Source organism: Mesorhizobium sp. M0768 (genome assembly GCF_040320195.1).
In the GTDB taxonomy this organism is placed as follows: domain Bacteria; phylum Pseudomonadota; class Alphaproteobacteria; order Rhizobiales; family Rhizobiaceae; genus Mesorhizobium.
The window spans coordinates 1-50391 of the sequence record NZ_JAMYPD010000036.1 but is presented as its reverse complement, the minus strand read 5'-3'; the positions used below and the strand labels follow the sequence as shown (position 1 = coordinate 50391).

Below are 50391 nucleotides of genomic sequence, written 5' to 3'. Positions count from 1 at the left end.
TGGCCTTCGCGCGCGGCGTCGGCGAGTACGGCTCGGTTATCTTCATCGCCGGCAACCTGCCCTACAAATCCGAGATCGCACCGCTTCTGATCGTCATCCGGCTTGAGGAATATAATTATGCCGCGGCGACCGCGATCGCGGCGATCATGCTGGCGCTGTCCTTTGTGATGCTGCTGGTCATCAACCTGGTGCAGACCTGGAGCCGCAAGCGCTATGGCTGACCCGGAGATCAAATCCTACGCGCCGCACCACGAAAGCCGCTCGGCGGCGGTAACCGAAAGCCGCCCTGCGCAAGCCGTGCTGATGGCGGTAACGTTTGCGTTCCTCGCCATCTTCCTGCTCTTGCCGCTGATCATCGTCTTCAAGGAAGCTTTCGCCAAGGGCATCGAGGCCTATACACAGGCGCTAGGCGAACCGGATACGCGCTCGGCGATCCGCCTGACGCTTCTGGTCGCGGCGATCTCGGTGCCGCTCAACATCGTCTTCGGCATTTCCGCCGCCTGGGCGATCGCCAAGTTCGAGTTCAAGGGCAAGGCGTTCCTGACCACACTCATCGACCTGCCCTTTTCCGTCTCGCCGGTCATTTCGGGGCTTGTCTACGTGCTCTTGTTCGGCGCGCAAGGCCTGCTCGGCGCCTGGCTGAAAGCACATGGCATCGTCATCCTGTTTGCCGTGCCGGGCATCGTGCTGGCCACCGTCTTCGTCACCTTCCCCTTCGTCGCCCGCGAATTGATCCCGCTGATGCAGGAACAGGGCAATGGCGACGAGGAGGCTGCCCTGTCGCTCGGGGCCAATGGCTGGCAGGCGTTCTGGTACGTGACGTTGCCCAACGTCAAATGGGGATTGCTCTACGGCGTGCTGTTGTGCAATGCCCGCGCGATGGGTGAGTTCGGCGCCGTCTCGGTCGTGTCGGGCCACATACGCGGGCTGACCAACACCATGCCGCTGCATGTCGAAATCCTTTATAACGAGTACAATGCCGCCGCCGCCTTTGCCGTCGCCTCGCTGCTTGCCGGCCTGGCGCTCGTCACGCTGGTCTTGAAAACACTTCTCGAGATGCGCTACGGCGCCGAGATCGCCGCGACGCGCGGACACTGACAAATGCATGTCGCCCAAAAGTGTGTAGCGGCTTTTGGACAACGACATGCATAAAACAAAGATTTGATGTCGCCCAAAAGTGGGAACCGGTTTTGGGATAACGGCATGCATCAACTACAAAAGGGATTTGCATGGAAGTTCGCGTTGCCAACGTGCGCAAGGAGTTTGAGCGGTTTCCGGCCCTCCACGACGTTTCGCTCGACATCAAGTCGGGAGAACTGATCGCCCTGCTGGGACCGTCCGGTTCCGGCAAGACGACGCTGCTCAGGCTGATTGCCGGATTGGAGCGGCCGACCCGCGGAAAGATCTTCTTCGGCGAAGAGGATGCCTCCCAAAAGTCGATTCAGGAGCGCAATGTCGGCTTCGTCTTCCAGCACTACGCGCTGTTTCGCCATATGACGGTCGCCGACAATATCGGCTTCGGACTCAAGGTCCGGCACGGGCCGTCACGCCCGTCGGCGAAGGAAATCCGACGCCGCGCCTCGGAACTCCTCAACCTCGTTCAGCTTTCCGGTCTGGAAAAACGCTATCCGGCACAGCTTTCGGGCGGCCAGCGCCAGCGCGTGGCGCTGGCCCGCGCCATGGCGATCGAACCGGCCGTGCTTTTGCTCGACGAGCCGTTCGGCGCGCTCGATGCGCAGGTGCGCCGCGAACTGCGCCGCTGGCTGCGCGACATCCACGACGCCACCGGCCACACCACGGTCTTCGTCACCCATGACCAGGAAGAGGCGCTGGAGCTTGCCGACCGTGTCGTGGTGATGAGCCAGGGCCGCATCGAGCAGGTCGGCACCGCCGACGAGATCTACGACACGCCGAACTCTCCCTTCGTCTACGGCTTCATCGGCGAATCGAGTTCGCTTCCGGTCAAGGTCGAGGACGGCCAGGTCTGGATCGCCGACCGGCCGATCGGGCTTTCCGCGCCGCACGCACCGCAAGGCGAAGCGACGCTGTTCTTCCGCCCGCACGATGTCGATCTGGTGGAAGAATGCAACGGCTGCATCGCCGGCACGGTCGCCGCCAGCCGCCGCGTCGCCGGCACCAGGCGGGTCGAGCTCGAAATCGGCGGCGAACGTCAGCGGGTCGAGATCGAATTGCCCGTCGATCATCCGGCGGCGCAGAAAAGTCGCGTGGCTTTCAGGCCGCGGCGCTGGAAGCTTTTTCCGGCTGCTTGATCCTCTATCAGGCGCTACACCAGCCAGTTCTCGATCTTCAGGCCTTTGATCCGGTTGAACTCCCCGGTGTTGGCGGTCACCAGGGTAGTTCCAAGCGCACGGGCGTGGGCAGCAATAAAAAGGTCATTCTGGCCGATGGTCTGGCCCCTGCCTTCCAGTTCTGCGCGAATCGCGCCGTACTCGGCATCCACCGGCACATCGAGCGGCAAGACGGGAATCTCAGCCAGCAATTCCTCGACCTTCTTGTGCAACTTGGCTGATCTTTTCTTGACGCAGCCATATCGCAGTTCCGACGCGACCACGATGCTGGTACACACGGCGGCGTCTCCCACGCGCAGGACAGCGCTTGCGGCTTTCCCGGCCGGATTTCGGATCATGTCGCTGACAATGTTCGTGTCCAGCATGAACCGCATCAAAAAAATTCCTCGGATTTGAGAGGCATATCCTCGACTTCGGGAAAGTCTTCCTCGGCACCGGGCGGCGGCTCTTTCGCCCATTGCGCGAGCAGTGCGGTGAGACCAGGTTTGCGGACCGGCTCGATGATCAGGCGGTCGCCTTCACGGCTGATCAAGACCTTTTCGCCGGGAAGTTCGAACTCGACAGGAATGCGCACCGCCTGGCTGCGATTGTTACGAAACAGCTTCGCCTCCTTCGGCGGGGTTGTTGAATGGCGGTGTTGAGACATGACAACAGCTCCCTTGTATATACTATTTGTATATGCCAGACAGGGCGGCGATGCAATCGCCTTGCACCGCGTTGGCCGGCCGGGAGCCATCGTGCACGCCGACGGCATCGGCGCCGCTGCCAAGCTGTCCTGAGACTCTGCTTGAAAGAAAAAACCAGAAATCGCCCACAGCGGGAATATTTCTTCTATCGACAACGTGGAGCGGCCGCTCTGCGTGCCTCGTCGCGCACGATGCCTTGCCGCTATGGTCCGGCATTAAGCTCATGGCATTGGAGCCTGTTTTCATGAAGCGATTTTTGCTTGGCATCGCCACGTTGGCCGGCCTCTTCCTCGCATCCTCCCAAGCCTGGTCGGCTGACAAATTGCTCAATGCTTCCTATGATGTCGGGCGCGAACTGTTTGCGCAGGTCAACAAGGCGTTCGTCGCCGGCCACCCCGGCGTCACCATCGATCAGTCGCATGCCGGAACCTCGGCACAAGCACGCGCCATCGCCGAAGGCCTCGGCGCCGACGTGGTCACGTTCAACCAGGTCATCGACATCGACTTCCTGGTCAAGAAGGGCCTCATCTCCGCCGACTGGCAGAAGGACTTTCCGGACAACGCCTCGCCTTTCTATTCGCTGCCCTCCTTCCTGGTGCGCGCCGGCAATCCGAAGCACATCAAGGATTGGAACGATCTCGTGCGCGACGACGTCCAGGTGATCTTCCCCAATCCGAAAACATCGGGCAATGCGCGCTACACCTATCTCGCGGCCACCGCCTACGCCAAGGAAGCCTTCAAGGGCGACGATGCCAAGGTGAAGGAGTTCGTGACAAAGCTGTTCAACAACGTGCCGGTGTTCGACAGCGGCGGGCGCGCCGCGACCACCACTTTCGTGCAGCGCGAAATCGGCGACATACTCATCACCTTCGAGTCGGAAACGCGCGGCGTCCGCAAGGAGTATGGCGAGGACAAGTTCGAGCAGGTAACGCCTTCGGTCAGCCTGTTGGCGGAATTTCCGGTGGCGATCGTCGACACGGTTGCAGACGAGCATGGCACGCGCGATCTCGCCAAGACCTATCTCGACTTCCTCTATACACCGGAGGGCCAGGACATCGCCGCCCGCAACGGCCTGCGGGCCCGGGACGCGGCGGTCGCCGCCAAATATAAGGCTGAGTTTCCCGATGTCCGCCTGCTGACGGTGGAGGAGGTCTTCGGCGGCTGGGCCAAGGTCCAGGCCGAGCACTTTGCAGCGGGCGGCCTGCTCGACCAGACTTATGGCAGCCGCTGAGGCGATCCTCCAACTTTGACAGAAGCCGGCTTTGCCGGCTTCTTTGCTTTCGCGCCGCGAAAGGTGATTTCTGGCACTTTCCGGGCGCATTCCGTCCAAAAGGTTACAAAGAATCAACGCGTTTGTGCCTACCGTGAGAACGGACGGCTTGTTTTCGCGAACGGCTTCGCGTGATCAAACCGTCATGATTTGCACACAAACAGCCGCCAGACGCAGGTGGTTGGGGCTTCATGGGTTGACTCGGGGCATGCTTACCAAAAAAGGCAAATACGGCCTCAAGGCCCTCGTGCATCTGTCGGGCCTGCCGGTCGGCCAGCTCGCATTCGTCAACGACATTGCGGTCGCCAATAACATCCCCAAGAAATTCCTGGATGCCATCCTGGGCGAGTTGCGTAACGCCGGCTTCGTCCAGAGCCGCAAGGGCAAGGAAGGCGGTTACCGCCTTGCCCGGCCGGCTTCCGAGATCAAGATCGGCCATGTCGTGCGTGTCCTCGACGGGCCGCTGGCGCCGATCCCCTGCGCCAGCCGCACGCAATACCAGCGCTGCGAGGATTGCGACGAGGCGACCTGCCAGGTTCGGCACATGATGCTGGAGGTCCGGCAGGCGATCGCCGAGGTGCTGGACAACCGCAGCCTCGCGGCCATGCGCGACGCCGACAATGACGATTTCCCAGTCGAACTGACGTCGCAAATCTAGCGCGCGAGCAGGCTCAAGGCAGTCGCGACGGTGTCGGCGACCGGACGCGTGCCATCCAGGGCCATTGCCGCCTCGTCCGCCGCTGGCGCCTCGAGCGTGGCGAACTGGCTGTCGACCAGGCTTGCCGGCATGAAATGACCCTTGCGATTGCCGACGCGCTGTTTTGCTGTTGCCGGGTCGATCTCCAGGTAAACGAAAACGATATCCGGGCAAAAGCGGCGCAGGCGATCGCGGTAGCTGCGCTTCAGCGCCGAGCAGGCGGCGACTACACCTTGCCGGCTTGCGACCGACGCGGCCATCCGCTGGCCGATCGCGTCGAGCCAGCCTTCGCGCAGCGCGTCGGTGAGCGGCTGGCCGCTCGCCATGCGCGCGACGTTTTCGGGCGGATGCAGCCTGTCGCCTTCGATAAAGACGGCGCCCAATGCCGCTGCAAGCGCTTCGCCGACAACCGACTTGCCGCAGCCGGCAACGCCCATCACCACGATGGCGGGTACCGTTCGAACAGTGCTCGCCGGCTTATATGCCACGTCTTTACCGGTCATGCAGGTCAGCGGCTTGCCGGCGCGCGGCCATAGAGCAGCAGCATGGCGACGATGACGACGCCGTAGATGATCTGCCGTCCCGCCTCCGGCATCTGCATGACAGAGAGAATGGACTGCAGAAGCGTGATCAGGATTACCCCGGCGACTGTGCCGAGATAGGAGCCGCGCCCACCGAGGATCGACGTGCCGCCGAGCACCACCGCGGCGATCGACGGCAGCAGATAGGCGTCGCCCATCGACTGTGCCGCCTTGGAGGCATAGCCGGCCAACAGCACGCCGCCGAAGGCGGAGAGCCCGCCCGAAACCGCAAAGGCGATCATCACCACGCGCCTTGTATCGATGCCGGAAAGATAGGCTGCGCGCTCGCGATTGCCGATGCCATAGACGGTGCGGCCGAAGCCGGTGCGGGTCAGCACGAACACCATTGCGGCGCCGATCAGCGCCCAGATGAGGACGGCGTTGGGCACGGCAGGAACGGCAAAGCCGGTCGCCAGATAGCGCATCGCACCGGTCGCCGAATCCTGCGGCGAGAAACCGCCCGTGTAGACCACCATCAGCCCCTGCGCGACGGCGTTGGTGGCAAGCGTGATGATCATCGAGGGAATGCGCAGATAGGCGACGCCGATGCCGTTGACGATGCCGATCAGAACACCGCAGAAGATGCCGAACGGAATGGCAAGCGCCACGCCGACCGGGCCGTATGCGGCCGCGGCACAGGCCATCATCGCGCCGGCCGCCACCGACCAGGGCACCGACAGGTCGATCTGGCCGAGCAGGATGACCAGCATCATGCCGGTCGCGATGACGCCGAGAAACGACGCCACCTTGAGCTGCTGCAAAAGGTATTCAGGCGACAGGAAGCTGCGCGAATAGAGGCTGCCGAGGAACAGCAGCAGCACGATACAGGCGAACGCCGTCAGCACCGCCGGGTCGGCGCGGCGGAGGAATTTCGGCATGCGGCCGGCGAGACCACTCACAGTCGTTTCGCTCACAGGAACCACTCCAGCCGGTTGCGGACCCGAAACAGGGCGAAGGCGCCGAGGCTGACCGCGATCAGCAGAATGACGCCCTGGAACAGGGGCTGCCAGAGCGGATCGAAATCGAAGACGAACAGCAGGTCGCCGATGGTGCGGAAGGCAAGCGCGCCGAAGATCGCGCCGATGGCGCTGCCCTTGCCGCCGAACAGCGACACGCCGCCAAGCACGACCGCGGCAATCGAAAACAGCGTATAGGCGTTGCCGCTGGCATAGGCCGCATCACCGGTATAGGTGAAGAACGTCAGGAACAGCCCGCCGATCGCGGCAAGCAGACCGGCAAGCGCATAGGCGGCGAACTTTCCACGCCGGATCGGCACGCCGGACATGTAGGCCGCCATCTCCGAGGAGCCGGCCGCATAGGCGGCGCGGCCGAGCACCGACCGGCTGAACGGCACCCAGACGACAAGCACGACCGCCAGCAGCGCCACCAGGCTCGCCGGCACAATACCAAACAGGCGCCCGGTCAGCGCATCGGCGAGCCCTTCATTGACCGAGCCGCCCGGAAACGGCCGAAGCAGCAGCGCAATGCCGAAATAGACCGCACCGGTGGCGATAGTGGCGACGATCGGCTGCAGGCGTCCATAGATGACGATGGCGCCGTTGATTGCCCCGCACAGCAGCCCGGTGCCGAGCACGGCGATGACGCCGACGGCGGTCTCGATGCCGGTGCCGACGACCAGCCACGACGCCAGGCAGTTGGTCAGGGTGAAGATCATCCCGACCGAGAGATCGATGCCGGCGGTGATCACCACCAGCGTTTGCGCCATGGCGACGAAGGCGAGCAGCACGCCCTTGTTCGAGGCCGTCTGCACGACGTTGGCGGTGAAGCCCGCCGGATGGTTCGAGGTGTAGATGACGAACATGACGACGAAGATGCCGAACGCCAGTAGCGTTCCGCGCTGTTCGGCAAGCCAGTAGCGCCAATCCTTCACGCGTCCGCTCCTTGCTTTGGCATCTCTTCGTGAATGTTGAGCGCGCTGGCGATCAGCGCCCGCTCGGTGATTTCGGCGCCGACCAGTTCGCGCTTGACCGCGCCGTCATAGAGCACCAGCACGCGGTCGCAGCAGCCGATCAGCTCGTCATAGTCGGTCGAATAGAAGAGGATCGCCGCACCCTGGTCGGCAAGCTTGCGCATCAACTGGTAAAGCTCCTGCTTGGTGCCGACATCGATGCCGCGCGTCGGATCGTTGAGCAGGATGATGCGCGGCTGCCGCATCAGCCATTTGGCGATGACGACCTTCTGCTGGTTGCCACCGGATAGCGCGCCGACCGGAATGTCGAGGCCGGCGGTCTTGATCGCCAGGAGACCCACCATATCGTCGATCAGCCGCTGCTCGGCGGCGCGATCGATGATGCCGGCCCTGGACAGCCGGTCGAGGGCAGCGAATGAGAGGTTTTCGCGCACCGTCATCGGCAGCATCAGCCCCTCGGTCTTGCGGTCCTCCGGGATCAGCGCCATGCCGATCCGGTCATCGCGCGCCGCGGCCGGGCTGGCGATCGCCACCGGCCTGCCGTCGATCAGGATCTGGCCCGACAGGCCACGCAGCACACCGAAGAAGGCGAGCAGCAATTCGCGCTGGCCTTGGCCGTCGAGGCCGCCAAGCCCGACCACCTCGCCCGCCCCGACCGATAGCGAGACATCGTGCAGCCGATCCGTCCAGGACAGGCTGCGCGCCTCCAGAACCGGCGTGGCTGCGGCAGCCGCCCGCGCGGGCTTGGGCGGAAAGATGTGGCTGTATTCGCGCCCGATCATCAGTTCGACGACCTCGTTGTCGCTTTTTGTACCGGCCGCGTAGCTGGCGACATTGCGGCCATTGCGGAACACCGTGCACTGGTCGGCCAACTCGGCGATCTCGTTCATGCGGTGCGATATATAGAGCAGCGCCAGCCCTTCCGAACGCAGCCGCTTCAACACGGCGAAAACCCTGGCGACGTCGGCCGCGGTCAGCGCCGAGGTCGCCTCGTCGAGGATCAGGATACGTGGCTTGCGCGCCAGTGCCTTGGCGATCTCGACCATCTGCCTTCTTGAAAGAGGAAGATCCTTGACCAGCGCCAGCGGATGGATATCGGAAGCGCCGGCGCGAGCGAGGGCTTGTTCGGCGATGCGGCGCTGCGCCTTGCGATCGATCATGCCGAAACGCTTCGGCGGATCGGAAATGACGATGTTGTCGGCAACGCTGAGTTCGGGGACGAGCGACAGTTCCTGGAAGATGCAGACGATGCCGGCCTGGTTGGCAGCGGCCGGCGAAGCGAAGCTCACTTCGTTTCCGTCCAGCATCATGCGGCCCTCGTCGGGCGCAACGACCCCCGCCATGACCTTGATCAGCGTCGATTTGCCGGCGCCGTTCTCGCCGAGAATGGCGTGGATGCTGCCTGGAGTGACCGACAGTTCGGCCTTCTCCAGCGCGCGCACGCCGCCATAGCGCTTGGATATGCCTTCCATGCGGAAGAGCGGAACCGCACCGTCCATCGGCCCTCCCCAGGCGCTTGGCAATCAGGATGTCGAGCGCCGACGCCGCGGGATCTCCCGCGGCGTCGGGTTGTCGGAGTTTACTGGTTTTCCTTGCTCTGGCCCATGATTTCCTGCGCCGTGAAATTGATGCCGCAGGTCGGGAAGGAATTGCCGACGAAGAAATTGTCGGATTGGTCGGGGAAGTAGTCCTGGCCTGCCTTGAAGTTCGGATCCTCGACGATCGCCAGCGGCAGCTTGACCGCTTGCGGCACGACCTGACCTTCAAGTGCTGCAATCGCCGTCTTGATGGCAACCGCGACCTGCGCCGGGCCGGTGCCGGCCGACGAGCATTTCAGGCCGTCAGCGGCGAACTTGGCGCAGAATTTGCGGAAGCCGTTCTCCGTCTCGCCGCCGAACGGCACGAACGGATGCTTGGCATCGATCATCGCCTGCACGATGCCGGTATCGCCGCCCTGTCCGGTAATGCCGTCGAAGGGGCCGTTGGTGGCGATGGCATCGGCCGTAGCCTTTTGCGCAACGCCGTCATCCCACTTGCCGACGACCTCGGTGACATCCCATTTCTTACCGGAGGCGTCGAGAACCTCGTGGATGCCGTTATGGCGGTCGGTATCGACGGACGTGCCGGCTACGCCGCGCACTTCCAGCACCTTGCCGCCGTTCGGCACGTGCTTGACCAGCCAGTTGCCCCACAATTCGCCAAGACCTTTCTGGTCGACATTGACGTTGATGGCATCCTTGGTGTCGAGTATGTTGTCGAAGGCGACCAGCACCACGCCGGCTTCCTTGGCCCGCTTGATGACAGGACCGAATGCGGTCGGGTTCTGGGCGTTGACGACAATCGCGTCATAGCCGGAATCGATGAAATTGTTGATTGCCGAAATCTGGGCCGGCACGTCTTCGCCGGTCGAGACCACCTTGAATTCCTTGAGCTTGGCCGCGACGTCCGGCTGCGCTGCATAGGCCTTTGCCGTCTGCACCATCTGGATGCGCCATGTGTTGGCGATATAGCCGTTGGCCAGAGCGATGCGGTACGGGCCGTCTTTCTTGGGGAACTTGAAGAACTGCGTATCGGCCGACCAGGGCGCGAAGCAGTCAGGCTCGGCCGATGGCCCCTTGACGATTTCAGGATCGGCGATCGCCGACGAGCTCAGCATGACGAAAGCAGTGGCGGCAACGATACCGCCAACGAGTGACTTGATCATCGATATTCCTCCCAGTTGCAGTTTTGTTTGTTGTTACGCCGATGAATTTGCGCTTTTCCGGCCCGGCACCTCCCGCCGTACCCGTCGCGCGTTCAGGTGGCCGAATGCCGACCCGATCCCCTCCTTTGCTGCCCGGCTAGTCCCGCAAAAACTATCATATTATACATAATAAACAAGCATGAGCTGTCGCTTATGTATAATAAACAGCCCCCATCCTCTGAGCGAAGTACTGCCCGGCGATAACTGGTAGCGCTACCATGACGTAGTGTAAAGCGCCATTGCGTTGAAGCGCGCTTCAGCGTGCCGTGCTTTCACGCCGCTTGAGTTCGAAGCCGAGGTCGCGACGACACCTGCGCCACCCGTCGATCCGTTGCATCCAAAACGGCGACAGCATCTATGAAACGCATTACTGTTTCGTCGCTTTGCGCAGAACAACGCTGGATGTGGGGAGCCAATGATGGAAGGACATATTGATCCAAAACTGGAACACATGTACCGCCGTGGCTACTCAGCTGGCGTATTCGATGTACTGGCGAGCCTTGCGCTCCTTCTTTCCGATGAAGACCGCCAGATTGTGGAGAACTGGGCCAAGAACGACCTTGCCGTCTGGAGAACCATGCGCCTCAATGAAGCGGTTCGGCCTCCGGATTTTCCCATAGGAAGTCGCCCAGATGTTCATGGACCCTGGCCTGCGTAGGTGTCCGAGACCTACTCAGTTCCTCGAACACCTCCGGCGCATCGCGATGGTGCTCGAATACTACCGATCGCCGGACCCTTTTTTCGAGCTTTCAGCGCGCCGTGCTTTCACGCCGCTTGAGTTCGAAGCCGAGGTCGACGACCCGCTGTTCCGGCCTGTTGCCTTCGATCGCCGCAAGCGCCATGGCGACCGCCCGCCGGCCGATCTCGTAGCGATACGTCCGAACGCTGGTGACCGACGGAAAAGCCACCTCCATCATGTCGAGATCGTTGAAGCCGACGATGCCGATCGTCTTCGGTACGGCGATCGAAGCGCGGTGGCATTCGAACAGCACCCCGAGTGCTATATCGTCATTGTTGCAGAACACGCCGTCGAGGCTCGGCACCTTGGCCAGCGCGTCGCGGAACAATTCGCGGCCGAGGGTGACGCTGGAGGGCACCGGCGTGGTGGTGGTAAGCCGCGCATCGAACAGGCCGGCCGCCTCCATCGCCGCGCGATAGCCGGCCAAGCGCCGCTGCGAACGCGGATCCATGCGCGCGCCGATGAAGCCTATCCGGCGATAGCCTGCCTCGATCAGATGTTCCGCAGCCGCCCTGCCGCCCTCGAAATGTGAGAAACCAACCATCATGTCGACCGGATCGGGCCCGGTCTCCATCACCTGCACCACCGGACAGCCCGCCGTTTCCAGCAGTTTTCGCGAGGCCGGCGTCTGGTCGATGCCGGCCACGATCAGCGCCGCCGGGCGTTGCGGGCCAAACACCTGCAGCAGCCGCTCTTCCTCGAGGCCGGAATAGTGGGTGTTGCCAAGCTGGATCCGGAAAGGGCCGTCCGACAGGCTGTCGTAGATGCCGCGCACCACTTCGGCAAAGACGTTGTTGGTAAGCGACGGCACCAGAACGCCAAAGACCTCGGCGCGCGCCGAAGCCAGCGCCCGCGCATTCGGGTCGGGCACATAGCCGAGCTCGTTCACGGCCGACTCGATCTGGCGGCGCAGATCTTCCGAGACACGCCCCGGCTCGCGCAGGGCGCGCGATACGGTAATGGCGCCGACGCCGGCCTTGCGGGCGACATCGGCGATGGTCGGGCGGCCGCCGCCGCGGCGCGTGCGCGGCTTGATCACCATACTGGTCCCGAGGCCGGGCAACCGCCCAGACGCGACCGTGAGACGATGTTCAGGGTCTTTGCCACTGCTGCCTTGCCAACCGGCCCGTTGCCACACCTTGTCTGGCGTCGCGCAGCCTTCGGCTATTGTCAAGCGACGGCGGAGAGACTGTATCCGTACCGCTGTGCTTCAGGCCGCCACAGCAGCGCTGCGCCGGGCCTTCCACAGCAGCAGCACCATGGCCAAAATATTCAGAAGGTTCCAGGCAATGCCGTTGAGGAACGCGGCGGCATAGGAGCCGGTCAGATCGTAGATCCAGCCCGACATCCAGCCGCCGATCGCCATGCCGAAGATGGTCGCCATCATGACGATGCCGACGCGCTGGCCAGCTTCCTTGGCTGGCATATATTCGCGCACGATGATCGCATAACAGGGCACGATGCCGCCTTGCGACAGGCCGAAAACCAGCGAGACGACATAAAGCGAGGCAAGCCCGTCGAACGGGATATAGAACAACAGCGACAGGCATTGCAGCACCGAGCCGATCAGCAGGGTTTTCACACCGCCGATGCGATCGGCAAGGAAACCCGAGCCAAGCCGGCTGACGACGCCCGCCGCCAGCATGATCGACAGCATATCGGCGCCATGCGCCACGCCGTAGCCGAGATCAATGCAATAGGCGACGATATGGACTTGCGGCATCGACATCGCCACGCAGCAGCCGAGCCCGGCCACGATGAGCAGCGCCTGCAAGGCCGCCGGCGACAGGGAGATCGGCTGAACCACGCGGCTGCCCGGCGATCCCGGAGCCGCCTGGGGCGGTGCGCCGCGCCGGAGCAGCAGGATCAAGGGCACCATGGTGACCAGGCAGACGACGCCGATCGCGGCATAGGTGAAGCGCCAGCCTTGCGCCTGCATGACATAGGGCATCGCCGTCGGCCAGATCGCTCCGGCGAGATAGTTGCCGGATGCCGCAGCCGTCACCGCGACGCCGCGGCGCCGGTTGAACCAGTGCGAGATGTCGGCGATCAACGGCCCGAAGATCGCCGACGAGCCAACGCCGATCAACAGGCCCTGGACGAGGGTGAACTGCAGGATCGAACTGGTCAGCGACGCCAGCAGGAAGCCGGCGCCAAGTGTAATCGCGGCAATCAGCGCCGGGATCCAATACCCCATGCGGTCGATGGCGCGGCCGAACAGCACATTACCGGCGGCAAAGCCGACCATGGTCGCGGTGTAGGGCATCGAGGCAGCGGCGCGATCGACGCCGAATTCTACCTGCACGGCAGGCAGCACCACGACCACCGCCCACATGCCGACCCCGCCGATCGTTGCCAGCAGCATCGAGATGCCCAGCCGTATCCAGGCATAGGCACTGTCGATGCCGGAACTTCCTGCCTGGCTTGAGACGATTGGGGTCAAGAGCGTTTCCTGTCCGCAGTTCTTGAATCGGCGGTTCTGACCACTATCGGCGCATTCGCATCGCCGAGCAGCGCCACGACAGGCAAATCCGTGGCTCCAGGGATTCGGGCCGAAGTGGAACAGGGGTGCGCCATAAGGCGTTTTCCCGGCAACGACCTAGTGAAGGAGTTTGCCATGACCGCGCAACGGAAATGGTCCGCCGACGTCACCGGGCATAGCGACGCGCTGGACCTCGAGGAACACATCTTCGAATCCCACGATCCCAAGAAGATCGCCGCCTCGTTGAAGCGCTCGGCCGAGCACAGCGACCGGCGCAAGGCAGGGCCGTTTCAATCCGCCATGTCGATGCTGAATTTCTACATCAACCGCGCCGGCAAGAACCTGCCGGCGGCGCAGAAGAAAGTGCTGGAGGACGCAAAGGACGAACTGCGCGCCCTTTTTGGCCGCCCAAAGGAAGATTAGGGTCGGTCTCCATTAATTGGTTCTGCCAGATTCGGCTGAACTGGACCTAGTGACAGGGCCTCTTTGTCGCCAGTTTGCAGGCTCGGCTTGTATTCCCAAGCCCGCAAAAGCCTGGCGTCATGACGGTCAAGATCGGTATCAATCCCATCACCTGGAGCAATGACGACGTTCCGGCGCTTGGCGGGGATACGTCCTTGGAGACCTGCCTGTCGGAAACCGCGCTGGCCGGCTACCGCGGCACCGAACTCGGCGGCAAATTTCCGCGCCAGGCTGAAGTGCTTGGGCCGCTCCTGTCTTCCTATGGCCTGGAACTCGTCTCCGGCTGGTATGATGGCCGCATTCTCGACCATACGGTCGACGAGGAATTCGCGGCGATCACCCCGCATCTTCAGCTGTTGCGCGACCTTGGCGCCAGGATCGTCGTCTATGCCGACACCTCGCGCGGTCGCCATGACGGCATTTTCGCACCGATCTCCGAGCGTCCGCGCCTCGCCGACAGGGACTGGCCGTCCTATGGCGCGAAACTGACCGCCCTCGCCGACCGCATGGCCGCGTTCGGGGTCGGCATGGCCTTCCACCACCACATGGGCACCGTCGTCGAGACGGACGATGAAGTCGATAGGCTGATGGCGGCGACGGGCCGAAGCGTCGGCCTTTTGTTCGATACCGGCCACTGCCTGTTTTCGGGCGGCGACCCGCAATCGCTGTTGCAACGGCATCTCGACCGCATCGTGCATTTCCATTGCAAGGACGTTCGCAGGCCGGTGCTGGAACGGGCACGCCGCGAGGACATGAGCTTCATGGCGGCGGTAATGGACGGCATTTTTACCGTGCCCGGCGACGGCTCGGTCGATTTCCTGTCATTGCTGAAACCCCTCGCCGCGCGCGGCTATGAAGGTTGGATCGTTGTCGAAGCCGAGCAGGATCCGGCCAAGGCGCATCCGCTGACCTATGCCAGCAAAGGCTACGTCTCGCTGCTCGCCACCGCCCGCGAAGCCGGCTTCGAAGTGGCGACGCGGCAGGCAGACTGACCGGCCCGCATTGCGAGCCGGAGGAACATAATGGGCGCGCGCCTCGATGGGGTTAGCGACGCGAAAGCGCCCGGCGATCCGCGCCGCCTTGCTCCCTGCGCGGCGCGGATCGCAGAATCCCGGCTCTGGATTGCAAACCCCGACTTTCAAGCTTGAGGCCGGCCGGAAGCCGTGCCTTGATGCAACCGAGGAGGAGCGACATGGCTTTCGAAGCTGCGCTTGGCATGGAACGGCTTTGTACCATCCGGGAGATTGCCGAGAAGGCGGAACTTGGCGCCGCCACCGTGCATCGCGCGCTGAAGAACAGCCGCGAGATCCGTCCCGAAACCAGGCGGCTGGTGCTCGACACCGTCTGCCGGCTCAACGAGGAAAAGATCGCCCGCGCCGCCCGGTTCGTCGGGGGATAGTGCCTTGCCCGACCACATGCGCCTCTCCCTCGACATCATGTCGGTCGACCGCGCCTCGGAAGAACCGATGCATCGGCAGATCTACGGCGCCTTGCGACGCTTCATCCTTGACGGCCAGATCCCGCAGAACACGCTGCTGCCGTCGACGCGCTCGCTGGCCGAAGATCTGAAAGTCGGGCGCAACACCGTCATCGCCGCCTACGACCAGCTCCTTGCCGAAGGTTTCATCGAGGCGCGTGCCGGATCGGGCACCTGGGTGGCGCCGATCCAGCAGAACCGCCCCTTAGCATCCCTGCGCGCCGGACTGGCAGCGCCGCAAAAGCTGTCGCGGCGTGGCCAGACCATCGTCAACGGCCCGCAACCGCCACGCAATGCCGGCGTCATCAATTTCCATCCCGGTGTGCCTGAAACGGCATCGTTTCCGTTCACCATCTGGTCAAGCCTTCTGGTGCGCAATGCACGCAGCCGCGACGATAGTCTGCTTGGTTATCTCTCCTTTGCCGGTCACCCCGGCCTGCGCCAGGCCATTGCCTCGACCATCGGCCTGTCGCGCGGCATCAGCTGCACCGCCGACCAGGTGATCATCGTCACCGGTGCGCAGGCAGCGCTTGATCTGGTCTCGCGCGTGCTGATGGACGAAGGCGACCATGTCTGGATGGAAGAGCCCGGCTATCTCGGCGCCAAAAGCGCCTTTCTCGCCAGCGGCGCCAAGCTGGCACCGTTGAAGGTCGACCGGCGCGGCTGGCATCTTGCCGATCCGGAGCTGCCGCCGCCGCGGCTGATCTATGTGACACCATCCTGCCAATGGCCGTTCGGCACAATCATGCGTATCGAGGAGCGATTGCAGTTGCTCGACATCGCGGAACGCAACGGCGCCTGGATCGTCGAGGATGACTATGATGGCGAATACCGGTTCCGCGGCCGGCCGGTGCCGGCCCTGCGCGGGCTCGACCATGCCGACCGCGTCGTCTATATCGGCAGCTTCGGCAAGACGCTGATTCCGGCGCTGCGCATCGGTTATCTGATCGTGCCGCGCGAATTGTCGGTTCCGTTCGACCGGGCGGTGAGCATCACCGGCCAGTTCGCGCCGCTGATCCTGCAGGCAACGGTCAACGACTTCATCATGCAGGGCTATTTCGCCACGCATCTCAAGCGCATGCGCCGGCTCTATGCGCGCCGGCAGGCGAACTTCGTCAAGCTGTGCCAGGAGCATCTGGCCGAATGGCTGACCGTGACGGAAAACGATTCCGGCATGCAGCTGCTGGCGAGCTTCGTCAGGCCCTATAAGGACAGCGACGTGGTCGCCGCCGCCCTCAAGGAGGGGCTCGACGTTCAGGGCATCTCCATCAACTACCACTCTACTGAACCCGAGCACGGCCTGCTGCTCGGCTACGCGGCAATGGACGAACGTCAGATCCTGCGCGCCGTGCTGGCGTTGCGCGCCGCGTTCCTAAGATTGGATAGAAGCTAGAGCCAGGCTCTCCATCTCGTTCACCGCGGGGTTGAATCGGTCGTCCGCAGTGATTAGGAATATGGGACGCCGGTCCTTGTTTTTCGGCGTCCGCGCAAAGCGCGCTTCCCAAGGCCGAACCTCCCCGAAAACCAGAAGCATGCCCACCGCCGGTATTGGCGGGCAACGCATTTATCTGAACCATGAGGATTGCCATGAGAACCGCATCCTGTGCCTGCGGGCAACTGAGGATCTCCTGTAACGGAGAGCCACAGCTGGTCGCACAGTGCCACTGCCTCGACTGCCAGAAACGGACCGGCAGCACATACGGCGTCGCCGCCTTCTTTGCGCGCGACAAGGTAGAAACCAGAGGCGACGCCAGGACCTACAGGCGGTCAGCTCGGAGCGGCCACCACGCCACTTTCCATTTCTGCCCGGGCTGCGGCTCGAGCGTCTTCTGGGAGCCCGAGCGAAAGCCTGAATGGATCGCCGTCGCGGTCGGCTGCTTCGCCGATCCGGCCTTTCCGGCGCCGGCGCATGTTGGGTGGGAAGAACGGCGTCACCCCTGGGTTTCCGGTTAGCGACGCCAACCCGCCAGCGCAGCGCTTTACCTTACTGGTTGATCTCGGGTTCAACGAGCTTCGCCAGATTTCGCAGCGACTCCTGCCAGCCGAGATAGCAGGCCTCAACCGGGATGGCGTCTGGGATACCTGCCTGCGTGATATTCACTTCGGTGCCGACCGACACTTTCTTCAATGTCACGGTCACCTCGATCTCGCCGGCCAGGTTGGGGTCGTCGAAGCGGTCGGTGTAACGCAGTTGCTCATTGGGCACGAGCTCGACATATTCGCCGCCGAACGAGTGGCTGTCGCCGGTGGTGAAGTTGCGGAAGGACATTTTGAACGTACCGCCGACTTTCGCCTCGAAGTGATGAACCGTGCAGGTGAAGCCGTTCGGCGGAAGCCATTTCGCAAGTGCATCCGCTTCGAGGAACGCGCGGTAGACTTTCTCCGGGCTGGTTGTCAGAACGCGGTGCAGACGTACGGTGCCGGGCATATCGTTAATCCTCCCTGTTGGTGATCGATGCCCCTAGGACGAGCGGAGCCCGGCCTATCCGACACGGGCCTGCGGATTTTTGACGACCGGTAATGCCGGCCGGAATCCTCGCCCGGCCGCCGGACAAGGAACTCGACCGCAGGGTAGCAAACCGCGCCGGATCTGGTCTAGTTCACACTGTCGAACTTCTGCAGATCAACCGGTGACGCCTTGCGCAATTCGATATCATCGAGCGAAGCATGCTCCAGCGCCACCCGCGCCGCCGCGTCGATGTTGTGGATCATGTCCTGAATGTCGGTATCGCTGTGCGCTGGGTTCATGGCGACCATCACGGTGCGGTTGAGGATGTCGAGCGAGCGCTTGCCGAGGTCGTCGGGATAATCCAGCCGCAGGCCCTGGTTCTCAGGCAGTGCGTAAGGATTGAGCGCCGGATGATGCGCGCCTTCATGCATCAGCACCTGGTCCCACTGGGTGAAATTGTGACGGCCGGTCTTGCCGGCAACGACGCTCGGAATGGTCTTCGAAAAAGTCTGCGCCGCCTGCTCACTCGGCAGCAGGTACATCACCTGTGCGGCACAATCATCGTCCGCGCTGTTCATCGGCGACGGCGTCAGCCCAAGATTGCTAAGGTGGCGGGTACCGGCCAGCACCGTCTTCTTCTCGGCCCGCATCGCCTCGATGATGCCGTCCAGCCGGTCGAGTTGGACGTTGAGCATCGCCCCCATCAGTTCGGAAGCACGCGCGCCGATGCCGGCGAAGGGTTTGATGCTGTCGCTTCTGCCTTGCCAGTAGAAATGGCAAGGGTCGATGGCGCAGCGCGCCCGCTCCGCCACTTTCGGGTCGCTGGTGGCGATGCCGCCGCCCTCGCCCGAGGTCATGTTCTTGAAGTAGTTGAAGGAATAAGCGCCGGCATGGCCGATCGAGCCGAGCTTGCGGCCCTCATAGCCGCCGCCGATGCCTTGGCAGACATCCTCCAGCACCAGCAAGCCGCGCTTGGCAGCAATGTCCATGATCGCATTCATGTTGCAGGCCGCGCCCCACATATGCACCGGGATCACCGCCCTGGTGCGCGGCCCGATGGCATCGCGCAAGGCGATGGGATCGATGGTCAGGCTCTCGTCGATGTCGACGATGACTGGAATGGCCCCGACCGACAGCACCGCGGTCGCGGTCGCCATATAGGTGTGCGCCGGCACCAGCACTTCGTCCCCCGGGCCGATGCCGAGGCCGATCAGGCCGGCGGCGAGCCCATAGGTGCCGCTGGCGGCCAGCGCGAAATGCTCGACGCCAAGATGCTGCGCATAGCGGGCCTCGAAGCGGTCGCATTCGCTGTCCTTGCCGTAACGAAACAGCGCGCCCGAGCGGATCACCCTGGCAATGGCTTCGATTTCCTCTTCGCCGGCGGTGTACATGACAGGCCTCCAGTCACTTGATAGTGTGGGTCACTTGATAATGTGGTCGCTTGATGGTGTGGACAGCTGTAGGCTTGTCGGCACAGTTTGAAAGAACCACTCCGCCGCTATTCGACCAAGCCATCTGCGCCCGGAAGACGGTTCCTATGACTGGTTTTGAACCGTGATTGGGGAAATCGGCAGCTAAGTGTCTCAGCCGGCAGGCAAATCGTACCCATCCGAATTCGCCAAAGTGGCCCTGTCGGAACGGCAGGTTTCGGCGTTCCATTCCGGCCAGTTGGGCAAACGGTTGGTTCCATGAAATACGGGACACACTTTGGAAGACCCTCGAAACCGGCGTGCCGGCGGAAAGGCGGCCGGTCGTGAACGCCGCCGGCTCCAGCAATCGGATCGTGCTCCACGAGGACGATGTCGGCATGTGCCACGGCGCCAATAGCGCCTTCCTCGAATTGAGCGGGCTGGGCGTCTGCAGTTCCGGCGCGGTGATGGTGCCGTGCCCGTGGTTCCTCGAAATGGCCGAAAGCGCCGCCGCCAATCCTGGCCTTGACCTTGGCGTCCACCTGACGCTGAACAGCGAGAAGCAGCACTACAAATGGCGGCCGTTGACCGCACCGTCGCGGGCTGCCGGCCTGACCGACGAGTTCGGTTTCTTCTGGCCCGACGTGGCGACCACGCGCCGCAAAGCGGTGCCGCACGCGGTCGAGGCCGAGCTTCGCGCCCAGATCGACACCGCCTATCGCGCCGGCATCGACGTCACCCATCTCGACGCGCATATGGGCGCGGCATTGTCGCCGGAATTCTGCAACATCTACATCAAGCTCGGGCTCGAATATCAGCTGCCCGTACTGCTGACCAAGACCCTGTCCGCCTATTCCCCCAACGACAATCTGGTCGGCGTCACCGAGGAGGCGTTCCAGCGCGGCGTGGCGCTGGCCCGCGCCGGCGGCTTTGCCATTTTCGACGCCGCCATCCAGACGACCTGGGGCCGGCCGCGCTCCAGGCCGATCGAGCCCGCTTACAAGGCGCTCATCGACGGCGTGCGCGACGGCCTGACCTTCTTTTGCCTGCATTGCAACGCGCCCGGTGAACTCGAGCTGATCGAGCCGCGCTCCGCCTATATCCGCACCGAAGAGTACGAGCTGTTCCGCGACCAGGGCTTTCGCGACTGGCTCGCCGCACAGCCGATCGACGTCATCGGCATGAAGCCGTTGCGCGAGGAGCTTCGCGCAGCGCTCTCGGCCGGGCGATCATCAACAACAGCCCGCGGCAACACCGCGGGCGAACAGCGATCGGCGTCGGCAAAGGCCCGCAAAGCGGCCACCCGATCCGCAACGTGAGCCGATCGTCGCGGCCGGAAAACGGCGCCAGAGGGATTGGAACTGCAACGACAAATGGGAGAATAAGATGAAAACGCTTCTGAAAGTGGCATTGGGCGCCTTCGTTTCGGCGGGCCTGATGACGGGTAGCGCGCATGCCGCGGGCCTGAAGGATCCGAAGGACGTCCGCATCACCTTCGTAGTGCATGGGTCGGCGTCCGATCCCTATTGGTCGGTGGTCAAGCGCGGCGTCGATGACGCGGCCGCCCTTACCGGTGCCAAGGTCGAATATTACGCGCCGCAGGTCTTCGACGTGGTCGAGCAGGCCCGGCTTCTCGACGCCGCTATCGCCACCAAGCCGGACGGTATCGCCGTCTCCATCGCCGACGCCAATGCGCTCGGCAAATCGGTCAAATCCGGGCTTGCCGCCAATATTCCCATGGTGGTTCTGGATTCCGGCGAAAAGGAAGGCGCCGAGCTCGGCACGACGCTCTATGTCGGCACCGTTTCCGAATATGATTCCGGCAAGAAGGCCGGCGAGCGGCTGGCCAAGGAAGGCACGCTCAAGGTCGTCTGTATCAACCACGAGGTCGGCAATGTCAGCCTCGACCAGCGCTGCCAGGGCCTCAATGACGGGCTGAAGCCCTCCGGCGGCGGCACCGAGGTTCTGGCCGTGGCGCCGGATCCCGCAGACATCCAGCGCCGCACCGAAGCCTATCTGTCGGCGCATCCCGACACGCAGGCCGTCTTTGCGCTCGGCGCCACCGCCGCCAACCCGCTGATCCCGATGTTCCGCGACAAGGAACTGTTCGGCAAGCTCAAGCTCTACACATTCGACATCAGCCCGGAGGTCCTCGACTCTGTCGTCGCCGGCGAAATGGGCTTCGGCATGGATGCCCAGCAATATCTGATGGGCTATCTGCCGGTGATCTATCTGGTCGAGCAAGCGACGCACGGCTTTTGGCCGCAGAACAACGCCTATACCGGACCGCTGTTCATCGACTCGCCGGAAAAAGCCAAGGCGATCCTGGCGCTCGCCAAAGAGGGCATCCGCTAGGCAAGCGCTCCGACGGAACGGGAGAATGCGCCAAGCGCACTCCCGATCCGTTCGAAGATTGCGAATTGAGCGATTGGAGAGCCTAATGGCGGTCGTGGAAGACAAGGCTATATCTCCGGGCGAACTGAAGGCGACCGACCGCTTCGGCATGACGTCGAAGCGGGCCGCCGGCGCCGACGAGCGGCTGGCCAGCACCGGCAAGCTGACCCAGTGGCTGCGCCGGCCGGAAGCCGGTGCCGCCGGTGGGCTGCTTGCGACGATCATCATCTTTGCGCTGCTGCCGGGCGCGGCAAACCTCTATTCGCTGCAGGGATCGATGACCTTCCTGACGCTGTCGGCGGAGCTCGGCATCGTCGCCACCGCGGCAGCACTCCTCATCATCGCCGGCGAGTTCGACCTTTCGGTCGGCTCCATGGTCGGCTTTGCGGGTGTCGTCATCGGGCTGACGGTGAAGTACTGGGGCCTGCCGCTATGGGGTGGCATCGCCTGTGCCTTCGCCGTTGCCATCCTCACCGGCTATCTCAACGGCCTGATCGTGGTGAAGACGCGCCTGCCCTCCTTCATCGTCACGCTCGCCACCCTCTATATCCTGCGCGGACTGTCGATCGGCATCACCCGCGCCGTCACCGGCCGCACCCAGATCCCCTACATACTCGAAGGCGCACCGGACCCGGCAACGGCCGGCATTTTCAACGGCCATCTGCTCACCGGCCTGTTCCACTGGATGGGCGCGCAAGGCTGGATCGCCATCCGCAGCGACGGCATACCGTTCGTCGCCGGCATTCCGATGTCGATCGTCTGGTGGCTCGGCCTGACGGCGCTGGCCGGCTACGTGCTTACCCAGACGAAATACGGCAACTGGATCTTCGCCACCGGCGGCGATCTGATCGCAGCCCGCAACGTCGGCGTGCCGGTCGATCGCGTCAAGATCAGCCTGTTCATCTACACCGCCTGCGCGGCGACGCTGCTTGCCACCATCCAGGTGATGGAGGCGGGCTCCGCCGACACCACGCGTGGCCTGCTCAAGGAATTCGAGGCGATCATCGCCGCCGTCATCGGCGGCGTGCTCCTCACCGGCGGCTACGGCACCGTCTATGGCGTGCTGTTCGGCGCGCTGATCTTCGGGCTGGTGCAGATGGGCATCTTCTACACCGGCATCGACACCGACTGGTTCAAGGTCTTCCTCGGCATCGTCATCCTGATGGCCGTGCTGGTCAACAACTACATCAGGCTGAAGGCGCTCGGCCGCGGAGGTGGCAAATGACCGAGCCGGCCCAAATGACCGAACCGGCCCAAATGACCGAACCGGCAATGGAACTGCGCGGCGTCAGCGTCAATTTCGGCTCGGTGCGCGCCCTCCAGAACATCGACATCAAGGTCTATCCGGGCGAGGTCCACTGCCTGCTCGGCGATAACGGCGCCGGCAAGTCGACGCTGATCAAGGTTTTGTCCGGCGTCTATCGGCCGAGCAAGGGCGAAATCCTGGTCGACGGCAAGCCGGTCACCTTCCGCAGCCCGCGCGACGCGCAGGAGCTCGGCGTGGCAACGGTGTTCCAGGACCTCGGCATGATCTCGCTGATGTCGATCACCCGTAACTTCTTCCTCGGCCGCGAGCCGACCAAAAGCAGCCTGCCCTTCTCGCGCATCGACAAAGAGCGCGCCAACACCATCGCCAGGCAGGCGATGGCCGATATCGGCATCGACGTGCGCGATCCGACGCAGGCCGTCGGCACGCTGTCGGGCGGCGAGCGCCAGTCGGTGGCGATCGCCCGCGCCGTGCATTTTGGCGCACGCGTGCTGATTCTCGACGAGCCGACGTCCGCACTCGGCGTCCACCAGGCGGCGATGGTGCTGAAGTTCATCATCGAAGCACGCATGCGGGGTTTGGCCGTGATCTTCATCAGCCACAACATCCACCATGCCTATCCGGTCGGCGACACCTTCACGCTGCTCAACCGCGGCCGCAATCGCGGCACCTACGCCAAGTCCGAGATTTCGCGCGACGAGGTCATCTCGATCATGTCGGGCGGCGAGGATCTGAAAGCCGTCGAGGCGGAGATTGCCGGCCTGCTCGCCCAGATCGGCAACCGGCCGCCTGCGGCGCCTTGAGCTGACAATCGGACATTGCGGGGAATGATGGCATGAGCAGGATACGCGTCGGGGTCGTCGGCGCCGGCATGATCTCGCAGGTAGAGCATATCCCCAATCTGCTGCGCCTCGGCGAATTGTTCGAGGTCGTCGGCGTCGCCGATCCCTCGAAGATTTCGCGGCAGTTCGTCACCGACACCCATGGCATTGCCAATTTCGAAACGATCGACCAGCTCTTCGACCAGCGCCTCGACGCGGTGGTGATCGGCTCGCCGGACCCATTGCATCACGAACAGGTGCTGGCGGCCCTGGCGCTCGGCCTGCACGTCTTTTGCGAAAAGCCGCTCTGCTATTCGCTGGCGGAAATCGCCGAGATCATCGCCGCGCGCGATGCCGCCAGGAAAATCGTTCAGGTCGGCTATATGAAGCGCTTTGATCCGAGCTACCGGCTGGCGCTCGCTTCGCTGCCTGGAACATCGAGCAGGCTGCGCGCGGTCTCGGTGGAGGTAAACGATCCCGACGCCTGGCCGTTCATCGCCCATCAGCCCTACAGGCGCGGTACCGATATCCCAAAAGACATGGTCGCCACTGTCGCCGCCAAGCAGAAGCGCCAGGTCGAAGAGGCCGTCGGCGTGCATCTGACCGATCTCGCTTTCCGTGGATTTACCGGCGCTTATAGCTCGGCCTTGATTCACGATGTCAACGCCGTCCATGGCCTGCTCGATGCGCTCGGCGTGCCGGACGGCGAGGTCGTCGGCGCGCAGATCTTTGCCAATGGCGACGGCGGCCAGGGCGCCGTCAAGTTGCTGGACGGGCAGGCGCTGTGGACCATGACGCATCTCACCGTGCCCAAGCTCGCCGACTACAAGGAGCGGATCACGCTGTTCTTCGACGATGCCAGCCTCGAGCTCGAATTCCCCTCGCCCTGGCTCAACCATCATCCGACCCGGCTGACGGTGACGACCTCGGACGGTCACACGCTGTCGAAGCGTGATTTGCGGGCCGGCTACGCCGAAGCCTTCGTCGAGGAGATGCGTGGCTTCTGGGCGGCGATCGTCAATGGCGATGCCTTCGTCAACCCACCCGAACACGCTGCCCGCGACCAGGCGCTGCTGATCGGGCTGACCCGGCGGCATCTGGCCTCATAAGATCGTCGGCTTTCAGATCTTGGCGGCGCGCAGTTCATCACGCATGCCGCGCATGCCGATCACCTCGATGTCGAACTCGCTGATCCACGCCTTGACGCGCGCCGTCTTGAACAACGTGTATTCCTCGGTCCGCAGATGGGCATCCGGAGGATTGATCGCCTCGAAATCGCCTACCGTGTTGAAATGCAGCGACAGGAAACTCAACCCCTCCGGGATTCTGGCAAACATCGCGTGGTAGGCCGTCTGCGCATCCGTCTTGCGCGCCCAGGGCGTTTCCAGAACGATGTCGAACACCGGTTCGCCTGCCGCTTGCGCCTTTACGATTTCGGCATCGTAGCGGGCAATGTCCAGCTCACCGGCATAGCTCGCCGGGTTGTAGCCCGACAGGTCCTTCACCAGCAGCGCCGGCAGCCGGTATTCCCGGCCGAGCTTGCGATAGATGGCGATGAATTCCGGCATCTGCGCCGTGCCCATGTGAGCGTCGAGATGGGTGATGTCGATGCCGGCAGCGATGGCGCATTCGATCTGCGCACGCAGTTCCGCTTCCACCGCATCGGGATGGGCTTTGCGCGCCTGCGGTACGGTCGGCCAGAAATAGCCGAACTCGTCAGTCATCGCAGCCGATTTGGGCGGGTTGGTCAGCGGACGCCAGCGATACGGCTTCTGCTCGCTGGTCAGCGTCAAGTGCACGCCGAGGTCGAAATCGGGATTGGCGACGGCGATCTGAGCGGCTTCCGGGAACCACGGGCATGGCGCCATCACCGAACCGGAACTGCATGTGCCGAACTTCGACAGTTCGAAAAACGCGACATTTGCGCCATGGCTCATGCCGACGTCGTCCTCGTGGATGACGACACGCTTCCTTGCGGTCTTTACGGTCATTTCCTGCTCCTGAACTGCTGCATTGTCATCTCACCCGACACGGGCAACGAGGTCGGTCAATTCGTCGAGCTCGATCTCGTCACGCCGGAACCGGCCCGCCACGCGCCCCTGCGCCAGAACCACCAGATCGTCGGCCACCGAGAGCGCGTGACGGAAATTGTGGGTGATCAGGATGACCGCCTGGCCCTGCTCGCGTGCCCTGAGAATATGCTCGAGCACCCGGCCTGCCTGACGCACGGCCAGAGCCGACGTAGGCTCATCCAGCACAAGCAGCGACGATCCGAAGAACATGGCTCTTGCGATTGCCAGGGACTGGCGTTCGCCGCCGGAAATGTTGACGCCGCGTTCGTCCAGGCCGCGTTCCCAGCGCACCCCGAGCTGATGCAGCGCCGAGCGCGCCATGTCGTCGGCGCGTTTCATGTCGAGCCATTTGAACGGTCCGAAACCTTTCAGCGGTTCGCGGCCGAGCACGACATTGCGTGTGACCGACAGCAATTCGCAGACGGCAAGGTCCTGGAACACCGTGGCAATGCCGCGTTCGCGCGCCTGAGCCGGGTTGGCGAAAGCCACCTTCTCGCCGTTGAAGCGCAATTCTCCCCTGTCCGGCGGGAAGACGCCGGACAGGATCTTGATCAAGGTCGATTTGCCGGCGCCGTTGTCGCCCAGCAGCGCCAGGATGCGTCCGGCATAGGCGCTTAGCGACACGTCGACCAGCGCGGTGGTGGCGCCGAACCCTTTCGACAGGTTGACAGCCTCGATCACCGGCACCGCGCCGGCAGCGACCGGCTCGACCGGAGGGCGGCGAAGGGTCAGGTCGTCGGAGCCGCTGCCGGCCGGCAGCCGGGCCCCGCGCTGGGCATCCAGGCCAGACGGCTCGCTCATCGCGTCTTCTCCTTCGCCAGGCTGCCGGCGGGCCGTATCTCCGCCGTTGCGGCGTTGCCGGCAATCGCCGCGTCGGCAGCATTGCTGTCGCGCTTGAAGCCGCCCATCGGCCTGGATTTGGCGATGCGGCGCGCCACCGAGGTATTGAGGATGACCGCGCCGACGACAATGACGCCGGTGAGCGTGCGGAAGAAATGGCCGGGAGCGCCTGCCAGCACCAGGCCGACCTGGATCATGCCGAAGGTGACGGCTCCGAGAATGGTGCCGATGACGCTGCCGTAGCCGCCGGCCAGCAGCGTCCCGCCGATAACGGTAACGGCTACCGCCTGCAGTTCGATGCCTTCGCCGCGCAATGCGTCGACGGAGGAAAAGCGGGCAACCTGGATGACGCCGGCGATGGCTGCCAGCGCCGATGTGATCATGAACAGGATGACGGTGACGCGGTCCACCGGTACGCCGAGATTGCGCGCCGCCTGTTCGTTCTGGCCACGTGCCTGGATCCAGTTGCCGAACCTGGTGCGCGCCAGCAGGAAGGTGCCTGCCAGCCCGATTGCCAGGAACCACAGCATCGACATACGAAAGCCGGCAAGCAGCGGACCCGCCATTATGGCCTTGAACCCAGGCGGAATGGCGACCGTCATCGGAAAGCCGCCGGTCAGCGCGATCAGTATGCCGCGCCAGATCAGCATGGTGCCGAGCGTCACGACGAAGGAATGGATGCGGAACCTGACCACGATCATGCCGTTGGCCCAGCCAAGCGCGGCTCCGACGGCCACCGCGACCGGCGCGGCGACGATCGGTGGCAGGCCGAAGTCGCGCATCAGCACCACGCAGACGAACGAGGTGAGTCCGAGCACCGCGCCCACCGACAAGTCGAAGTGACCGCCGATCATCAGCAGCGTGACGCCGACGCTGACGATACCGAGTTCGGCCGCGACGGCCATGATGCTGATGTAGGACAGCCTGGTGGGGAAAAGCTGCGGGCTGAGCGCGGTGAAGACCAGGAACAGGATGACGACGGCCGCGATCGACGTCGCCTCCGGCCGCAGCATCAGCCGTCTCAGCGCCTCGCCGGCGACCACACGGGAGGAAGGCTTGTTGGCCGCATTCGGCCCGGGCTGTTCGTTCATGCCGTCACCCCGATACAAGAGTGGCCACGAAGATGGCGAACGGGCGGCTTGGCCGCCCGTCCTGGACGCGTGCTAGGTTTTTGCTGTCGTCCAAAAACCACTGATGGACTTTTGGGCGGCGTGCATCAGCGATAGCCCTCCTTCACCAATGCCGAGACGCGCTCCACATTGTCCTTGTCGACGACCGTCGGACCGGTCAGGAAGTAATTACCTTCGATCAGGCCGTATTTCAGGTAGTGGGTCAGGAGCAGCACAGGCATGTAGCCGCGCCAGAACTGCTGCTGGTCGATGGTGAACGCCTGCCGGCCATCCTTTATCGCATCGAGCGATTGCGCGACGATGTCGTAGCCGGTGAGCACCAGGTCGTCCCGGCCGCTATCTGCCTTGGCGGAGAGGAAACCATCGATCACGTCGCATGTGCTCGTAGCTGCGGCCGTATCGGGGTGCACGCGCAGGTAATTTGACAGCGCTTCCGCCTGCTGGCCCGGATCCATGGTCAGTTCGAGGAAGTCGGCCTCGATGCCGGCCTTCTTGAGCTCATCGATCTGCGACGTCGCCCTGAGCTGGCAGCTCGCGTCGCCCGGCTGTTGATTGGCGACCACGACGCGGCCCTTGACGCCCATCGAGACCAGTCGCTGCGCCGTCAACTTGCCCGCCGCCGCTTCATCAGATCCGGTGCGGAACAGGAAGAAATCGTTGGGATCGCGCACTTGCGAGCCGGACGGCGGCGCGGCGGCGCTGCCGAAGGCAATGCCGGCTTCCTTGGCGCGCGCGGCGACATCGGCATAGGACGAATCCTCGGCGAAGGCGCAGATGGCGATGCCGTTGGCCTGGGCGGCGATCGCCTCCTCGATCTTCTGCACCTGGTTTGGGATGGTAAGCTGATCCGGGAAAATATAGGTGACCTTCACGCCGAGGTTTTTGCCGGCCTCCTCGGCGCCGCGTGCCAGATAGCCATGAAAGCCCGTCGGTGCGGCACAGCCGACAAAGTAGATCGAGATATCCTTGTCCTGCGCCATGGCCGCTGCGCCGAAGACCGGCAGCAAGGCCACCGCCGAAATGGCGACAACCCGGCTGACGTGGAAGCCAATTTTCGATAGCCCATTTTTCATGCTCATGCCGATTTCCCCTATGCTTGTTGTTAAGGTCGACCCAAGCGACTTGCGCATCTGGAAGCTAATCGGCAGCCGGTTCGTCAAACAGACCCATTTCGTATCGATTGACGGGAACCATTCGTGCCGAAACCTCGCCGGCAAACATTGGTCAAGCGCGCACCATCGGCGGCCGCACCGACACAATCCGACTGTTTGAATGTGTGGCGGCGGCTATCTGGACTTGATGACGCTGTCGGTATTGGCCAGCAGCTTGCGCACCGCATTGCGCGCCGCGTCCGGCCGCTGCAGCCGGATGCTCTTCTCGATTGCCTCATGCAGCCTCTGCGCATGCTGCAAATCGTCCAATTCCCGCGTGGTATAAGCGAACAGATGATCGAATGCCGATTCGATCAGCACGCCGAGCGGCACCAGCAGATCGTTGCCCGAGGCCCGCAGGATGGCGAGGTGGAACCGCGTGTCGGCGCGGGTGCGCTCCTGCAGATTGGTTGCCTCGCCCATCTCGCGGCAGGCCTGGCTGATCTCGGCCATCTGCTCATCGGTGCGCCGCATCGCGGCAAAGGCGCTGGCCTCCGGCTCGATGATGTGGCGGAATTCCTGCACGGTCCTGAGGAACACCTCGCGGTCCGGCGAGGTCGCGTACCAGGCCAGCACGTCGCGATCGAGCAGGTTCCAGCGTTCCTTCGGCTCGACCCAGCTGCCGATTTTCGGGCGTGACGCCAATAGGCTCTTCGCCATCAGCATTTTTATGGCTTCGCGCACCGCCGAGCGGCTGACGTCGAAGGTCTCCGACCATTTGGCTTCGTTGGGCAGGATGGTTCCCGGCGGATAGTCGCCGCGCACGATCCTCAGCCCGATCTCGTTGGCCAGCGACGCATGCACGCTCGATCCCGGCATGCGCGCCGCATCGGCCCGGCGAATACCGCTCGTGCGTTCGGCGAACGCCTCGGCCGCTGTCTTTCCCTTATTCGGCTTCGCGTCCTGCATAGCTCCACAAAGTCCGGATTTGGAGGCGTGTCAAGGAGATGAAATCGACGGCAATATCTCAGCTTGATTTTCCGCCTCCGTCGCCTCCCCGACACCGCGCTTTGCCGAGCCTTCACGCCGGAGAGGCACGAACGGCTTCTCCTTGTCCCGGCTGAATTCCTCGATCAGGAAATCAAGGAAGACGCGGATTTTCGGGGCAAGATGCTGCCGTGCCGGATAGACCGCGTAGAGCGTGGTTTCGACCTTGTCCCAGTCATCCAGAGCCGATTGCAGCCGGCCTGCTTTCAGGTCGCTCTCGACATAGGGATAGGGGATCAGGCTGACGCCGAAGCCGGCACGCAACGCATCGCGCACGGCAAGGCTTGAAGAAACCGAGTATCGTCCGTCGATGGCGATCCGCTCGGTGCGGCCGTCCTTGCGGAATTCCCATATGTCCGCATGCCCCGAGAGGCTGAACCGGATGCAATTGGCCGCCTTCAAATCGGCAGGCGCTTTGGGCCGGCCATGCTTCTCGAAATAGGACGGAGCTGCGCAAAGCACGTGCGACATGACCGCAAGCTTTCTGGCGACCAGGCTGGAATCCTCGAGATTGTCGCTGCCGCGAATGGCAAGGTCAAATCCCTCCCGCACGATATCGACGCGCCTGTCGTCAAGGTGCAGATCGAGCTTCAAATCGGGATAGCGCGATAGAAACTCGGGGATGGCAGCCGAAAGCCGCGTCAACGTGACAGTCATCGGCGCGCTGACCCGCAACGTGCCGCTCGGCGCCGTCTTGATCGGGCCGAGCACCTGGTCGGCCCTGGCCAGCGCATCGAGCCCCTGCGTGACATGCTCCAGGTAGATCCTGCCCTCTTCGGTCAGCGCCATGCGCCGCGTTGTCCGGTTGATGAGCCGCACCCCCAGATGCGCCTCCAGCTCGGCGATGTTCTTGCTGATAGCGGGAGGCGAGAGACCGAGCCGCCGTCCGGCTTCGGCAAAGCTGTTCAGTTCCGCCACCTGGCGGAAAACCTGCAACGCCGTCAGGCGATCCATCGCACCATTCTCTTCCAGTAAATAATGTCTTGCAATTGTTGCATATTATCGCTCCTTGGTAAATTCTCTATCTGCTTCCCGAACGACTTTCTCAGTTTCGGAATGACATGATGACCAACCCCGCAATTTTCCTTATCGAGCGCCGCATGTCGGCCAATCGGTTCGATGCCTCGCACGAATTGACGGATGCCGAGATCGAGGAACTGGCACGTCTCGCAACGCGCGCGCCAAGCGCCTACAACCTTCAGAATTGGCGGTTCATCGCGGTGCGGACGCCGGAAACAAAGGCACGATTGCGCAGCCTCGCCCATGGCCAGGCCAAGGTGCAGGACGCCGCCGTCACCTTCATAATCTGCGGCGTACTGCCCGACCACGCTGCCCTCAATGCCAGGCTGCGTCCTTTCGTCGAAGCCGGCTTCATGCCGGTGGATATGGCTTCGGGCTGGCGGGAGGGCGCCCGCGCCCAATATGCCGATCCTCTAGCGGCCCGCGACGAAGCGGTGCGCTCGGCAACGCTTGGCGCGGCAACGCTGATCTTCGCGGCCGAAGCGCTGGGGCTGGTCTCCGGTCCGATGGCAGGCTTCGATGCCGACGGCGTGGCGCGCGAGTTTGGCCTTGCGCGGAATGAAGTGCCGGTGATGCTCATCGCGGCCGGCCGCGCCGCGCCCGGAAACTGGCCGCAAAAGCCGCGCCGCCCTCTTGCCGAAGTTCTGGAAATCTTATGAAAACGCACCGTTCCGATCTGCTGCTTACAGCCATCGCACCCGCGATATGGGGCAGCACCTATATCGTCACCACGCAGTTTCTGCCGAACTTCTCGCCGATGACGGTCGCAATGCTGCGAGCCCTGCCCGCCGGATTGCTGCTGCTGGCGATCGTTCGGCAACTGCCGACGGGCGTCTGGTGGCTGCGCAGTTTCGTCCTCGGAGCCCTCAACATCTCGATCTTCCTGAGCATGTTGTTTGTCGCCGCCTACCGGCTTCCGGGCGGGGTCGCGGCGACCGTGCTGTCGGTCCAGCCATTGATTGTGATTTTCCTTGCCGCTGCCCTGCTTGCCAGCCCTGTCCGCCGGTTGGCGATCGTCGCCGCCCTTGTCGGGATCGCCGGTGTCGCGTTGCTGGTGCTGACCCCGAACGCGACGCTCGATGCGGCCGGCGTTGCCGCCGGCCTCGCCGGGGCGGCCTCAATGGCCTTCGGAAGCGTGTTGAGCCGCAAGTGGCAGCCGCCAGCATCGCTGCTCGCCTTTACGGCATGGCAACTGACTGCCGGCGGTCTCCTTCTCGTTCCCGTGGTCCTGCTTTTCGAACCACCCATCCCGTTCCCGACCGCGGCCAACCTGCTTGGACTGGTGTGGCTCGGCCTGATCGGTGCGGCGCTGACCTATGTCCTCTGGTTCCGGGGCATTGCACGACTCGAATCTTCGGTGGTGTCATCGCTGCTTTTCCTCAGCCCGGTGACCGCCGTGCTGCTTGGATGGGTATTCCTGGATCAGACGCTGACCTTGCCTCAGATCGCCGGCGTCGTTTTCGTCATCGGCAGCATCTGGCTGGCTCAACGCCCCAGTCGCAACGAGGCTTGAGCCTGGTGGTAGTGGGTCAGTTTGAAAATTCGATCAAGACGGATGGCCGAAGACGGTTAAAATAAGCTCGACCGCACCGAAGCTGCAGAAGAACACAACAGCACCATATGCAATCACCCGGCGCGGCATCAGGAAGCGCGCTGACCAAAATCCAGCACGAAGCCTTGCGTCTCGCTTCCCCAGTCGTTCGCTCCATGGAAGGTTCTGCTCATCGATTGACCCATAGAAATCGGTGCGCAGAATTATGCTTAGGAGTGCGACGAACATGGCTGCGAAACTCAGGGCCAAGACAACGACACATGCTGTTATTGGAATAAACAAGTGAGGATTGTCCGCCCACTCGTACTTCAAATGTCCTCACTCCCTGCTTTTTGGCCGCGAACCATAGGCTCCTCTGCCTCTTTGGCTTGGATCAGCGCGACGATATCACTGATTTCCCAAAGCTTGCCAGTGACGCCAGCGGCCGGTATGTCTCAGTTGAAATTTGACGGAATGCAATATGCATTTTCCATATCGGGCTGAGCTCCTGTATGCTTACCGGAAAGCATGGGAGCAATCGTGAGCGATCACAATCAAGACGCATTGGAAGGTTGGACGTTTACCTCTGGCGAGGTCTCAGCTGGCGTGTACCGATTTAGCGGTCGCCATTATGACGGACGCTCGGTTGAACGGCAGGGCCCGGACTATGAGGCTATAAAGGCCGACTGCATGAATGATGCCCGGACACTTGGGAAGCCAGCCTATGCCAACCGGTCCTAGAGGCCAGAAGCGCCCCGCCGATGTGATCGGCAACGCAGTCCATGTCATGCGCATTGCGACAGGCGAGGAAGCCGACGAAGTGATTGACGACGGCAAAGACCCCGCTGCAGCTGCCGGAGGATCTGCCGATGCCACAACACCCCTATGATGAGCGCCTGCTCCGTCAGGCGTTCGAAGTCGCGCGCAAGGCCCGCGATGCCGGCGAACATCCCTTTGGTTCGCTCCTCGCCGACAAGGACGGCAATGTGTTGCGCGAGCAACCCAACGCTTACAAAGCTGGCGGGGGCGACCGCACCGCTCATGCCGAAAGGCTGCTGGCCTCATGGGCGGGGATGAATGTCAATCTCGAAAAGCTCGCCTCCTGCACGCTCTACACGTCGGCCGAACCTTGCGCGATGTGCTCCGGGACAATCTATTGGGCGGGCATTGGACGGGTCGTCTTTGGGCAGAGCGAACACGACCTCAAGCGGGTGACGGGCGCACACATCGAGAATCCCACGCTCGACCTGCCCTGCAGAATCGTCTTCGAAGCCGGGCAGCGTCCGACTGAAGTCGTCGGCCCGCTGCTTGCCGATGAAGCGGCGCAACTGCAGGCCGAATTCTGGAAAGACAAGTAGCTCGATTGCCGCGCGGCAAACGCGTGAGCCTAGCCTCATGACGAAAAATCGGGGCTGGCCCAGTGCCGGCTCCGCGTCAGCTGCCTCCGTCAGCTCGTCTTGACATATTTCCGCCAGCTGTGTTCCGGCCGGAAGCCGAGCACATCCCGCGCCTTGCGGTTGGAGAGCAGCGTCTCGTATTCGCCAAGTTCACCCTTGACCGGCACATCGGGATAAAACCGCTTCAGCAGTTCGGCTGTCGGCAGATCGGACGAGGTGTCGTCGTTGGCGGCGTTGAACACCTGATAACCGAGCCCGTCCTTTTCGATGGCGCGCAGCGTGATCTGCCCGAGGTCGCGCGCGTCGATATAGCTCCAGGCAATCCGTTTGCGGAAACCCGGATCGGCGAACCATTTCGGAAACAGCGAATATTCATGCGGCTCGATGACGTTGCCGATGCGCAAGGCGTAGATGTCGAAGCCGCTGCGCAGCGCAAAGGCGCGCGCCGTCTTCTCGTTGACGACCTTGGACAGCGCGTAGCTGTCCATCGGGTCGACGTCGTACGCCTCGTCGAGCGGAAAATGCGTCGGGTTGCGCGGTTCGTTGGCGAAGACCAGGCCGTAGGTCGTTTCGCTGGAGGCGATCACCACCTTGCGGATGCCGAGCTTCACCGCGGCCTCGATGACGTTATAGGTGCCGAGCGCGTTGATGCGGAACACCTCATTGTCGGGCGTGATCATGATGCGCGGGATCGCCGCGAAATGCACCACGGCATCCACCGGCTGCGTACGCAGCGACGGGTCGAATTCATGCAGGCCGATATAGCTCGACAGCGCATTGAACACCTGCCCGCTGTCGGTGATGTCGGTGATCAGCGTGCGCACCTTGGGATTGTCGAGCGGCTTGGTGTCGATGTTGAGCACCTGGCAGCCCTGCTCGACCAGATACTGCACGACGTGGCGCCCAGCCTTGCCGCTGCCGCCGGTGAACATGATCCGCTTCGTCATTTTGCTCTCCACATTCCCTAAGATTCATGTGTATTGTCAGACAATATCGAACTCTGCAATCGCCTGCCACGGCGAGCGGCAAAAACCCGCTTCAACAATTCGCCGGCAAGCTGCAGCGCCGTCATCCATCATTGCAAATAGGACGAAATGACATGAACACTACCGCCGCGAGCGAAAAGATCGGCTTCATCGGGCTTGGCCTGATGGGGCACGGGATCGCGAAGAACATCGTCGACAAGGGCTATCCGCTGACGTTTCTCGGCCGCAAGAACCGCGCGCCGGCGGAAGACCTGCTCGGCCGCGGCGCCAGGGAAGCGGAGACCTCGCGCGACGTCGCGGCGGCATCGACGGTTGTCTTCATCTGCGTCACCGGCTCGCGCGAGGTCGAAGCCATCATCCGCGGCCCAGGCGGTCTCAAGGAAGGCCTGAAGCCGGGATCGGTTGTCGTCGATTGCTCGACATCGGATCCTGTCTCGACGGTGGCGCTGGCCGCCGAACTCAAGGGGCTCGGCGTCGATTATGTCGATGCCCCGCTCAGCCGCACCCCGAAGGAGGCTTGGGAAGGCACGCTCGACGCCATGGTCGGCGCGCCCGATGCGGTTTTTGCCCGGCTGAAGCCGGTGCTCGAAACCTGGGCCGGGCGCATCGTCCATATCGGCGACACCGGCGACGGCCATCGCATGAAGCTGCTCAACAATTTCATCTCGCTCGGCTACGCCGCGATCTATTCCGAGGCGCTGGCGCTGGCGCAGAAGGTCGGCATCTCGCCGCCGCGCTTCGACAGCGTCATCCGCAACGGCCGCATGGATTGCGGCTTCTACCAGACCTTCATGCGCTGGACGCTGGAAGGCGACCGCGACGCGCACAAATTCACCATCGCCAACGCCTTCAAGGATCTCACCTATCTCGAATCGATGGCGGGTGCTGCCGGCATCGCCAACCCGCTCGGCAACGCCACCAAGAACGCCTTCGCCGGCGCCTTCGCCACCGGCCCCGCCGATCAGTACGTGCCGATGCTGGCGACGCACATCGGCAAGGTCAACGGCGTCGACCTGATGCCGACCAGGGATGGCAAAAAGCAGGCGATCTGAGAACGTTGGGTTAACGCCTGGGAGTGTCGCAACTGCAAACGTTCGCTGCCGACCAGCTACATCCGCCAATCTCCGACGCTGGCGATTAGCATATGACACCACACCTTCGTCATCCCAGGGTCTGCGCTCCGCTTCGCTCCTGCTCCGCCCTGGGATGACGAAGGGAGGGTTTCGGCTAGACTAATCTCTAAATTTGCGATTTGCGACTAACGGGAATGATCGACCTTGGTTGCTGGTTGACCCGACTTACACGCAGTTGGCCGAGAAACGATCGAATCAGCGCCGAAACCGGCCGATAACGTCGGTATTGGCGAGAAGTCTGTGCACCAAAGCACGCGCACTTCCGATCGGAGGAAGCCAAAAACAAAAAAACCGCCTCGGCGGGCGGGTCGTTGGAGCCAATTGGCACCATACGCAAATTAGTAGCATAGCTGCCGGCACAAAGCAAGAACAAAATAGCTGCGAAGGCAAAAAAGTCCGAATTCCTGTCCCACCCGAGGTCGCCGCCCCTCATTGCTTGGCCCTAAGGTTGGTGATTGGCGAAAGCCGAAGTGGCATCCAATCTCCCCCCTCTATTGCGCTGGGCAATCGCATTTGGATTCTTACGAAGATGGACCCCCACCCTAACCCTCCCCACAAGGGGGAGGGAACGCTGCCGCGCGCCCTCACTTCCCCTTTTGGCGCCGAAAGGCAGGCAATTTGCCGAGGTCAGCGCCAACGGAAGTCTCCCTCCCCCTTGTGGGGAGGGGTTAGGGGTGGGGGTACGTCGTAGAGCGAAAGCCTCGGCTTGCTATCTGCGATGGCCCCCTCGTGGGCGAGATGTCCGGCAGGACAGAGGGGGCGCGAAGGAATGCGAGTTTTGCAATCGTTCTGAGCAACGCCGCCCTGTGCAACCATCACCGCCGCGACCGGCCGATAACGTCGTCGGTGTTGGCGAGAAGCCTGTGCACCGCGGCACGGGCTGCAGCGGGCCGCTGCAGGCGGATATTCTTCTCGATCGCCTCGTGCAGTGCCTGCGCCCGCCGCTGATCGCTGGTCTCGCGGGTGACGAACTGGAACAAATGGTCGAGCGCCGATTCAATCAGCACGCCGAGCGGCACCAGCAGATCGTTGCCCGAGGCGCGCAGGATGGCGAGGTGGAACCGCGTGTCGGCGCGCGTCCGCTCCTGCAGGTTGGTCGCCTCACCCATCTCGCGGCAGGCCTGGCTGATCTCGGCCATCTGCTCGTCGGTGCGCCGCATGGCGGCAAAGGCGCTTGCCTCCGGCTCGATGATGTGGCGGAATTCCTGCACGGTTCTGAGGAACACCTCGCGGTCCGGCGAGGTCGCGTACCAGGCCAGCACGTCGCGATCGAGCAGGTTCCAGCGTTCCTTCGGCTCGACCCAGCTGCCGATCTTCGGGCGTGACGCCAAAAGGCTCTTGGCCATCAGCATCTTGATCGCCTCGCGCACCGCCGAGCGGCTGACGTCGAAGGTCTCCGACCATTTGGCTTCGTTGGGCAGGATGGTTCCCGGCGGATAGTCGCCGCGCACGATCCTCAGCCCGATTTCGTTGGCGAGCGAGGCGTGCACACTCGAGCCCGGAAAGTGTGCGGCGTCGGCGCGCCGAACGCCGGCCGGCCGCCCAGGCTCTGCCTTCAATTTGGCGGGTCGCTTTTTTGATGTCGCGTCCGGCATTCGTATTCCCCGGCAGCTTCTTGTCGAAAGCCTGAATTCAGGGCACGACAAAGCAGCGGCCTACGCTCCAAAGCAGCGTCGCCTCGTGCGTTTTGTATGGACAGTGCGAACGGGGCGCCCGTCGAAGGGCGCCCCGAAATTGCCGACCTACTTCTGGATGCAGGTGTCGACCGTGTCCTTGGTGCATTCGTCGAGGCCGGTGAACACCGGATCGGCGACCGGCTTGCCGTCGACCAGGTCGATCATCACCGAGGGCGCCTTGTAGCCCATCTCGAACGGCCGCTGGCCAACCAGCGCGGTCACCAGTCCGTCACGGGCAATCGCCACCTCGTCGCCGATCGTGTCGGCGGCGCCGATGACGAAGGCGTTGCTGGCGATCTTGTCGGCCATCGGCTTGAACAGGTCGCGGTAGGGCTGCGGAGCGCCGAACAGCGGCCAGCCGCCCATGATGCCGAAGGCGTCGAGATCGGGATTGGCGGCGAGGATGTCGGTCATCGCCTGCACGCCCTTGGCGCCGTCGTCATTGGTGAACACCGGGCAGCCGGCAACTTCCGTCCAGCCGCCTTCGCCCGCCAGCGCCGCGAGGCCGTCCTTGCCCGACAGCGCGTCACGCATGCCCTGCGCGCGGCGCAGGATGTTGTCGGCGGCCGGATTGCCTTCGATGGTGCAGATTTTGCCGCCATTCGGCTTGGCCTTCTTGATGTATTCGCCGATCTTGTGACCCATCAGGTAATTGTCGGTGCCGAGATAGGTCTTGCGCAGCGCCGCATCTTCCTTGCTGAGGTCGGCGTCGAGGGTCATGATCGGGATCGACGGATTGGCGCTTTTGATCGTCTGCGCGATCAGCGGCGCGTTCGACGGCGAAATCGCCATCGCCACCGTGTCGGGCTTGCTCAGCATGTCCTGGACGATCTGGGCTTCACCGGCCTCATCCGAGGTCGATGCCGGTCCGGTGTAGAAGCACTCATATTCCGAGCTGGCGTTTTCCTTGTTCCATTTCTCGCAACCCTGGTGGATGGCCTCGAAGAATGGATTGTCGAGACCCTTCACGACGATGACGAGCTGTTTCTTGGCCATGGCCGGCCCGGCACCCAGCGCCATGACGGCGGCGGCAGCGAGCAATAGTGATTTCCTCATGTCAGTCCTCCCTTTGAAACAAACGGACACGGCGTGCCCGCCACACACAGATCGACCCGGAGCAAGATGGCAGAGGACGTCGCACTCGTGTCGCCAAGCCAGGTCGATAAGCATTTTCATATTCAGTCTCAGACCGGCACCGACAGATATCGCTGGTTGCCAGATCCCTGACCGACAAACCCTCACCGATTCCTTCCGGCAACCCGGTGGCTCGGCGCAAGCTCCTCCGACACTTAGCTAATATCGCCTTGTCACCGACGTCAATGCTATTTGTCCTACAAAACTGATTTTTCGAAAGAAGCCGTGGTTGACGCCAAGGAGGCTTATGCGTAAATGGGCAAAATCGCTGCTTCCGGGAGGAACTGGGGAGAGCGAATGGCCGCGGCAGAACCGCAGGCCGCAAAGCACGGGGAGGCAAGAAGGCTGGTGGCGGTTCTCGAACTCACCAACATCTCGAAGCATTTTGGCGCCATCCAGGCGGTCAACGACGTTTCGTTGTCGATCGAGGCCGGACAGGTTGTCGGCCTGATGGGCGACAACGGCGCCGGCAAGTCGACGCTGGTCAAGATGATCGCCGGCAATTTCCCGCCGAGCCATGGCACGATGCAGATGGACGGCAAGGAGCTGATCCTGCACAAGCCGGTCGAGGCGCGCCAGCACGGCATCGAAATCGTCCATCAGGACCTGGCACTGTGCAACAATCTGACGGCCGCCGCCAACGTCTATCTCGGCCGTGAATTGCGCCGCGGCCTCGGGCCGCTTCGCATCCTCGACTATGCCGCGATGTACAAGCGCGCCGGCCAGATCTTCGCCGAGCTGAAATCCGAAACGCGCCCGCGCGACCTGGTCAAACAAATGTCGGGCGGCCAGCGGCAAGCGGTGGCGATCGCCCGCACCATGCTTTCGCAGGCCAAGATCGTGCTGATGGACGAGCCGACGGCGGCGATCTCGGTGCGCCAGGTCGCCGAGGTGCTGAACCTGATCCGCCATTTGCGCGACCAGGGCATCGCCGTCGTGCTGATCAGCCACCGCATGCCCGACGTCTTTGACGTCGCCGACCGCGTCATCGTCATGCGGCGCGGCCGCAAGGTCGCCGACAAGACGATCGCATCGAGTTCGCCGGAAGAAGTCACCGGGCTCATCACCGGCGCCATCGAACAGGTATGATTGACGCCTCAACCATGAGTAAAAAAGGTCGATAATGGCAGTCACCCTTGATCAGACGATCGCGCACAAGCAGCACACCTTGCTGAGCAAGGTGTTTGCCAGCCAGACCTTCTGGGTGGTGATCGCGGTCATCCTCGCCTGCCTGTTCCTGTCGGTGGCCACGGATTCCTTTGCCACGACCAAGAACCTCTACAACATCACCCGCAACATCACCTTCGTCGCCATCGTGGCGCTCGGCATGACCTTCGTCATCATCACCGGCGGTATCGACCTGTCGGTCGGCTCGGTGCTTTGCCTGTGCTCGATGGTGCTGGCCGTGACCATGCATGCCGGCTACGGCATCGAGATCGGCATTGCCGCTGCGATTGCCACAGCGCTGATCATCGGCGCCTTCAACGGGGTTCTGATCGCCTATCTCGGCTTTCCGCCTTTCGTGGTGACGCTCGGCATGCTGTCGATTGCGCGCAGCCTAGCCATGGTCGCCTCCAACAACACCGTCGTCTTCCAGTTCGGGCCGGATCACGACAAGCTGCTGGCGCTGGGCGGCGGCGCCTGGGTGTTCGGCATCGCCAATCCGGTGCTCTACATGATCGTGCTGGCGTTGATCACCGGCTTTGTGCTGCGCTGGACGAAATTCGGCCGGCACATCTTCGCCATCGGCGGCAACGAGCATGCGGCAACGCTGACCGGCGTTCCGGTGCGCCAGATCAAGGTCGTCGTCTACATGATCTCGGCATTGGCGGCTGGCCTTGCCGGCATCATCCAGACCGGCTGGCTGGGCGCGGTCACCACCAATCTCGGCAACGGCATGGAGCTTCAGGTGATCGCCGCCACCGTCATCGGCGGCGCCAACCTGGCCGGCGGCATGGGCACAGCCTTCGGCGCGGTCGTCGGTGCGGCGCTGATCGAGGTCATCCGCAACAGCCTCGGCCTGCTCGGCATCAATGCCTTCTGGCAAGGCGTGTTCATCGGCGGCGCCATCCTGCTCGCCGTGCTGTTCGACCGCATCCGCAATTTCAGGCGCAACGACTGACGTTCAAGCGCAGCCTCCCCCTTCTCCCCTTGTGGGAGAAGGTGTCGCCGAAGGCGACGGATGAGGGGGGCTCCAGTTTGGCATCGCCTCATTTCTTCCAACACCCCTCAACCGTCTCGGCGCTAGCGCGCCGATCCACCTTCTCCCACAGGGGGAGAAGGGGACGCGCTCCTATCGCCGGGTCTGAAAATCCGCGGTGCGGCGCATGGCCGGCGCCCGGACGTGCACATCCGTCTTGACGCAAGCCCGAACTGCGCCGCACAATCGCTCGCAGCAGGCGAAGGGAGGCCAGTCGCCTGCGGGAGGATATACCCATGACGGAAGCGATCAGGCTCTACTGGGGCCGGTTCGGACATGTTTCTGTCCTGAACGTCGCCAGCGACTTCGTCACCCATGCCCACGTCGAGGCGCATATCATCATCTGGCTGGAAGGCACCGCCGGCGAGATGACCATCGGCCGCGAGACGGTGCGGCTTGGACCGGGCACCGCCGCCGGCATCAATTCCTACCAGCCGCACAGCCACGCTCTGTCCCGCGACGGCACGCCCGGCCTGTTCCTCGCCTTTTACATCGATCCGGACTGGGCTCGAAGGCGCCGCGAGCTGCCTTCCTCCGCGCCGCTGTTCTCCGCCCCGGCAATCACGCTCGAGCCTTGGCTGCACAAGGCAGCGGCCAACCTTCTCGATCATCTCAGCGACAATGAGAGCATCGACGACATCGCCAATTACGAGATCGAGCGCTTCATCGACAGCGTGCTCGATGCCGCCGACGCGTCCGCACCGCAGACCGTGCGCACCCGCGTCAGCACCATGCAGGACTTCCGCGTCCGCAAGGCGATCCAGCTGATGAAAGCCAATGTCTGCGAGCGCATCTGCTTCGACGACGTGGCGCGCAGCGTCGGCCTGTCGCGGCCGCATTTTTTCGCCCTGTTCAAGGAACAGACCAATCTGACGCCCAACGTCTATTGGAACACGCTGCGCATGGAGGAAGCGGTGCGGCAGTTACAGTGGTCGCAGGAGCCGCTGATCTCGGTCGCCTGCAATCTCGGCTTCACCACGCAAGGCAATTTCTCGCGCTTCTTCCGCGACCATGTCGGCGTCCCGCCGACGCTTTACCGCGAGGCGGCGCGGGCGATCAGCTGAGCGCCCGTTTTTTCAGACTATTTGATAGGCGTTCAAGACGCATTGATAAGCGCTGCCGAGCCTGCCGCCCTACCCTCCCAAGCAGCTGATTTGCAAGGGAACGATCATATGGCGAAAGTCACCATCTCCAGCGTCATCGACGCACCGGTCGAAAAGGTCTGGGCGCGCATACGCGACTTCAACGGCCTGCCGACCTGGCACCCGCGCATGGTCGAAAGCCATATCGAGGACGGCAAGGATGCCGGCACGATCGGCTGCGTGCGCAATTTCCAGCTCGCCAGCGGCGCCCGCCTGCGCGAAAAGCTGCTCGATTTCTCCGACGAGAACTTCCTCGTCAGCTACGCCATCCTGGAGACGCCGCAGCCGCTCACCAACCACAAGGCGACGTTGCAGTTGCGGCGGGTGACCGACGGCGACCGCACCTATGCCGAATGGACCCCCAGCTTCGACGCCGTTCCCGAGGAAGCCGATAAATTGGCCGAAGGCATGGGCGCCAACGTCTTCCAAGGCGGGTTCAACGCCCTGAAGGCCCATTTTGCCGGCCAGAGCCAGGCGTAAAGGGAGCGTTCCATGGCGCTTGCACTGCAGAGTTTCGCGACGGTGAAGGATGCCAGCGCGGCGCTGAAAGCCGCCGGCACCCGCTACCTCGGTGGCGGCACGTTGGTGGTGCGCGCCGCCAATGAAGGCGACGTGTCGATCTCCGGTTTCGTCAGGTCGACCGAACCGGCGCTGTCGGTCATCCACATTTCCGGCGGCGAGGTCCGCATCGGCGCTTCGGTGACCATGGCGGCGATCGCCCGCCATCCGGATCTCGCCCCGCTGGCCCACGCCGCGCGCGCCGTCGGCGGCCCGGCGATCCGCAACATGGCAACGGTCGGCGGCAATCTCTTCGCGCCAGCGCCTTACGGCGATTTCACCGTTGCACTGCTGGCCTTGGACGCAACCGTCAGCACCGGTGACGGCGAGCTGCCGATTGAGACATTCCTGACAAAGCGCGAGAGCAATGACGCCATCGTCACCGCGGTCGGCTTCACGCTTCCGAAGGAAGGCGGCTTTCGCTTCCTGAAAGTGTCGCGGGTCAAGCCAAAGGGCGTCTCGGTGCTGAGCATCGCCACCGTGCTGGACCACGCACCGGACGGCACCGTGTCGTCAGCGCGGATCGCGTTCGGCTGCATGGCCGACCGGCCGATCCGTGCCAGGGCGGCGGAGAAGGCCCTGATTGGCCGGGAACTCACGAGCGAGGGCATCGCACCGGCACTGGCTGTTGCCCGCGACGGCACTTCGCCGCGAACCGATCCGATCGCCAGTGCCTGGTATCGCAACGAAGTCCTGCCGGTCCATCTCGGCCGGCTGCTGCTCGCCTGAAAGACCGTGGCGCGTATGTCCGCCTGGCTGCGGCGCAAGGAGTAAAAAGATGGCAAAGGTCCCGGTTCAGTTCACGCTCAATGGTGCCGAAAAGGCCGAATTCATCGACAGCGGCACGACGCTGCTTCATGCGCTGCGCGACAAGATCGGCGACACCTCGCCGAAGGGCGGCTGCCACCAAGGCACCTGCGGCGCGTGCTCGGTCATCATCGACGGCGAGCTCAGGCTGTCCTGCCTGACGCTGGCCGAGACCTGCAACGGTGCAACCGTCACCACCACCTCGGGACTGGCGGAAGGCGGCGTGCTGCATCCGCTGCAACGCGCTTTCCTCGACGCCTTCGCGACCCAATGCGGTTTCTGCACGCCGGGCATGATCATGGCCGCCAAGGTGCTGCTCGACCAAACTCCGAACCCCAGCCGCGAGGATGTGGTCGAGGCACTGTCCGGCAATATCTGCCGCTGCACCGGTTACGAGCCGATCATCCAGGCAGTTCTGACCGCCGCGCGCTCCAATTCGCAGAACGCGGCTTGAGGGGAGTTAAGAAAATGGAACTCCGCAAGAGCTATTTCGCCGACCAGCGCAAGGACGATCTGCACGAGATCGGCCAGCCGCGGCCGCGTTCGGATTCACCCGGCCATGTCACCGGCAAGACCGCCTATTTCGCCGACCGCAATTTTCCCGGCATGCTGCACCTGAAGATGGTGCGCAGCCCGCATCATCACGCCCGCATCCGCAGCATCGATACGTCAGAGGCGGAAAAGCACCCCGGCGTCGTCAAGGTGCTGACCGCCAAGGATGTGCCGCACAATGTCTACACCATCCTGATCCTGATCCAGATCGGGCCGGAGGACGAGACGGTGCTGGCCGACGGCAAGGTGCGCTGGAAGGGCGAGGCCGTGGTGGCGGTGCTGGCCGAGACCGAGCGCGCTGCGCAGGAAGCCGCCGCCAAGGTCAAGGTCGATTACGAGGTGCTGCCGGCCGTCTTCGACATGGACGAAGCGCTGAAGCCCGGCGCTCCGATCGTCAACGAATATCACGGCCGGAATTATTACCTCTACGACAGCGGCGAATGCCGCAAGGTGCGCTTCGGCGATGTCGAGGCAGGCTTTACAGGAGCCGACCACGTGCTCGAACAGACCTACCAGTCTTCACCGATCGAGCATGCGCCGACCGAAACGACCGGCTGCATCGTCGCGCCGGAGGGCAACGACCGCTTCACCTGCTACACCAACACGCAGGCGATGTTCTTCACTCTCGATAACGCCTCGATCATCCTGCAGATGCCCGGCAACAAGCTGCATTTCGTCGGCGGCACTGTCGGCGGCGGCTTTGGCGGCAAGGTCGACGTCATCGTCGAGCCGATCGCCATCCTTGGCGCCAAAATAACAGGACGACCGGTCTGTTTTATCTACAGCCGCGAGGAAGAGATGCAGATTTCCTCGCCGCGCGCCGCCGAGAAAGTCGTCATCAAGGACGGCGTCATGAACGACGGCCGCATCGTCGCGCGCAAAGTGACCGGCTACACCGACGCCGGCGCCTATTCGCGCCATTCGCCCTACGGCGCGCAGAAGGGCGCCGGGCATTATCCCGGCCCGTATACGATCCCGAATGTCTGGATCGACACCTACTGCGTCTACACCAACCGCACCCCGTCCTCGGCGATGCGTGGCTTCGGCGTCACCATTGGCGATTTCGCGCTAGAGGTACAGATGGACAAGCTCGCCCGGCTGATCGGCATGGACCCGCTCGAATTCCGTTTCATCAACGCCTATCGCGATGGCGACATGAAAGCACATCGGCAGCCGACCGAGGGTGCTGCGCTGATCGAGTGCATGCAGGAAGCCTCGCGCGCCGCCAACTGGCCGGTAGCGGAAAAATTCATGGCGATGTCGTCTTACGCGAAGGGAGCTTGAGATGGCGATCAGGCGCGGACGCGGCGTCGCCGCGATCAATTATCCGACCGGCATGAATCTCGGCGGCGACCCGACCCAGGCGCTGGTGCATTCGACGCCGACCGGCAATTTCATGGTGACGCTGTCGAGCGTCGATCTCGGCCAGGGCATGAAGCAGATCATGGCGCAGATCTGCGCCGAGACGATCGGCGTGCCGACCGACCGTGTCGTCGTCGACACCGCCGACACCGACACCGGCCCGCACTGCATGGGCACCTTCGCCTCGCGCGGCACACACCGGGCCGGCAACGCCGTCATCCAGGCGGCCAGGGAAGCCCGCCAGGTGATGCTGGAAGTGGCAGCCGAGGAGCTGGAAGTCAATGCCTCCGACCTCGAAACCGACGGCCAGGGCAACATCCTGGTCAAGGGCGCGCCGCAGAAATCGATCTCGATCTTCGATGTCGCGCTGTCGGCGCATTTCAAGCGCGGCCGCTCGATTTCCGGCCGCGGCATGTTTTTGATCCCGCGCTCCTATCCGGAAAAGGAAACCGGCGCGATGAAGCCGTCGACCTGTTACGCGCACGCCTGCACGGTTGCCGAGGTCGAAGTCGACGACGAGACCGGCGAAATCACCGTGCTGACCGTGAAAAACGTCTTCGAGATCGGCCGCGCGCTGAACCCGAAAATGGTCGAGCAGCAGCTCGTCGGCGGTTCGTGGATGGGCATCAGCCATGCTCTCTACGAGACGACCGAACCCTATTATCCCAACCGTGATCACGGCGGCACCGATTTCAATCAGTATCTGATGCCGGGACCGGGCGATCTCGCGCAAACCGATATCATCGTGCTGGAGAGGCCCTCGGCGGACGGGCCGTATGGCGCCAAAGGGCCGGGCGAAATGTGCGCCAACCCGCAAATCCCGGCGGTCGCCAATGCCGTCTTCGACGCCGTCGGTGTGCGCATCGACACGCTGCCGATCACGCCGGAGCGCATCCTGCGGGCGCTAAAGGCGCAAGCATCGAACTGAGTGCTGGAAATGCCCAAGAGAAGCGCCCGGACTTCAAGCGCAGAGACAGTCGCGACCTCGCCGGAGGCGGTGGCGTCCCGGCTCGCCGCCTCGCGCTATCTCGCAGATGAAAGCCTGGCCACCGCAATCTTCCTGGCGATCAGGCTGGGTAAGCCGCTGCTGCTCGAAGGCGCGCCCGGCGTCGGCAAGACCGAAGCGGCGAAGGCGATCGCCGAACTGCTCGGGCGCGATCTGGTGCGGCTGCAATGCTATGAAGGCATCGACGCCGCACATGCGCTATACGAGTGGAACTACCAGCGCCAGCTGCTCGCCATCCGCCATGCCGGCGAGCACGAGGTCGACATCTATGACGACCGTTTCCTGATCGCGCGGCCGCTGCTGCAGGTGCTGAAGGCGCCGGAAAAGCGCGTGCTGCTGGTCGACGAAATCGACCGTTCCGACCATGAATTCGAAGCGCTGCTGCTGGAGTTCCTGTCCGATTTCCAGATCAGCATTCCTGAGCGCGGCACCATTCGCGCGACGGCGCAGCCGATCGTCATCCTGACCTCGAACCGCACCCGTGAACTGGCAGAAGCGCTGCGGCGGCGCTGCGTCTATCACTGGATCACCTATCCCGACGCCATTCGCGAGGCCGAGATCATCATGCTGCGCGCCGGCGACGTCGCCGAGGCCACGGCCCGCGCCGTGGCTTCCGCCGTGCGCGACATCCGCGCGCGTCCGCTCGCCAAGCCGCCAGGAATCGCCGAGGCGGTCGAATGGGCCAACGCCGCCACCATCCTCGAAAAGGGCGGCAGCCCCTGGCCGGAAGCCTTCCGCCGCGCCATCGGCGTGCTGATCAAAGACGAGGAGGATCTATCCTGCATCGCGCCGGAGCTCGGCAAGATTGTCGAGGAGGCGCTGGCGTGATGCACGATCGAAGCGCGCTAGCGCGATACCCCAGGGCTAGTGCGCGACGCTGGCGGGACAGCGCCCCCCTCTGTCCTGCCGGACATCTCCCCCTCAAGGGGGGAGATTGGCAGCTTGGGCGCTCCGCTCAATTCTGCAACGTTGAAGATTGGCGAAAGCCGGCGAGATGTCTGATCTCCCCCCTTGAGGGGGAGATGTCCGGCAGGACAGAGGGGGGCGCGAAGGAATGATGCGTCCGGAAAGTTTGCCCCGTGCGACCACGCCGTTCCTCGGCTTCGGCCGGCTGCTGCGCCGCTACGGCTTCCCGGTGGCGCCCGAACAGGTCTCCGGTTTCATGCAGGCCGTAACCCTGCTCGGGCCCCGCTCGATGGCCGACATCCGCGAGGCCGCCCTCGCCACGCTGGCGCCGCCGCCCGACCGCCGCGACGAATTCGAGGCGCATTTCCGGAGCCATTTCTATGGGGACGCCGCGGCGCTGGTCGAAGGCGAGGCCGACGAGGAAACCCCCATCAAGGACGATGGTGCAACGAGCGAAGAGGAAATCGAAGTGCTCCGCCAAGAGGAAGGCGGCGAACTGTCTTCGGCAAGCGAACAGTTGAGCGTCCGCGAGTTCCATCGCGACAGCGACGGGCTTGCCGCCTTCCGCCGCAAGCTCGCCACCGCTTTGCCCGCGCGCCGCTCCTTCCGCACCGTACGCACGCATGCGCGCGGCAAGCTCGATCTGCGCCGTTCGCTTAGGGAGATCGTCAGTGCCGACGGCGATATCCCCTCGCCGCTGCTGCGCCGGCGGCAGACAGTGCCGCGCAAGCTTCTCATGCTGATCGACGTGTCCGGCTCGATGAAGCTCTACACATCGGACTATCTCAAGCTGGCGCACGCGGCGGTGCAAGGCGCCGACCGGGCGGAGGTCTTCACTTTCGGCACACGGCTGACCCGTATCACCTCGGCGCTGCGCATTCGCGACCGCAATCAGGCGCTGGCCCGCGCCGCTGCCCAGGTCGACGACTGGGACGGCGGCACCCGTATGGGACCGACGCTGCTCGCGTTTCTATCGGTGCCGCGCTTCTCCGCCTTTGCGCGCGGGGCGGCAATCGTCATCCTGTCGGATGCGCTGGAGCGCGGCGACCATACCGAGCTGGAGACCGCGATACGCCGGCTGAGCGCCCGCGCCTTTCGGCTTTCGCTGGCGACGCCATTGGCCGGCGATCCGCGTTTTCGGCCGGCCACGGCAGCACTTCGCACCATCCTGCCGGTGCTCGACGATCTGGTCGACGGCTCCTCGATCGCCGGCCTCACCGATTTCATCCTGTCGCTCGCCCGCCCAGCCCCGGCGGCCGCGGCAATCTGGAAAAGGGTTTTGTGATGCAGAAAGCGATCGACGCGCATTTCCACATCTGGCGCCGAGAGGACCAGCCCTGGCTGGTCGGACCGATGGTGCCGCGCATCTTTGGCCCTTACGAGCCGATCCGCCGCGATTATCCGATCGAGGAATTCCTCGCCGACCAGCAAGGCTCGGGCGTCGAGAAGGCGGTCTATGTCCAGACCAACTGGGCCAAGGAGGATTTCGAGAACGAGGTCGCGTTCGTGCAGAAGACCGCGGAAGAAACCGGCTGGCCGCACGCCATCGTCGGCTATGCCGACATGACCGTGGACGACGTGCGTTCCCAGATCGACCGGCTGATCAAATACCCGCTGCTGCGCGGCGTGCGCATGCAGCTGCACTGGCACCAAACGTCGGCCTTCCGCTTCGCCGCCTCGGCCGATCAGGTCATCGACCCCAAAGTGCGGGCCAATGTCGCGCGGCTCAAGCATTACGGCCTGTCCTTCGACCTGCAGCTTTTCCCCGCCCAGATGAAGGATGGGCTGACGCTCGTCGGCGAGAACCCCGAGACCAATTTCATTCTCACCCACGCCGGCATGCTGACCGACATGGAGCCCGAAACCACCGAGGCCTGGAAGGCAGGCCTGCGCACGCTGTCAGCGGCGCCCAACCTCTATGCAAAGCTGTCCGGCCTCGGCACCTTCGTCCACCACAACGACCCGGCGCTGATCGCCTATATCGTCGACAACGCCATCGACATCCTCGGCAGCGGCCACCTGATGTTCGGCTCGAACTTCCCGATCGAGAAGCTGTGGACCAGCCATGCCGAGCTGATCAGGGCGCACCGGGAGGCGGTGGCGAAACACGGCGCGGCCGCCGAGGCCGATATTTTCTGGAACACGGCGGAGAAGGTATATCGGCCGGTGTAGCGCGCATCCCTTCTCCCCTTGTGGGAGAAGGTGGATCGGCGCGTAGCGCCGAGACGGATGAGGGGTGCTGGAAGAAACTCGGCGGAGAAAATCCCAGCGATTTGAAGCACTTACGTCTCCAAGGCCGCGATCCGTCCAGCACCCCTCATCCGACCGAGCTTCGCTCGGCCACCTTCTCCCACAAGGGGAGAAGGGAAGGCGCCGCGCCGCGCCTCACCTCACTTGACCTCGAACTGCGGATCCACCGGGATCTGCAGCGCGGTGACCATCTGGTTGGTCTGCCCGGCCAGCCCGATGATCGAGACCAGCTCGCCATGCTGCGCGTCGGTCATGCCCTTGGCGCGGGCGGCAGCCGTATGCGAATGGACGCAATAGGAGCAGCCATTGGCGGTCGAGACGGCGATGTAGATCATCTCCTTGGTCAGCGGATCGATGGCGCTGTCGGCGACCATCACCGCCTTGAGCTGTTCCCAGACCCGCTTCAGCGACGCCGGATCATTGGCCAGCCCGCGCCAGAAATTGTTGACGAAGTCGGATTTGCGCGTCGCGCGGATGTCGTCGAATACCGCCTTGACCGCCGGGATTTTTTCCACCTCGGCATCGCTCAGAAGTTTCGTCGTGGCCATGGCTTGGTCCTTTCGTTTGGATCGTTATGCGAGGTCGTTGAATCAGGTCGGGAGAAAAGGCGGCTAACCGCCTTGGATGAATCAGCAATTGACGCGCTGAGGCAAGACCGTAAGGCTGGCCGAGGCCCCTCACCTTCGTCATCCCTGGGCGAAGCAGGAGCGAAGCTCCGTCGCGGAGACCCTGGGATCCATATGTGGACGGCGCCCTGCCTGCAACGGTTGTTTTGCGTCGTTTTCGATCGCTTGCGTCCATATGTCCGGCCTTTGAGCACGGTCCTTGCGGCCGC

At 63.4% G+C, this 50391-nt stretch carries 52 protein-coding genes and 1 pseudogene; 30 read left to right on the top strand and 23 right to left on the bottom strand.

Annotation, left to right across the window (positions count from 1 at the left end):
* From NKI08_RS29540 to NKI08_RS29530, 3 genes and pseudogenes are all read left to right on the top strand, one after another.
* Positions 1-221: pseudogene (locus NKI08_RS29540) on the top strand (molybdate ABC transporter permease subunit); the annotation flags it as partial.
* Positions 214-1098: a sulfate ABC transporter permease subunit CysW gene (gene cysW / locus NKI08_RS29535; RefSeq protein WP_352473513.1), complete on the top strand. Its 885-nt coding sequence runs from the start codon at positions 214-216 to the stop codon at positions 1096-1098. The pseudogene NKI08_RS29540 and the gene cysW, both read left to right, overlap by 8 nt.
* A gap of 131 nt (positions 1099-1229) precedes the next feature.
* The gene (locus tag NKI08_RS29530) at positions 1230-2270 is read left to right on the top strand and encodes a sulfate/molybdate ABC transporter ATP-binding protein (protein WP_352465240.1); all 1041 of its coding nucleotides are present in this window, start codon (positions 1230-1232) and stop codon (positions 2268-2270) included.
* Between the two features lie 14 nt (positions 2271-2284).
* On the opposite strand, the gene NKI08_RS29525 is transcribed toward NKI08_RS29530, so the two are convergent.
* Positions 2285-2683: a type II toxin-antitoxin system VapC family toxin gene (locus NKI08_RS29525; protein WP_502893814.1), complete on the bottom strand. Its 399-nt coding sequence runs from the start codon at positions 2681-2683 to the stop codon at positions 2285-2287.
* Complete coding sequence (locus NKI08_RS29520) at positions 2683-2955, bottom strand: antitoxin (RefSeq protein ID WP_352774495.1); 273 nt, start codon at positions 2953-2955, stop codon at positions 2683-2685. The genes NKI08_RS29525 and NKI08_RS29520 overlap by 1 nt, the downstream gene beginning before the upstream one ends.
* Before the next feature lie 284 nt (positions 2956-3239).
* Between NKI08_RS29520 and NKI08_RS29515 the strand changes: the two genes are divergently transcribed.
* Both NKI08_RS29515 and NKI08_RS29510 read left to right on the top strand, forming a co-directional pair.
* Complete coding sequence (locus NKI08_RS29515; protein WP_352774489.1) at positions 3240-4226, top strand: sulfate ABC transporter substrate-binding protein; 987 nt, start codon at positions 3240-3242, stop codon at positions 4224-4226.
* Positions 4227-4473: 247 nt separating this feature from the next.
* The gene (locus NKI08_RS29510) at positions 4474-4923 is read left to right on the top strand and encodes an RrF2 family transcriptional regulator (RefSeq protein WP_006202816.1); all 450 of its coding nucleotides are present in this window, start codon (positions 4474-4476) and stop codon (positions 4921-4923) included.
* Here NKI08_RS29510 and NKI08_RS29505 read toward each other — a convergent pair.
* The 8 genes from NKI08_RS29505 to NKI08_RS29470 all read right to left on the bottom strand — a co-directional run bounded on the left by NKI08_RS29505 (position 4920) and on the right by NKI08_RS29470 (position 13398).
* Positions 4920-5465, bottom strand: a complete 546-nt coding sequence (locus tag NKI08_RS29505) for a gluconokinase (RefSeq protein WP_352684746.1) — start codon at positions 5463-5465, stop codon at positions 4920-4922. The genes NKI08_RS29510 and NKI08_RS29505 overlap by 4 nt on opposite strands.
* Positions 5466-5470: 5 nt before the next feature.
* Positions 5471-6457, bottom strand: a complete 987-nt coding sequence (locus tag NKI08_RS29500; protein ID WP_352465244.1) for an ABC transporter permease — start codon at positions 6455-6457, stop codon at positions 5471-5473.
* On the bottom strand, positions 6454-7434 hold the full coding sequence (locus NKI08_RS29495; RefSeq protein WP_352465245.1) for an ABC transporter permease: 981 nt from the start codon (positions 7432-7434) through the stop codon (positions 6454-6456). Before NKI08_RS29495 ends, NKI08_RS29500 begins: the two co-directional genes overlap by 4 nt.
* Positions 7431-8972 (bottom strand): sugar ABC transporter ATP-binding protein, encoded by a 1542-nt coding sequence (locus NKI08_RS29490; RefSeq protein WP_352774487.1) that lies wholly within the window; start codon positions 8970-8972, stop codon positions 7431-7433. The genes NKI08_RS29495 and NKI08_RS29490 overlap by 4 nt, the downstream gene beginning before the upstream one ends.
* A gap of 80 nt (positions 8973-9052) precedes the next feature.
* Positions 9053-10177 (bottom strand): sugar ABC transporter substrate-binding protein, encoded by a 1125-nt coding sequence (locus NKI08_RS29485; protein WP_352473506.1) that lies wholly within the window; start codon positions 10175-10177, stop codon positions 9053-9055.
* Between the two features lie 508 nt (positions 10178-10685).
* On the bottom strand, positions 10686-10856 hold the full coding sequence (locus NKI08_RS29480) for a hypothetical protein (RefSeq protein ID WP_352750391.1): 171 nt from the start codon (positions 10854-10856) through the stop codon (positions 10686-10688).
* A 109-nt stretch (positions 10857-10965) separates the two neighbouring features.
* The gene (gntR, locus tag NKI08_RS29475) at positions 10966-11997 is read right to left on the bottom strand and encodes an HTH-type transcriptional regulator GntR (protein ID WP_352491069.1); all 1032 of its coding nucleotides are present in this window, start codon (positions 11995-11997) and stop codon (positions 10966-10968) included.
* Positions 11998-12165: 168 nt separating this feature from the next.
* Positions 12166-13398 carry an MFS transporter gene (locus NKI08_RS29470; protein WP_352774486.1) on the bottom strand — a complete coding sequence of 411 codons (1233 nt, stop codon included), beginning with the start codon at positions 13396-13398 and terminating at the stop codon, positions 12166-12168.
* A gap of 174 nt (positions 13399-13572) precedes the next feature.
* Here NKI08_RS29470 and NKI08_RS29465 point away from each other — a divergent pair, with 174 nt between their 5' ends.
* The 5 genes from NKI08_RS29465 to NKI08_RS29445 all read left to right on the top strand — a co-directional run bounded on the left by NKI08_RS29465 (position 13573) and on the right by NKI08_RS29445 (position 17329).
* Complete coding sequence (locus NKI08_RS29465) at positions 13573-13860, top strand: DUF3175 domain-containing protein (RefSeq protein WP_352473504.1); 288 nt, start codon at positions 13573-13575, stop codon at positions 13858-13860.
* Between the two features lie 119 nt (positions 13861-13979).
* A complete protein-coding gene (gene iolE, locus NKI08_RS29460) occupies positions 13980-14891 on the top strand; it encodes a myo-inosose-2 dehydratase (RefSeq protein WP_352774484.1) in 912 nt (303 codons plus the stop codon).
* 200 nt (positions 14892-15091) lie between these two features.
* Positions 15092-15298, top strand: a complete 207-nt coding sequence (locus NKI08_RS29455) for a LacI family DNA-binding transcriptional regulator (protein ID WP_352453276.1) — start codon at positions 15092-15094, stop codon at positions 15296-15298.
* A gap of 4 nt (positions 15299-15302) precedes the next feature.
* Positions 15303-16769 carry a rhizopine catabolism transcriptional regulator MocR gene (gene mocR / locus NKI08_RS29450; RefSeq protein ID WP_352774483.1) on the top strand — a complete coding sequence of 489 codons (1467 nt, stop codon included), beginning with the start codon at positions 15303-15305 and terminating at the stop codon, positions 16767-16769.
* Positions 16770-16951: 182 nt separating this feature from the next.
* Positions 16952-17329 carry a GFA family protein gene (locus NKI08_RS29445; protein WP_502899681.1) on the top strand — a complete coding sequence of 126 codons (378 nt, stop codon included), beginning with the start codon at positions 16952-16954 and terminating at the stop codon, positions 17327-17329.
* 31 nt (positions 17330-17360) lie between these two features.
* Here NKI08_RS29445 and NKI08_RS29440 read toward each other — a convergent pair whose 3' ends face one another.
* Together NKI08_RS29440 and NKI08_RS29435 are read right to left on the bottom strand one after the other, a co-directional pair.
* Positions 17361-17804: an SRPBCC family protein gene (locus NKI08_RS29440; protein WP_023675820.1), complete on the bottom strand. Its 444-nt coding sequence runs from the start codon at positions 17802-17804 to the stop codon at positions 17361-17363.
* A 167-nt stretch (positions 17805-17971) separates the two neighbouring features.
* Entirely contained in the window at positions 17972-19216 is a 1245-nt protein-coding gene (locus NKI08_RS29435) for a DegT/DnrJ/EryC1/StrS family aminotransferase (protein ID WP_352774479.1), read from the bottom strand.
* Positions 19217-19578: 362 nt separating this feature from the next.
* Between NKI08_RS29435 and NKI08_RS29430 the strand changes: the two genes are divergently transcribed.
* From NKI08_RS29430 to NKI08_RS29410, 5 genes are all read left to right on the top strand, one after another.
* Positions 19579-20553 carry a polysaccharide deacetylase family protein gene (locus tag NKI08_RS29430; protein ID WP_352774477.1) on the top strand — a complete coding sequence of 325 codons (975 nt, stop codon included), beginning with the start codon at positions 19579-19581 and terminating at the stop codon, positions 20551-20553.
* Between the two features lie 67 nt (positions 20554-20620).
* Complete coding sequence (locus tag NKI08_RS29425; RefSeq protein ID WP_352774475.1) at positions 20621-21589, top strand: rhizopine catabolism ABC transporter substrate-binding protein; 969 nt, start codon at positions 20621-20623, stop codon at positions 21587-21589.
* 148 nt (positions 21590-21737) lie between these two features.
* Complete coding sequence (locus NKI08_RS29420; protein WP_352774494.1) at positions 21738-22853, top strand: ABC transporter permease; 1116 nt, start codon at positions 21738-21740, stop codon at positions 22851-22853.
* Between the two features lie 32 nt (positions 22854-22885).
* Positions 22886-23698 (top strand): ATP-binding cassette domain-containing protein, encoded by an 813-nt coding sequence (locus NKI08_RS29415; RefSeq protein ID WP_352647081.1) that lies wholly within the window; start codon positions 22886-22888, stop codon positions 23696-23698.
* A 32-nt stretch (positions 23699-23730) separates the two neighbouring features.
* Positions 23731-24825, top strand: coding sequence for a Gfo/Idh/MocA family protein (locus tag NKI08_RS29410; RefSeq protein WP_352774474.1), 1095 nt, complete (start codon positions 23731-23733; stop codon positions 24823-24825).
* A gap of 12 nt (positions 24826-24837) precedes the next feature.
* Here NKI08_RS29410 and NKI08_RS29405 read toward each other — a convergent pair whose 3' ends face one another.
* The 6 genes from NKI08_RS29405 to NKI08_RS29380 all read right to left on the bottom strand — a co-directional run bounded on the left by NKI08_RS29405 (position 24838) and on the right by NKI08_RS29380 (position 30850).
* Positions 24838-25707 (bottom strand): polysaccharide deacetylase family protein, encoded by an 870-nt coding sequence (locus tag NKI08_RS29405; protein WP_352774472.1) that lies wholly within the window; start codon positions 25705-25707, stop codon positions 24838-24840.
* Between the two features lie 30 nt (positions 25708-25737).
* A complete protein-coding gene (locus NKI08_RS29400; RefSeq protein ID WP_352542457.1) occupies positions 25738-26589 on the bottom strand; it encodes an ATP-binding cassette domain-containing protein in 852 nt (283 codons plus the stop codon).
* Positions 26586-27719 (bottom strand): ABC transporter permease, encoded by a 1134-nt coding sequence (locus tag NKI08_RS29395; protein WP_352774469.1) that lies wholly within the window; start codon positions 27717-27719, stop codon positions 26586-26588. The genes NKI08_RS29400 and NKI08_RS29395 overlap by 4 nt, the downstream gene beginning before the upstream one ends.
* Before the next feature lie 125 nt (positions 27720-27844).
* The gene (locus NKI08_RS29390) at positions 27845-28837 is read right to left on the bottom strand and encodes a substrate-binding domain-containing protein (RefSeq protein WP_352542459.1); all 993 of its coding nucleotides are present in this window, start codon (positions 28835-28837) and stop codon (positions 27845-27847) included.
* Positions 28838-29044: 207 nt separating this feature from the next.
* Positions 29045-29818, bottom strand: a complete 774-nt coding sequence (locus NKI08_RS29385; protein ID WP_352475451.1) for a FadR/GntR family transcriptional regulator — start codon at positions 29816-29818, stop codon at positions 29045-29047.
* A 30-nt stretch (positions 29819-29848) separates the two neighbouring features.
* A complete protein-coding gene (locus tag NKI08_RS29380) occupies positions 29849-30850 on the bottom strand; it encodes a LysR family transcriptional regulator (RefSeq protein ID WP_352774467.1) in 1002 nt (333 codons plus the stop codon).
* 110 nt (positions 30851-30960) lie between these two features.
* Between NKI08_RS29380 and NKI08_RS29375 the strand changes: the two genes are divergently transcribed.
* Together NKI08_RS29375 and NKI08_RS29370 are read left to right on the top strand one after the other, a co-directional pair.
* Positions 30961-31575 (top strand): nitroreductase family protein, encoded by a 615-nt coding sequence (locus NKI08_RS29375; protein WP_352774465.1) that lies wholly within the window; start codon positions 30961-30963, stop codon positions 31573-31575.
* Entirely contained in the window at positions 31572-32429 is an 858-nt protein-coding gene (locus tag NKI08_RS29370; protein ID WP_352774464.1) for an EamA family transporter, read from the top strand. Before NKI08_RS29375 ends, NKI08_RS29370 begins: the two co-directional genes overlap by 4 nt.
* A gap of 33 nt (positions 32430-32462) precedes the next feature.
* Here the strand turns inward: NKI08_RS29370 and NKI08_RS29365 are convergent, their stop codons facing one another.
* Positions 32463-32780, bottom strand: a complete 318-nt coding sequence (locus NKI08_RS29365; protein ID WP_352774462.1) for a hypothetical protein — start codon at positions 32778-32780, stop codon at positions 32463-32465.
* Between the two features lie 536 nt (positions 32781-33316).
* Here NKI08_RS29365 and NKI08_RS29360 point away from each other — a divergent pair.
* Positions 33317-33805 (top strand): nucleoside deaminase, encoded by a 489-nt coding sequence (locus NKI08_RS29360; protein ID WP_352774492.1) that lies wholly within the window; start codon positions 33317-33319, stop codon positions 33803-33805.
* Between the two features lie 89 nt (positions 33806-33894).
* Here the strand turns inward: NKI08_RS29360 and NKI08_RS29355 are convergent, their stop codons facing one another.
* Positions 33895-34791 carry an NAD-dependent epimerase/dehydratase family protein gene (locus tag NKI08_RS29355; RefSeq protein WP_352774461.1) on the bottom strand — a complete coding sequence of 299 codons (897 nt, stop codon included), beginning with the start codon at positions 34789-34791 and terminating at the stop codon, positions 33895-33897.
* A gap of 152 nt (positions 34792-34943) precedes the next feature.
* Between NKI08_RS29355 and NKI08_RS29350 the strand changes: the two genes are divergently transcribed.
* A complete protein-coding gene (locus NKI08_RS29350; protein WP_352774460.1) occupies positions 34944-35882 on the top strand; it encodes an NAD(P)-dependent oxidoreductase in 939 nt (312 codons plus the stop codon).
* Between the two features lie 896 nt (positions 35883-36778).
* Here the strand turns inward: NKI08_RS29350 and NKI08_RS29345 are convergent.
* The gene (locus NKI08_RS29345; protein ID WP_352774458.1) at positions 36779-37558 is read right to left on the bottom strand and encodes a FadR/GntR family transcriptional regulator; all 780 of its coding nucleotides are present in this window, start codon (positions 37556-37558) and stop codon (positions 36779-36781) included.
* A gap of 147 nt (positions 37559-37705) precedes the next feature.
* The gene (locus NKI08_RS29340; protein WP_023675805.1) at positions 37706-38695 is read right to left on the bottom strand and encodes a sugar-binding protein; all 990 of its coding nucleotides are present in this window, start codon (positions 38693-38695) and stop codon (positions 37706-37708) included.
* Positions 38696-39121: 426 nt separating this feature from the next.
* Here NKI08_RS29340 and NKI08_RS29335 point away from each other — a divergent pair, with 426 nt between their 5' ends.
* The 11 genes from NKI08_RS29335 (at position 39122) to NKI08_RS29285 (ending at position 49478) form a co-directional block, all read left to right on the top strand.
* Positions 39122-39862: an ATP-binding cassette domain-containing protein gene (locus tag NKI08_RS29335; RefSeq protein WP_023675804.1), complete on the top strand. Its 741-nt coding sequence runs from the start codon at positions 39122-39124 to the stop codon at positions 39860-39862.
* Between the two features lie 34 nt (positions 39863-39896).
* Positions 39897-40895, top strand: a complete 999-nt coding sequence (locus tag NKI08_RS29330; RefSeq protein ID WP_352774456.1) for an ABC transporter permease — start codon at positions 39897-39899, stop codon at positions 40893-40895.
* Between the two features lie 314 nt (positions 40896-41209).
* Positions 41210-42037: a helix-turn-helix domain-containing protein gene (locus NKI08_RS29325; RefSeq protein ID WP_352774454.1), complete on the top strand. Its 828-nt coding sequence runs from the start codon at positions 41210-41212 to the stop codon at positions 42035-42037.
* A 108-nt stretch (positions 42038-42145) separates the two neighbouring features.
* Positions 42146-42595: an SRPBCC family protein gene (locus NKI08_RS29320; protein WP_352774452.1), complete on the top strand. Its 450-nt coding sequence runs from the start codon at positions 42146-42148 to the stop codon at positions 42593-42595.
* A gap of 12 nt (positions 42596-42607) precedes the next feature.
* Entirely contained in the window at positions 42608-43402 is a 795-nt protein-coding gene (locus tag NKI08_RS29315; RefSeq protein WP_352774450.1) for an FAD binding domain-containing protein, read from the top strand.
* A gap of 49 nt (positions 43403-43451) precedes the next feature.
* On the top strand, positions 43452-43934 hold the full coding sequence (locus NKI08_RS29310; protein ID WP_352623392.1) for a (2Fe-2S)-binding protein: 483 nt from the start codon (positions 43452-43454) through the stop codon (positions 43932-43934).
* A 14-nt stretch (positions 43935-43948) separates the two neighbouring features.
* The gene (locus tag NKI08_RS29305) at positions 43949-45316 is read left to right on the top strand and encodes a xanthine dehydrogenase family protein molybdopterin-binding subunit (RefSeq protein WP_352774448.1); all 1368 of its coding nucleotides are present in this window, start codon (positions 43949-43951) and stop codon (positions 45314-45316) included.
* Position 45317: 1 nt separating this feature from the next.
* On the top strand, positions 45318-46322 hold the full coding sequence (locus NKI08_RS29300) for a xanthine dehydrogenase family protein molybdopterin-binding subunit (protein ID WP_352453755.1): 1005 nt from the start codon (positions 45318-45320) through the stop codon (positions 46320-46322).
* Between the two features lie 9 nt (positions 46323-46331).
* Positions 46332-47228: an AAA family ATPase gene (locus NKI08_RS29295; RefSeq protein WP_352453754.1), complete on the top strand. Its 897-nt coding sequence runs from the start codon at positions 46332-46334 to the stop codon at positions 47226-47228.
* A gap of 226 nt (positions 47229-47454) precedes the next feature.
* Entirely contained in the window at positions 47455-48591 is a 1137-nt protein-coding gene (locus tag NKI08_RS29290) for a vWA domain-containing protein (RefSeq protein ID WP_352774446.1), read from the top strand.
* On the top strand, positions 48591-49478 hold the full coding sequence (locus NKI08_RS29285; protein ID WP_352503855.1) for an amidohydrolase family protein: 888 nt from the start codon (positions 48591-48593) through the stop codon (positions 49476-49478). Before NKI08_RS29290 ends, NKI08_RS29285 begins: the two co-directional genes overlap by 1 nt.
* 218 nt (positions 49479-49696) lie before the next feature.
* Here NKI08_RS29285 and NKI08_RS29280 read toward each other — a convergent pair whose 3' ends face one another.
* Entirely contained in the window at positions 49697-50104 is a 408-nt protein-coding gene (locus NKI08_RS29280) for a carboxymuconolactone decarboxylase family protein (RefSeq protein WP_352503856.1), read from the bottom strand.
* Between the last annotated feature and the right edge of the window lie 287 nt (positions 50105-50391).

What these genes read in the sequence shown, in the direction of transcription:
- cysW (WP_352473513.1), top strand. Translation starts at nt 214, where the DNA reads ATGGCTGACCCGGAGATCAAATCCTACGCGCCGCACCACGAAAGCCGC.
- NKI08_RS29530 (WP_352465240.1), top strand. Translation starts at nt 1,230, where the DNA reads ATGGAAGTTCGCGTTGCCAACGTGCGCAAGGAGTTTGAGCGGTTTCCG.
- NKI08_RS29525 (WP_502893814.1), bottom strand. Translation starts at nt 2,683, where the DNA reads ATGCGGTTCATGCTGGACACGAACATTGTCAGCGACATGATCCGAAAT.
- NKI08_RS29520 (WP_352774495.1), bottom strand. Translation starts at nt 2,955, where the DNA reads ATGTCTCAACACCGCCATTCAACAACCCCGCCGAAGGAGGCGAAGCTG.
- NKI08_RS29515 (WP_352774489.1), top strand. Translation starts at nt 3,240, where the DNA reads ATGAAGCGATTTTTGCTTGGCATCGCCACGTTGGCCGGCCTCTTCCTC.
- NKI08_RS29510 (WP_006202816.1), top strand. Translation starts at nt 4,474, where the DNA reads ATGCTTACCAAAAAAGGCAAATACGGCCTCAAGGCCCTCGTGCATCTG.
- NKI08_RS29505 (WP_352684746.1), bottom strand. Translation starts at nt 5,465, where the DNA reads ATGACCGGTAAAGACGTGGCATATAAGCCGGCGAGCACTGTTCGAACG.
- NKI08_RS29490 (WP_352774487.1), bottom strand. Translation starts at nt 8,972, where the DNA reads ATGGACGGTGCGGTTCCGCTCTTCCGCATGGAAGGCATATCCAAGCGC.
- NKI08_RS29485 (WP_352473506.1), bottom strand. Translation starts at nt 10,177, where the DNA reads ATGATCAAGTCACTCGTTGGCGGTATCGTTGCCGCCACTGCTTTCGTC.
- NKI08_RS29480 (WP_352750391.1), bottom strand. Translation starts at nt 10,856, where the DNA reads ATGAACATCTGGGCGACTTCCTATGGGAAAATCCGGAGGCCGAACCGC.
- gntR (WP_352491069.1), bottom strand. Translation starts at nt 11,997, where the DNA reads ATGGTGATCAAGCCGCGCACGCGCCGCGGCGGCGGCCGCCCGACCATC.
- NKI08_RS29465 (WP_352473504.1), top strand. Translation starts at nt 13,573, where the DNA reads ATGACCGCGCAACGGAAATGGTCCGCCGACGTCACCGGGCATAGCGAC.
- iolE (WP_352774484.1), top strand. Translation starts at nt 13,980, where the DNA reads ATGACGGTCAAGATCGGTATCAATCCCATCACCTGGAGCAATGACGAC.
- NKI08_RS29455 (WP_352453276.1), top strand. Translation starts at nt 15,092, where the DNA reads ATGGCTTTCGAAGCTGCGCTTGGCATGGAACGGCTTTGTACCATCCGG.
- NKI08_RS29445 (WP_502899681.1), top strand. Translation starts at nt 16,952, where the DNA reads ATGAGGATTGCCATGAGAACCGCATCCTGTGCCTGCGGGCAACTGAGG.
- NKI08_RS29440 (WP_023675820.1), bottom strand. Translation starts at nt 17,804, where the DNA reads ATGCCCGGCACCGTACGTCTGCACCGCGTTCTGACAACCAGCCCGGAG.
- NKI08_RS29435 (WP_352774479.1), bottom strand. Translation starts at nt 19,216, where the DNA reads ATGTACACCGCCGGCGAAGAGGAAATCGAAGCCATTGCCAGGGTGATC.
- NKI08_RS29425 (WP_352774475.1), top strand. Translation starts at nt 20,621, where the DNA reads ATGAAAACGCTTCTGAAAGTGGCATTGGGCGCCTTCGTTTCGGCGGGC.
- NKI08_RS29420 (WP_352774494.1), top strand. Translation starts at nt 21,738, where the DNA reads ATGACGTCGAAGCGGGCCGCCGGCGCCGACGAGCGGCTGGCCAGCACC.
- NKI08_RS29415 (WP_352647081.1), top strand. Translation starts at nt 22,886, where the DNA reads ATGACCGAACCGGCAATGGAACTGCGCGGCGTCAGCGTCAATTTCGGC.
- NKI08_RS29410 (WP_352774474.1), top strand. Translation starts at nt 23,731, where the DNA reads ATGAGCAGGATACGCGTCGGGGTCGTCGGCGCCGGCATGATCTCGCAG.
- NKI08_RS29405 (WP_352774472.1), bottom strand. Translation starts at nt 25,707, where the DNA reads ATGACCGTAAAGACCGCAAGGAAGCGTGTCGTCATCCACGAGGACGAC.
- NKI08_RS29400 (WP_352542457.1), bottom strand. Translation starts at nt 26,589, where the DNA reads ATGAGCGAGCCGTCTGGCCTGGATGCCCAGCGCGGGGCCCGGCTGCCG.
- NKI08_RS29395 (WP_352774469.1), bottom strand. Translation starts at nt 27,719, where the DNA reads ATGAACGAACAGCCCGGGCCGAATGCGGCCAACAAGCCTTCCTCCCGT.
- NKI08_RS29390 (WP_352542459.1), bottom strand. Translation starts at nt 28,837, where the DNA reads ATGAGCATGAAAAATGGGCTATCGAAAATTGGCTTCCACGTCAGCCGG.
- NKI08_RS29385 (WP_352475451.1), bottom strand. Translation starts at nt 29,818, where the DNA reads ATGCAGGACGCGAAGCCGAATAAGGGAAAGACAGCGGCCGAGGCGTTC.
- NKI08_RS29380 (WP_352774467.1), bottom strand. Translation starts at nt 30,850, where the DNA reads ATGGATCGCCTGACGGCGTTGCAGGTTTTCCGCCAGGTGGCGGAACTG.
- NKI08_RS29375 (WP_352774465.1), top strand. Translation starts at nt 30,961, where the DNA reads ATGACCAACCCCGCAATTTTCCTTATCGAGCGCCGCATGTCGGCCAAT.
- NKI08_RS29370 (WP_352774464.1), top strand. Translation starts at nt 31,572, where the DNA reads ATGAAAACGCACCGTTCCGATCTGCTGCTTACAGCCATCGCACCCGCG.
- NKI08_RS29360 (WP_352774492.1), top strand. Translation starts at nt 33,317, where the DNA reads ATGCCACAACACCCCTATGATGAGCGCCTGCTCCGTCAGGCGTTCGAA.
- NKI08_RS29355 (WP_352774461.1), bottom strand. Translation starts at nt 34,791, where the DNA reads ATGACGAAGCGGATCATGTTCACCGGCGGCAGCGGCAAGGCTGGGCGC.
- NKI08_RS29350 (WP_352774460.1), top strand. Translation starts at nt 34,944, where the DNA reads ATGAACACTACCGCCGCGAGCGAAAAGATCGGCTTCATCGGGCTTGGC.
- NKI08_RS29345 (WP_352774458.1), bottom strand. Translation starts at nt 37,558, where the DNA reads ATGCCGGACGCGACATCAAAAAAGCGACCCGCCAAATTGAAGGCAGAG.
- NKI08_RS29340 (WP_023675805.1), bottom strand. Translation starts at nt 38,695, where the DNA reads ATGAGGAAATCACTATTGCTCGCTGCCGCCGCCGTCATGGCGCTGGGT.
- NKI08_RS29330 (WP_352774456.1), top strand. Translation starts at nt 39,897, where the DNA reads ATGGCAGTCACCCTTGATCAGACGATCGCGCACAAGCAGCACACCTTG.
- NKI08_RS29325 (WP_352774454.1), top strand. Translation starts at nt 41,210, where the DNA reads ATGACGGAAGCGATCAGGCTCTACTGGGGCCGGTTCGGACATGTTTCT.
- NKI08_RS29320 (WP_352774452.1), top strand. Translation starts at nt 42,146, where the DNA reads ATGGCGAAAGTCACCATCTCCAGCGTCATCGACGCACCGGTCGAAAAG.
- NKI08_RS29315 (WP_352774450.1), top strand. Translation starts at nt 42,608, where the DNA reads ATGGCGCTTGCACTGCAGAGTTTCGCGACGGTGAAGGATGCCAGCGCG.
- NKI08_RS29310 (WP_352623392.1), top strand. Translation starts at nt 43,452, where the DNA reads ATGGCAAAGGTCCCGGTTCAGTTCACGCTCAATGGTGCCGAAAAGGCC.
- NKI08_RS29305 (WP_352774448.1), top strand. Translation starts at nt 43,949, where the DNA reads ATGGAACTCCGCAAGAGCTATTTCGCCGACCAGCGCAAGGACGATCTG.
- NKI08_RS29300 (WP_352453755.1), top strand. Translation starts at nt 45,318, where the DNA reads ATGGCGATCAGGCGCGGACGCGGCGTCGCCGCGATCAATTATCCGACC.
- NKI08_RS29295 (WP_352453754.1), top strand. Translation starts at nt 46,332, where the DNA reads ATGCCCAAGAGAAGCGCCCGGACTTCAAGCGCAGAGACAGTCGCGACC.
- NKI08_RS29290 (WP_352774446.1), top strand. Translation starts at nt 47,455, where the DNA reads ATGATGCGTCCGGAAAGTTTGCCCCGTGCGACCACGCCGTTCCTCGGC.
- NKI08_RS29285 (WP_352503855.1), top strand. Translation starts at nt 48,591, where the DNA reads ATGCAGAAAGCGATCGACGCGCATTTCCACATCTGGCGCCGAGAGGAC.
- NKI08_RS29280 (WP_352503856.1), bottom strand. Translation starts at nt 50,104, where the DNA reads ATGGCCACGACGAAACTTCTGAGCGATGCCGAGGTGGAAAAAATCCCG.